At 70.6% G+C, this 57,413-nt stretch carries 54 protein-coding genes (2 of these 54 only partly in view); 35 read left to right on the top strand and 19 right to left on the bottom strand.

The annotated features are described in order from the left end of the window. The 4 genes from LBW94_RS27110 to LBW94_RS27095 all read left to right on the top strand — a co-directional run. Positions 1-178: the 3' portion of an ABC transporter ATP-binding protein gene (locus LBW94_RS27110; RefSeq protein ID WP_225054863.1), read on the top strand. Its footprint begins 770 nt before the window's first position; only the last 178 of its 948 coding nucleotides appear in the window; its start codon lies off the left edge, out of view; it ends in the stop codon at positions 176-178. After that, entirely contained in the window at positions 175-1,830 is a 1,656-nt protein-coding gene (locus LBW94_RS27105; protein ID WP_225054861.1) for an ABC transporter permease, read from the top strand. Before LBW94_RS27110 ends, LBW94_RS27105 begins: the two co-directional genes overlap by 4 nt. A 109-nt stretch (positions 1,831-1,939) precedes the next feature. Then, the gene (locus tag LBW94_RS27100; protein ID WP_225054859.1) at positions 1,940-2,158 is read left to right on the top strand and encodes a hypothetical protein; all 219 of its coding nucleotides are present in this window, start codon (positions 1,940-1,942) and stop codon (positions 2,156-2,158) included. Positions 2,159-2,286: 128 nt separating this feature from the next. Further along, positions 2,287-2,508 carry a hypothetical protein gene (locus LBW94_RS27095; protein ID WP_225054856.1) on the top strand — a complete coding sequence of 74 codons (222 nt, stop codon included), beginning with the start codon at positions 2,287-2,289 and terminating at the stop codon, positions 2,506-2,508. A gap of 10 nt (positions 2,509-2,518) precedes the next feature. Here LBW94_RS27095 and LBW94_RS27090 read toward each other — a convergent pair whose 3' ends face one another. After that, complete coding sequence (locus LBW94_RS27090) at positions 2,519-3,838, bottom strand: XRE family transcriptional regulator (RefSeq protein ID WP_225054854.1); 1,320 nt, start codon at positions 3,836-3,838, stop codon at positions 2,519-2,521. A 605-nt stretch (positions 3,839-4,443) separates the two neighbouring features. On the opposite strand from LBW94_RS27090, the gene LBW94_RS27085 reads away from it, so the two are divergent. The 4 genes from LBW94_RS27085 (at position 4,444) to LBW94_RS27070 (ending at position 7,238) form a co-directional block, all read left to right on the top strand. Continuing rightward, positions 4,444-4,893 carry a DivIVA domain-containing protein gene (locus LBW94_RS27085; protein ID WP_225054853.1) on the top strand — a complete coding sequence of 150 codons (450 nt, stop codon included), beginning with the start codon at positions 4,444-4,446 and terminating at the stop codon, positions 4,891-4,893. Beyond that, positions 4,890-5,462, top strand: coding sequence for a DNA-3-methyladenine glycosylase I (locus LBW94_RS27080; protein ID WP_323137937.1), 573 nt, complete (start codon positions 4,890-4,892; stop codon positions 5,460-5,462). Before LBW94_RS27085 ends, LBW94_RS27080 begins: the two co-directional genes overlap by 4 nt. 179 nt (positions 5,463-5,641) lie before the next feature. Next, positions 5,642-5,809, top strand: a complete 168-nt coding sequence (locus LBW94_RS27075; protein ID WP_019929283.1) for a DUF3117 domain-containing protein — start codon at positions 5,642-5,644, stop codon at positions 5,807-5,809. Between the two features lie 610 nt (positions 5,810-6,419). Beyond that, positions 6,420-7,238, top strand: a complete 819-nt coding sequence (locus LBW94_RS27070) for a putative RNA methyltransferase (RefSeq protein ID WP_323137935.1) — start codon at positions 6,420-6,422, stop codon at positions 7,236-7,238. Positions 7,239-7,416: 178 nt separating this feature from the next. Here LBW94_RS27070 and glgA read toward each other — a convergent pair whose 3' ends face one another. Further along, the gene (glgA, locus tag LBW94_RS27065; protein ID WP_225055099.1) at positions 7,417-8,586 is read right to left on the bottom strand and encodes a glycogen synthase; all 1,170 of its coding nucleotides are present in this window, start codon (positions 8,584-8,586) and stop codon (positions 7,417-7,419) included. A gap of 122 nt (positions 8,587-8,708) precedes the next feature. Between glgA and glgC the strand changes: the two genes are divergently transcribed. After that, positions 8,709-9,923: a glucose-1-phosphate adenylyltransferase gene (glgC, locus tag LBW94_RS27060; protein ID WP_225054850.1), complete on the top strand. Its 1,215-nt coding sequence runs from the start codon at positions 8,709-8,711 to the stop codon at positions 9,921-9,923. Positions 9,924-10,433: 510 nt separating this feature from the next. On the opposite strand, the gene LBW94_RS27055 is transcribed toward glgC, so the two are convergent. The 3 genes from LBW94_RS27055 to LBW94_RS27045 all read right to left on the bottom strand — a co-directional run bounded on the left by LBW94_RS27055 (position 10,434) and on the right by LBW94_RS27045 (position 14,217). Then, on the bottom strand, positions 10,434-11,570 hold the full coding sequence (locus LBW94_RS27055; RefSeq protein WP_225054848.1) for an Mrp/NBP35 family ATP-binding protein: 1,137 nt from the start codon (positions 11,568-11,570) through the stop codon (positions 10,434-10,436). A gap of 66 nt (positions 11,571-11,636) precedes the next feature. After that, complete coding sequence (locus tag LBW94_RS27050; protein WP_225054846.1) at positions 11,637-12,512, bottom strand: lytic transglycosylase domain-containing protein; 876 nt, start codon at positions 12,510-12,512, stop codon at positions 11,637-11,639. A 298-nt stretch (positions 12,513-12,810) separates the two neighbouring features. Further along, the gene (locus LBW94_RS27045) at positions 12,811-14,217 is read right to left on the bottom strand and encodes a lytic transglycosylase domain-containing protein (RefSeq protein ID WP_225055097.1); all 1,407 of its coding nucleotides are present in this window, start codon (positions 14,215-14,217) and stop codon (positions 12,811-12,813) included. Between the two features lie 265 nt (positions 14,218-14,482). Here LBW94_RS27045 and LBW94_RS27040 point away from each other — a divergent pair, with 265 nt between their 5' ends. The 3 genes from LBW94_RS27040 to LBW94_RS27030 are packed head-to-tail and all read left to right on the top strand — an operon-like array spanning position 14,483 to position 16,547. Further along, a complete protein-coding gene (locus tag LBW94_RS27040) occupies positions 14,483-15,463 on the top strand; it encodes an HpcH/HpaI aldolase/citrate lyase family protein (protein WP_225054844.1) in 981 nt (326 codons plus the stop codon). A gap of 12 nt (positions 15,464-15,475) precedes the next feature. After that, a complete protein-coding gene (locus LBW94_RS27035; RefSeq protein WP_225054842.1) occupies positions 15,476-15,967 on the top strand; it encodes a general stress protein in 492 nt (163 codons plus the stop codon). A 4-nt stretch (positions 15,968-15,971) separates the two neighbouring features. Further along, positions 15,972-16,547 carry a suppressor of fused domain protein gene (locus LBW94_RS27030; RefSeq protein ID WP_225054840.1) on the top strand — a complete coding sequence of 192 codons (576 nt, stop codon included), beginning with the start codon at positions 15,972-15,974 and terminating at the stop codon, positions 16,545-16,547. A 9-nt stretch (positions 16,548-16,556) separates the two neighbouring features. Here LBW94_RS27030 and LBW94_RS27025 read toward each other — a convergent pair whose 3' ends face one another. Next, positions 16,557-17,627 (bottom strand): magnesium and cobalt transport protein CorA, encoded by a 1,071-nt coding sequence (locus tag LBW94_RS27025; protein WP_225054838.1) that lies wholly within the window; start codon positions 17,625-17,627, stop codon positions 16,557-16,559. 105 nt (positions 17,628-17,732) lie between these two features. Here LBW94_RS27025 and LBW94_RS27020 point away from each other — a divergent pair, with 105 nt between their 5' ends. From LBW94_RS27020 to LBW94_RS27005, 4 genes are all read left to right on the top strand, one after another. Next, the gene (locus LBW94_RS27020; protein ID WP_225054836.1) at positions 17,733-18,587 is read left to right on the top strand and encodes a PHP domain-containing protein; all 855 of its coding nucleotides are present in this window, start codon (positions 17,733-17,735) and stop codon (positions 18,585-18,587) included. 314 nt (positions 18,588-18,901) lie between these two features. Next, positions 18,902-20,476, top strand: a complete 1,575-nt coding sequence (locus LBW94_RS27015) for an FAD-dependent oxidoreductase (protein ID WP_225054832.1) — start codon at positions 18,902-18,904, stop codon at positions 20,474-20,476. A 638-nt stretch (positions 20,477-21,114) separates the two neighbouring features. Further along, on the top strand, positions 21,115-22,323 hold the full coding sequence (locus tag LBW94_RS27010) for an NAD(P)-dependent malic enzyme (protein WP_225054829.1): 1,209 nt from the start codon (positions 21,115-21,117) through the stop codon (positions 22,321-22,323). 70 nt (positions 22,324-22,393) lie between these two features. After that, positions 22,394-23,698: a glycoside hydrolase family 27 protein gene (locus tag LBW94_RS27005; protein WP_225054827.1), complete on the top strand. Its 1,305-nt coding sequence runs from the start codon at positions 22,394-22,396 to the stop codon at positions 23,696-23,698. A 131-nt stretch (positions 23,699-23,829) separates the two neighbouring features. On the opposite strand, the gene LBW94_RS27000 is transcribed toward LBW94_RS27005, so the two are convergent. Genes LBW94_RS27000 through LBW94_RS26990 form a run of 3 tightly spaced genes read right to left on the bottom strand, consistent with a single transcriptional unit; the run spans position 23,830 to position 26,777 of the window. Further along, on the bottom strand, positions 23,830-24,207 hold the full coding sequence (locus tag LBW94_RS27000) for a glyoxalase superfamily protein (RefSeq protein ID WP_225054825.1): 378 nt from the start codon (positions 24,205-24,207) through the stop codon (positions 23,830-23,832). Positions 24,208-24,251: 44 nt separating this feature from the next. Further along, positions 24,252-25,448 (bottom strand): DUF1501 domain-containing protein, encoded by a 1,197-nt coding sequence (locus LBW94_RS26995; RefSeq protein WP_225055095.1) that lies wholly within the window; start codon positions 25,446-25,448, stop codon positions 24,252-24,254. Between the two features lie 21 nt (positions 25,449-25,469). Next, a complete protein-coding gene (locus tag LBW94_RS26990; protein WP_225054823.1) occupies positions 25,470-26,777 on the bottom strand; it encodes a DUF1800 domain-containing protein in 1,308 nt (435 codons plus the stop codon). 101 nt (positions 26,778-26,878) lie between these two features. On the opposite strand from LBW94_RS26990, the gene LBW94_RS26985 reads away from it, so the two are divergent. The 7 genes from LBW94_RS26985 (at position 26,879) to LBW94_RS26955 (ending at position 32,769) form a co-directional block, all read left to right on the top strand. Beyond that, on the top strand, positions 26,879-27,562 hold the full coding sequence (locus tag LBW94_RS26985) for a response regulator transcription factor (RefSeq protein WP_225054821.1): 684 nt from the start codon (positions 26,879-26,881) through the stop codon (positions 27,560-27,562). After that, the gene (locus tag LBW94_RS26980; RefSeq protein ID WP_225054820.1) at positions 27,559-28,926 is read left to right on the top strand and encodes a sensor histidine kinase; all 1,368 of its coding nucleotides are present in this window, start codon (positions 27,559-27,561) and stop codon (positions 28,924-28,926) included. Before LBW94_RS26985 ends, LBW94_RS26980 begins: the two co-directional genes overlap by 4 nt. An 89-nt stretch (positions 28,927-29,015) precedes the next feature. Then, positions 29,016-29,342 (top strand): hemophore-related protein, encoded by a 327-nt coding sequence (locus tag LBW94_RS26975; RefSeq protein ID WP_225054818.1) that lies wholly within the window; start codon positions 29,016-29,018, stop codon positions 29,340-29,342. Positions 29,343-29,411: 69 nt separating this feature from the next. Further along, on the top strand, positions 29,412-30,230 hold the full coding sequence (locus tag LBW94_RS26970; protein WP_225054816.1) for a DUF1707 SHOCT-like domain-containing protein: 819 nt from the start codon (positions 29,412-29,414) through the stop codon (positions 30,228-30,230). 85 nt (positions 30,231-30,315) lie between these two features. Beyond that, the gene (locus LBW94_RS26965) at positions 30,316-30,870 is read left to right on the top strand and encodes a hypothetical protein (RefSeq protein ID WP_225054815.1); all 555 of its coding nucleotides are present in this window, start codon (positions 30,316-30,318) and stop codon (positions 30,868-30,870) included. 6 nt (positions 30,871-30,876) lie between these two features. Continuing rightward, positions 30,877-32,016 (top strand): sensor histidine kinase, encoded by a 1,140-nt coding sequence (locus LBW94_RS26960; protein ID WP_225054813.1) that lies wholly within the window; start codon positions 30,877-30,879, stop codon positions 32,014-32,016. A 126-nt stretch (positions 32,017-32,142) separates the two neighbouring features. Next, entirely contained in the window at positions 32,143-32,769 is a 627-nt protein-coding gene (locus tag LBW94_RS26955) for a response regulator transcription factor (RefSeq protein WP_225055093.1), read from the top strand. Here LBW94_RS26955 and LBW94_RS26950 read toward each other — a convergent pair. Genes LBW94_RS26950 through LBW94_RS26935 form a run of 4 tightly spaced genes read right to left on the bottom strand, consistent with a single transcriptional unit; the run spans position 32,732 to position 36,146 of the window. Continuing rightward, a complete protein-coding gene (locus LBW94_RS26950; RefSeq protein WP_225054811.1) occupies positions 32,732-33,427 on the bottom strand; it encodes an ABC transporter permease in 696 nt (231 codons plus the stop codon). The genes LBW94_RS26955 and LBW94_RS26950 overlap by 38 nt on opposite strands. Next, the gene (locus tag LBW94_RS26945; protein ID WP_225054809.1) at positions 33,424-34,080 is read right to left on the bottom strand and encodes an ABC transporter permease; all 657 of its coding nucleotides are present in this window, start codon (positions 34,078-34,080) and stop codon (positions 33,424-33,426) included. The genes LBW94_RS26950 and LBW94_RS26945 overlap by 4 nt, the downstream gene beginning before the upstream one ends. A 16-nt stretch (positions 34,081-34,096) precedes the next feature. After that, the gene (locus LBW94_RS26940; protein ID WP_225054807.1) at positions 34,097-35,245 is read right to left on the bottom strand and encodes an ABC transporter ATP-binding protein; all 1,149 of its coding nucleotides are present in this window, start codon (positions 35,243-35,245) and stop codon (positions 34,097-34,099) included. Positions 35,246-35,249: 4 nt separating this feature from the next. Further along, positions 35,250-36,146, bottom strand: a complete 897-nt coding sequence (locus LBW94_RS26935; RefSeq protein WP_225055092.1) for an ABC transporter substrate-binding protein — start codon at positions 36,144-36,146, stop codon at positions 35,250-35,252. Positions 36,147-36,388: 242 nt separating this feature from the next. On the opposite strand from LBW94_RS26935, the gene LBW94_RS26930 reads away from it, so the two are divergent. From LBW94_RS26930 to LBW94_RS26915, 4 genes are all read left to right on the top strand, one after another. After that, the gene (locus LBW94_RS26930) at positions 36,389-37,486 is read left to right on the top strand and encodes a glycine betaine ABC transporter substrate-binding protein (protein WP_225054806.1); all 1,098 of its coding nucleotides are present in this window, start codon (positions 36,389-36,391) and stop codon (positions 37,484-37,486) included. 50 nt (positions 37,487-37,536) lie between these two features. After that, positions 37,537-37,938, top strand: a complete 402-nt coding sequence (locus LBW94_RS26925; protein ID WP_225054804.1) for a WS/DGAT domain-containing protein — start codon at positions 37,537-37,539, stop codon at positions 37,936-37,938. Positions 37,939-38,143: 205 nt separating this feature from the next. Continuing rightward, positions 38,144-39,775 (top strand): MFS transporter, encoded by a 1,632-nt coding sequence (locus LBW94_RS26920; protein WP_225054802.1) that lies wholly within the window; start codon positions 38,144-38,146, stop codon positions 39,773-39,775. An 86-nt stretch (positions 39,776-39,861) separates the two neighbouring features. Further along, positions 39,862-40,368, top strand: a complete 507-nt coding sequence (locus tag LBW94_RS26915) for a hypothetical protein (RefSeq protein WP_225054800.1) — start codon at positions 39,862-39,864, stop codon at positions 40,366-40,368. 9 nt (positions 40,369-40,377) lie between these two features. On the opposite strand, the gene LBW94_RS26910 is transcribed toward LBW94_RS26915, so the two are convergent. Continuing rightward, positions 40,378-41,007, bottom strand: a complete 630-nt coding sequence (locus tag LBW94_RS26910) for a TetR/AcrR family transcriptional regulator (protein ID WP_225054798.1) — start codon at positions 41,005-41,007, stop codon at positions 40,378-40,380. Positions 41,008-41,075: 68 nt separating this feature from the next. Between LBW94_RS26910 and LBW94_RS26905 the strand changes: the two genes are divergently transcribed. The 4 genes from LBW94_RS26905 (at position 41,076) to LBW94_RS26890 (ending at position 46,364) form a co-directional block, all read left to right on the top strand. Further along, on the top strand, positions 41,076-42,641 hold the full coding sequence (locus LBW94_RS26905; protein ID WP_225054796.1) for a flavin-containing monooxygenase: 1,566 nt from the start codon (positions 41,076-41,078) through the stop codon (positions 42,639-42,641). Beyond that, the gene (locus tag LBW94_RS26900; protein WP_225054794.1) at positions 42,638-43,483 is read left to right on the top strand and encodes an SDR family NAD(P)-dependent oxidoreductase; all 846 of its coding nucleotides are present in this window, start codon (positions 42,638-42,640) and stop codon (positions 43,481-43,483) included. The genes LBW94_RS26905 and LBW94_RS26900 overlap by 4 nt, the downstream gene beginning before the upstream one ends. Before the next feature lie 13 nt (positions 43,484-43,496). After that, a complete protein-coding gene (locus LBW94_RS26895) occupies positions 43,497-44,423 on the top strand; it encodes an alpha/beta hydrolase fold domain-containing protein (RefSeq protein ID WP_225055090.1) in 927 nt (308 codons plus the stop codon). Between the two features lie 150 nt (positions 44,424-44,573). Then, the gene (locus tag LBW94_RS26890) at positions 44,574-46,364 is read left to right on the top strand and encodes an AMP-dependent synthetase/ligase (RefSeq protein ID WP_225054792.1); all 1,791 of its coding nucleotides are present in this window, start codon (positions 44,574-44,576) and stop codon (positions 46,362-46,364) included. Between the two features lie 148 nt (positions 46,365-46,512). Here the strand turns inward: LBW94_RS26890 and LBW94_RS26885 are convergent, their stop codons facing one another. Then, entirely contained in the window at positions 46,513-46,938 is a 426-nt protein-coding gene (locus tag LBW94_RS26885; protein WP_225054790.1) for an IclR family transcriptional regulator, read from the bottom strand. On the opposite strand from LBW94_RS26885, the gene LBW94_RS26880 reads away from it, so the two are divergent. Then, the gene (locus LBW94_RS26880) at positions 46,921-47,790 is read left to right on the top strand and encodes a putative PEP-binding protein (RefSeq protein WP_225054789.1); all 870 of its coding nucleotides are present in this window, start codon (positions 46,921-46,923) and stop codon (positions 47,788-47,790) included. The genes LBW94_RS26885 and LBW94_RS26880 overlap by 18 nt on opposite strands. A 66-nt stretch (positions 47,791-47,856) precedes the next feature. Here the strand turns inward: LBW94_RS26880 and LBW94_RS26875 are convergent, their stop codons facing one another. After that, complete coding sequence (locus LBW94_RS26875) at positions 47,857-48,945, bottom strand: S1C family serine protease (RefSeq protein WP_416276963.1); 1,089 nt, start codon at positions 48,943-48,945, stop codon at positions 47,857-47,859. Between the two features lie 479 nt (positions 48,946-49,424). Between LBW94_RS26875 and LBW94_RS26870 the strand changes: the two genes are divergently transcribed. From LBW94_RS26870 to LBW94_RS26860, 3 genes are all read left to right on the top strand, one after another. Then, complete coding sequence (locus LBW94_RS26870) at positions 49,425-51,128, top strand: molybdopterin-dependent oxidoreductase (RefSeq protein WP_225054785.1); 1,704 nt, start codon at positions 49,425-49,427, stop codon at positions 51,126-51,128. Between the two features lie 179 nt (positions 51,129-51,307). After that, complete coding sequence (locus LBW94_RS26865; protein WP_416276954.1) at positions 51,308-52,042, top strand: PadR family transcriptional regulator; 735 nt, start codon at positions 51,308-51,310, stop codon at positions 52,040-52,042. A gap of 93 nt (positions 52,043-52,135) precedes the next feature. After that, positions 52,136-53,611, top strand: coding sequence for a DHA2 family efflux MFS transporter permease subunit (locus tag LBW94_RS26860; protein ID WP_225054783.1), 1,476 nt, complete (start codon positions 52,136-52,138; stop codon positions 53,609-53,611). Positions 53,612-53,740: 129 nt separating this feature from the next. Here LBW94_RS26860 and LBW94_RS26855 read toward each other — a convergent pair whose 3' ends face one another. From LBW94_RS26855 to LBW94_RS26845, 3 genes are all read right to left on the bottom strand, one after another. Further along, entirely contained in the window at positions 53,741-54,193 is a 453-nt protein-coding gene (locus LBW94_RS26855; protein WP_225054781.1) for a PIN domain-containing protein, read from the bottom strand. Then, complete coding sequence (locus LBW94_RS26850; protein ID WP_225054779.1) at positions 54,190-54,438, bottom strand: hypothetical protein; 249 nt, start codon at positions 54,436-54,438, stop codon at positions 54,190-54,192. Before LBW94_RS26850 ends, LBW94_RS26855 begins: the two co-directional genes overlap by 4 nt. 115 nt (positions 54,439-54,553) lie before the next feature. After that, positions 54,554-57,413: the 3' portion of a multifunctional oxoglutarate decarboxylase/oxoglutarate dehydrogenase thiamine pyrophosphate-binding subunit/dihydrolipoyllysine-residue succinyltransferase subunit gene (locus tag LBW94_RS26845; protein WP_225054777.1), read on the bottom strand. The gene runs 998 nt beyond the window's last position; only the last 2,860 of its 3,858 coding nucleotides appear in the window; its start codon lies off the right edge, out of view — the gene reads right to left on this strand; it ends in the stop codon at positions 54,554-54,556.

Raw genomic sequence — 57,413 nt, 5'->3', positions numbered from 1 at the left:
GGGCGCGCATCTGGGCGAACTGATCCGGGTGCTCGGCGACGTCGGGGTTCGCAGCCTGGTCAGCCAGCCGCCGACGCTGGAAGAGCTGTTCCTGCGCCATTATTCGCTCGACGGCCGTGGGGACGGGGCCGAATCCGGGCTCACGGGCGTCGGCTCCGGGACGGGGGTCGCGCGATGACCACCGCCGTCGCCCGACCGTACCGGTCGTTCGCCGAATCATCCGGCGGCAGTGCGGAATTCGCCGGACTGTGGCGGCTGCTGCGGTTGTACCTGCGCCGCGACCGGATCGTGGCGCCACTGTGGGTGCTGCTGCTGTCGCTGCCGCTGGGCAACGTCTACATCAAGAGCATCGACAAGGTCTACTCCGGTCCGGCCGCCCTGGCCTCGTTCGCGCACACCGTGAACACCAGCCCGGCCCAGCTGGCCATGTACGGGCCGATCTACGCCATCAACCTGGGCGCCTGCGGGGTGTGGAAGGCGGGGATGTTCCACACTCTGCTGGCCGTCGCCACCATCCTCACCGTCATCCGGCACACCCGGGCCGAGGAGGAGACCGGTCGCGAGGAACTGCTGGCCTCGACCCGGGTCGGCCGGTTGGCCAACCTCACCGCGGCGCTGCTGCTGGCCTGCGGCGGTGCGCTGCTGGCCGGGCTGATCGGGGCCGCGAGCATCGCGGGGGCCGGGGTACCGGGCAACGGCGCGCTGGCCTTCGGACTCGCCGAGGCCGGTTCGGGCATCGTCTTCGCGGCGGTCGCGGCGGTGGCCGCGCAACTGAGCGCGGGGGCCCGGACCGCGCGTGGCTACGCCTTCGCGGTGCTGGCGGTGACCTACACGCTGCGCGCGGTCGGCGACGCCCGCGCGGCCGACGGCCCGGCCTCCCCGCTGGTCTGGCTGTCCCCGCAGGGCTGGTCGTTGCAGGTGCGTCCGTACGCCGGTGACCGCTGGTGGGTGCTGCTGCTGCACGTGGCGGCGACGATCGTGCTGATCGCGGTGGCCTACGCGCTGCTGCGCCGGCGCGATCTCGGCGCCGGGCTGATCGCCGAGCGGCTGGGCGCGCCGGCGGCCGGGCCGCGGCTGGCCGGGCCGTTCGGGCTGGCCTGGCGGTTGCAGCGCGGCACCCTGGTGGTCTGGGTGATCGCGCTGGCGCTGTACGGGCTGCTCATCGGCGGCGTGGTGCACGGCATCGGCGGCGAACTGGGCAACAGCCGGACCGCGAACGACCTCATCGCGCGGCTGGGCGGCAGCCGGGCGCTGGAGGACGCCTTTCTGAACATCGCCTTCACGATGGTCGGACTGGGTGCGGCCGCGTACTCGATCTCGGCGGCGCTGCGGCTGCACTCGGAGGAGAGCGCCGACCGCGCCGAATCGGTACTGACCGGCGCGGTGGGCCGGATACGCTGGGTTGCATCACATCTGGTGTACGCCTTCGCCGGCCCGGCGCTGGCGCTGCTGATTTCCGGGGTGCTCGCCGGACTGCTGTACGGCGCCGCGGTCGGCGACGTCGGCGGCAAGCTGCCCGGGGTGGTGGCCGCGGCGCTGGTGCAGTTGCCGGCGGTGTGGTTCTTCACCGGGGCCACCGTGGCGCTGTTCGGGCTGGCGCCGCGCTACGCGCCGGTGGCGTGGGGGGTGTTCACCGCGGGTCTCGCGTTCTATCTGCTCGGCTCGATCTCCGGTATGCCGCAATGGGTTCTGGACCTCGACCCGTACAGTCACCTGCCGAAGCTGCCCGCGGAGTCGTTCACCGCGACCCCGGTGGTGGTGCTGGTGCTGCTGGCCGCCGCGCTGACGGCGGTGGGGCTGATCGGATTCCGCCGCCGCGATCTGGGCTGACGCGGAGCGGTCCGGCGCCGGATTCCGTCCCGGCGCCGGACCCGGATGTCGGCCGGCCCGGATATCATTGGGGCGTAGTCGGTTCGGCACGGGTGTGTGGGGAGGCGTCGTGGTTTTCCAGCGTGAGATTCTCGTCGAGGTGGCCCCGCGGGGCTGGCTGGTGCTGGCCGCGGTGGTGCTGGGCGGTGCCCTCTTCCTGGCGCTGCTGGTGTTGCTGCTCGTCAGCGGAGCCGATTTCAACAGTCCGGCGAACAATCCGCCGATCCCCAAGGGTTCCTGCTATCCGTTCTGCACGGCCAGCCCGGAGCCCCCGCCGCCGGGCTTCTGATGTCCCGGTCCGTTGCGGCCACGTTACGGTGTTGTGCCACCGGGTATTCGGTTCACATTCACTCGTGACCTGCGGCTCGTGCCGATATCATGAGTGCGGCGAATGGTTCGATCGCACCGGGAGGATCGGTGGAGGAGTCCGAGGTTTTCTACGAGGTGCTCCCCTCCGGGTGGTGGACCCTCGCGGTCGTCGCATTCGGTTTCGTGATCGCCCTGGCGCTGCTGGTCATGTTGCTGGTGAGCGGCAGCAAATTTCACGATCCGGCGGGCTCGGTGGCCACCACGCCCGGCCCCTGCTACCCGTTCTGCACGGCCATCCCGGCGCTCCCGGCCCCGGCGCTCGCGCCGTAGGCCGCGCGGGTCAGCTGTAGAGCGAGCCGAACGCGTCGCGGACCGCCGACACCCCGTCGGCGCCCTGCTCCTCGGCCGCCGACAGCACCTCGTCCACCCGCCAGTAGTTCGACGGCACCAACCGGCCCGAATTGACCGCTGTCAGCGCCAGTTCCACGGCCTCCTCCGGCTTGCCGACCTTCACCAGCGCCAGCCCGAGATCCAGTTGCGCCGAGGCGAGCCGGCGCGGCTTCGAGGCGGGGGTGGCCAGCAGCCGGTCCAGGGTCTGGCGGGCATGGAATTCCGCGGCGCTGTCGCCCAGCCAGGCCAGCGTCGTCGCCACGTAGGAGTCGAATTTGGCCGGGTCGTACCGGAAGTGGTGTTCGGGCTGCTCGGGCTGCGGTAGGGAGGACACCAGCCGGGTCAGCCGGCGCAGCGCGTCGTAGGTGCCGGCGCGGTCCTGGAGCCGGGACAGCGCCCGGCCCTCCTGTGCGGTGGCCTGGATGTACACCGAACTGCCACGCGGCGCGCACGATTGGGCCCGCCGCGACAGCTCCACCGCCTGGGAGAAATCCCCCTGGACGAGCACCTCCCAGGCGCGGGTCTCCAGGCACCAGGCCCGGATCTCCGGCTGCCCGCCCTGCTCGCCGAGTTCGTCGGCGGTACTGAGATAGACCGAGGCGGTGGACTGCTGGCCCATATCGACGTGGCAGGTGGCCGCCAGCAGCGCCAGCCAGCCGCCGGCCACCACCAGGCGGCGGTGCTCGTCGAGGGTCTTGCGGGAGTCCATCAGCATGGTGGTGTAGCGCAGGTACTCCCGCAGCCGCTGCAACAGCATCGTCGGGGCGGTGGTGGCATAGGCCGAGGACAGATCGTCGACGGCCCATTCCAGCCGCTCCACCGTGCCGGAGCCGACGTCGGAAGCGGCGGTGCGGCGGGCCAGTTCGATCGCGATCAGATCATCGGTCGTGCCGATGGCCGAGCCGCCGATCGGCGGACCCACCAGCGGAATCGTCACCTGGGGCGGGGTGTGGCCGGCGTCCGCCGCCGTGCGGGTGTCGCCGGCCGCGGCGCCCCGGCGGATCGGCAGGCGGCGCGAGCGCAACGCGGACTCGCCCTCGGCGAGGATCTGCTCGAACCGCTCCCGTACCTCCGCGCCCACCTGAACCAGCAGGGTGTCGAGCAGTTCCTGGGTGAGCGGGCGCGGCGTCACCGCCGCCAGCCCGGCTCGCCAATTCGCCACCGTGGTCATCTCCACCCCGAGGTGAGCGGCGAAATCCCGCACGGATTTCCGCGTCGCCTCCTGCAGCGCCACCGCCTCGAACCCGGTCCACGGTCTACCCAAGACCATTGTGAGCCTTACCTTATGAGCCATATGTCGGTCTGGCTTTGTGAGCCCCTGTTAACGCGATGTTTCCACCGCGTGTACACCAACAGTAGGCCAACACCAACGCCAACGCCGTGCGATTTTGCGAGGAGACCGGAACGGCGAAAGTTGAATGTGCATCCGGCGCCGAAGCCACAAATCCTTCGCAGCCGTGGCGGTGAAACCGTGGGCCGGCGATCCCGGTGGTGGAGCCCCTCCCTCCACAACAGTGTCGAGGGGTTGCTCCACAACCGCGGCGCACGTTTCCGGCGCCGGGTGCACAAGCCAGTTGGAGGTACACCATGTATGCGCCACCCTCGGATGCCCGGGACCTGTGGCTGATGTCCAGTCGCGATTGTTCTCACGAGCCCGCCGATCTCACCTACGACCGTGCCAGATTCATTCTGACCGTGCACGCCGGTCACGGTGGCCGATGCCGGCAATATCTGGCGGCGTCGGCCTTCTGCTTCCGGCGCACCGGGGAGAGATGAGGGGTCCGGCGCTCCACCGGCGGAGGTGCCGGGTGTTGCCGAACGATGGCGCACCCGGCACGTCCGTTCGTGTCGGGGTCGCCTTCTATCCTCGACCCTATGCTCACGCTGCTGTTGTACGTGCTGATCGTCGGCCTGGTGGCCGCCCTGCTGTTCCTGGTGGCGAGTGTCGTGTTCGGGCGGGGGGAGGAGCTGGGGCCGCTACCGGAGGGCACCACCGCCACGGTGCTGCCGGCGTCGAGTATCAGCGGCGCCGACGTGCGGGCGCTGCGCTTCCAGCAGGTGGTTCGGGGCTACAAGGCCGGTGAGGTGGACTGGGCGCTGACTCGCCTGGCCGCCCGCATCGACGAATTGGAGACCCAGCTCGCCCAGGCCCGGGGCGAGCAGTTGCGCACCGTCTTCGGCATCGACGCCGATGACCTGGGCAGCGACGCCCTGGAGGAAGATCTCGCGCACACGGGGGGCGAGCCCGATCCCGAGTCGGCCGGCCAGTCGACGGCCGACTCGGTATCGGATCGAGTGAACCCGCAGGTCGGGGGCCTGTCGTGAGTTCCGTGGCCGTACTTGCCGACGACAAGGTCCGCTGCGGCTGGTCGGAGTCCTCCCAGCTCTACCGCGACTACCACGACACCGAGTGGGGGCAGCCGCTGCACGGTGACGACGCGCTGTTCGAGCGGATCTCCCTGGAGGCGTTCCAGTCGGGGCTGTCCTGGCTGACGATCCTGCGGAAACGCCCGGCGTTCCGGGCGGCCTTCGACGGGTTCGCCATCGAACGGGTGGCCGAGTTCACCGAGGCCGACGCGCAACGGTTGCTGGCCGACTCGGGCATCGTGCGCAATCGCGCCAAAATCGAGGCCTGCATCGCCAACGCCCGGGCCGCCCTCGAGGTCGAGGGCGGCCTCGATCAGCTGCTCTGGTCCTTCGCCCCGCCACCGCGCCCGCGCCCGCGCACCCTCACCGACGTGCCCGCCGTTACGCCCGAATCCACCGCTCTGGCAAAGGAACTCAAAAAGCGTGGATTCCGTTTCGTGGGCCCCACCACGGCCTATGCGCTGATGCAGGCGACCGGAATGGTCGACGATCATCTGGTCGATTGCTGGGTGGGGGCTTCCGCGTGAACACGCGCCACGGCGGTCCGTTTTCGAACTCAGCTACCCGCCCAGTTCCGTGATAAGGAAGAATGGGCGTGGTGTAGCCCCCGGGCGCGGCCTGTCGCGTCCGGTGTGCTGCCTGTTGGTGACAACACGAGTTCCAAGAAAGTGCGCAGCAGACCGCGCGGATCTGGAGGGAGCAGAGGATGGCGGCCATGAAGCCCCGCACCGGGGACGGTCCCCTCGAGGCAACCAAGGAAGGGCGTGGAATCGTCATGCGGGTTCCACTCGAGGGTGGCGGGCGTCTGGTCGTCGAGCTCACGCCGGAAGAGGCCGCGGCCCTCGGCAAAGAGCTCACCGAAGTCACCAGCTAGTCGAACGATCGCACGGAGGAACGAGGACGGGCCCGGAGGCGACGAGCATCACGTCGACGGGCCCGGCAAGCGCGGACGGGGCCCGTCGGTGAACCGGCCCCGAGCCGGATCCACTGCCGCCGGACCCCGGCTCGACCCGGCCGCGTCCCAGCCCGACGCAGCCGTCTCGGGCCTCGATCCGGCTGATCAACGGCCATATTCGGCCACGGTCGGACCGGGTGCGGGCTCGTCCCGGCCCGATACGACCGGCCCCCAGCGCGGTGCGGGTGCGTTCCGGGACGGTCGGCCCGGGTCCCGATCCCGCACGACGCCGCCACCGCCCGGCGGGTCCGCGTTCCGCCTCGGCACGGTCACGACCTGGTTCGGCCCGGCCGCCTCCCGGCACGGCCGGTCCACGTCGCCGAGCGGGGTCGAATCGCGGCCGGACCACGGCACATCCGTCCCGGCCGGGGCGGCACCCGGGCCCGGCGGTTCGCCGCCTCGACCGGACCGGTTCGAGGTCGAATCACAGGTCGGCCCTGCGACATCCGAACCGTCCGGGGCCGTTCCCGAGCCCGGTGGTCCGCCGCCTCGACCGGACCGTTTCGCCCGGCTCGAGGCGGTCGCGCGGGTGCTCGCATGCCCGGAATGCGGTGCGGCGACGGCTGTCCGAGACGACTGTCTATGTTGTGTAAACGGGCATCATTTCGATATCGCCAAGCAGGGTTATGTCAGCCTGCTGACCGGGGCATCGACAAAGATGACCGGCGATTCCGGCGATATGCTCGCCGCCCGGGCCGCCTTTCAGGGGGAGGGGCATTTCACCCCGATCGTGGAAGCAGCCGCCTGGGCCGTCACGGAATCGGACACGGCCGATTCCGGCCGCACGATTCTGGAATTGGGCTCCGGCACCGGTTACTACCTGGCGAGCGTGTTGGATGCGCTGCCCACAGCTCGGGGCATCGCCCTGGACGTCTCCAAATTCGCCGCCCGCCGCGCCGCCCGCGCGCACGCCCGGGCGGCCTCCGTCCTGGCCGACGCCTGGCGTGCCCTGCCGATCCGGGACGCGACCCTGAGCCATGTGCTGTCGGCGTTCGCGCCGCGCAATCCGGACCAGGTGGCCCGGGTGCTGGCCCCCGGCGGATCGTTCGTGGTGATCACCCCGACTGCCCGGCATCTGGGCGAGCTGATCGGCCCGCTCGGCATGATCGGCGTCGACGCCGACAAGGACGCCCGCCTCGCCGAAGCCCTGTCGACCCGGTTCACCCTGCACAACCGCACGCTGGTCGAGTACCCGATGACGCTCGGCCACACCGACATCGCGAATGTCACCGCGATGGGTCCCTCCGCACACCACGCCGCCGCCGGCCGGGCCGACCGCCTCGCCGCACTGCCCGACCGGCTCGAGGTCACCGCGTCGGTCACCGTCGCCGTCCACCGCCTGCGCTGACCCGGTCGCCGCTCGGGCCGGGTCCGCCGATGTCCGCGTGATCGGGGTGGCCGACCTTCGTCGCGTATCGCACAGCGCCACGGCATGTTGCCGAGAACGCCGCTGCGGCGCGCGACGACGGTCCCGCCGGGGATGGCCGCGCGTCGGTCGGCGGTGAGCTGTTTCGCGGCGCTCGCGGTCAGCTCTTGCGGAGGCTCTCGTACAGGTGCAGGGTGTCGGCGGCGATACGGGCCCAGTCGAATTCGGTGACCGCGCGGGTGCGGCCGTCGGCGCCCATGGCGGCGGCGCGGGCCGGGTCGGCGACGACAGCGTTGACCGCGGCGGCCAGGTCGTGTTCGAACTCCTCCTGGCGGGCGCTGTCGTAGTGCACCAGGGTGCCGGTGCGGCCGTCGGCGACCACCTCGGGGATGCCGCCGACGTCGGAGGCCACCACGGCGGTGCCGCAGGCCATCGCCTCCAGGTTCACGATGCCCAGCGGTTCGTAGACCGAGGGGCAGACGAAGACCGTGGCCGCGGCGAGGATCTGGCGGACCTGTTCGGTCGGCAGCATCTGCCGCACCCAGAACACGCCGCCCCGGGTCTCCGACAGCTTCGCCACCGCCGAGGTGACCTCCGCCTCCAGCTGCGGGGTGTCCGGTGCGCCGGCGCACAGCACGAGTTGCGCCTCGGGGTCGATGTCGGCGGCGGCGGCCAGTAGATGCGACACGCCCTTCTGCCGGGTGATGCGGCCCACGAAGGCGACGATCGGACGGTCGGTGCGCAATCCCAATTCGGTGACGATGTCGCGGGTGCCCTCGGCCGGGGGACGGGGGTGCCAGGCGTGTGGATCGATGCCGTTGTGCACCACGTGGACCCGGGCCGGATCGACGGTCGGGTAGGCGTCGAGCACGTCCCGGCGCATGCCCTCGCTGACCGCGATCACGGCGTCGGCGTACTCCATCGCGTTGCGCTCCGACCAGGACGACAGTCGGTAGCCGCCACCTAGCTGCTCGGCCTTCCAGGGGCGTCGCGGCTCCAGCGAATGGGCGGTGAGGACGTGTGGCACACCGTACAGGGTGGCAGCCAGATGTCCGGCCAGACCGGTGTACCAGGTGTGTGAGTGCACCACGTCGGCGCCGCCCGCCGCATCGGCCATCCGCAGCTGCGCCGACATCATCTGTAGCGCCGAATTAGCCGCGTACAGCTGAGGATCGGGCTCGTGCACCACCGCGTCGGTGCGCGGCACACCCATGCAATGGACGGTCACGTCACACAGCGGGCGCAGCTTCGCGGCCAATTCGGTCACGTGGACACCCGCGCCTCCGTACACTTCCGGCGGGTATTCCCGAGTCATCATCGCCACCTGCAGCCGGTCCTGCTCCGATTTCGAAGGCTCGTGGCCGCCACCCGCATCGAGACTCATGGGACCAAAGTAAATCGTTCACGTCGGTGGTGACCATCCGAGTCGCATTTCGGCGGTAGGTTGACAGGGTGAGGAGTCAGCCGCACATACTCGGGATCGTGCTCGCCGGCGGCGAGGGCAAGCGACTGTTTCCGCTCACCAGGGATCGCGCCAAACCGGCGGTTCCCTTCGGGGGTGCGTACCGCCTGATCGACTTCGTGCTGTCCAACTTGGTGAACGCCGGATTTTTGCGACTCTGCGTGCTCACCCAGTACAAGTCGCATTCACTGGACCGGCACATCTCGCAGACCTGGCGACTGTCCGGGTTCGGTGGCGAGTACATCACCCCCGTACCGGCCCAGCAGCGGTTAGGCCCGCGCTGGTACACCGGCAGCGCGGACGCGATCCTGCAATCGATGAACCTGATCTACGACGAGGACCCCGACTACATCGTGGTGTTCGGCGCCGACCATGTGTACCGGATGGATCCGGAACAGATGGTGCAGCACCACATCCGATCCGGCGCGGGCGTGACGGTGGCCGGAATCCGGGTGCCGCGCAGCCAGGCCAGCAGCTTCGGCTGCATCGACTCCGACGAGTCGGGCCGCATCACGCAATTCCTGGAGAAGCCGGTGCATCCGCCCGGCACACCCGACGATCCGAACGTGACGTTCGCCTCCATGGGCAACTACGTGTTCAGCACCAAGGCACTGGTGGACGCGATCCGGGCCGACGCCGACGACGCCGACTCGGATCACGACATGGGCGGCGACATCATCCCGGCGTTGGTCGCCCAGGGCGAGGCCAGCGTGTACGACTTCGCCGAGAACGACGTCCCCGGTTCCACGGACCGCGACCGGGGCTATTGGCGCGACGTCGGCACCATCGACGCCTTCTACGACGCGCACATGGACCTGGTCTCGGTGCATCCGGTGTTCAATCTGTACAACCGGCACTGGCCGATCCGCGGCGCCACCGAGAACCTGCCTCCGGCCAAGTTCGCCCAGGGCGGGCTGGCCCAGGAGTCGATCGTCGGCTCCGGCAGCATCCTGTCCGCGGCGACGGTCCGCAATTCGGTGCTCAGCTCGAACGTGTTCGTCGAGGACGGCGCCACCGTGGAGGGCTGTGTGGTGATGCCGGGCGTGCGCATCGGACGCGGCGCGGTGGTCCGCCGCGCGATTCTCGACAAGAACGTGATGGTCGGCGAGGGCGAGATCATCGGCGTGGACCTGGACCGCGACCGGGATCGGTTCGCGGTCAGCCACGGCGGCGTCGTCACCGTCGGCAAGGGCGTCTGGGTATAACCCCGCCCGACTCCGGCCTGGACGCAACGGCGCGTCGGCCGGATCCCCACCGCACGCAATGACGCGTCGGTCGGAATCTCCCCGGACACAGTCGTCCTTCACCCGAATCTCCACCGGGCGCAGTGATGCGTCGGCCCGATCCTCCACCGGGCGCAGTGAGGTTTCGGCCCGATCCTCCACCGGGCGCAGTGAGGTTTCGGCCCGATCCTCCACCGGGCGCAGTGAGGTTTCGGCCCGATCCTCCACCGGGCGCAGTGAGGTTTCGGCCCGAATCTTCACCGGGTGCAGGGAGGCGTCGGCCCGAATCTTCATCGGGTGCAGTGATATGTCGCCGGAATTGCGGTCGCGCGCGGTGATGCGTCGGCTGGCGTTTCTCCTGGGCGCGGGTGGTGTCGGCCCGAGTCCTTGTGTGACGCGATGCGGCGGCCGGAACGCTCCCCGGACATACGCACGCGGACATACGCACGGCCGCGAGAATTCGCGGCCGTGCTCGTCGTGTGTGCTGGTGTCCTATTGGTGGCGGGTGGTGTCGATGCCCAGGGACATGCCCGCCAGGCCGCGGCGGCGGACGGCGAGGCTCTCGGCGATGTCGCGGAGGACGACGGCGGAGGCGTTGTTCGGTTTGCTCAGCACGATCGGGGTGCCCGCATCGCCGGCCTCGCGCAGTTCCTGGGTGATCGGGATCTGGCCGAGCAGTGGCACGGGTGCGCCGATGGCCTGGGTGAGGCGATCGGCGACCTCCTGGCCACCGCCGGAGCCGTAGAGGTCCATCCGGCTGCCGTCGGGCAGGTCCAGCCAGGACATGTTCTCCACCACGCCCACCACACGCTGGCGGGTCTGCAACGCCATCGCGCCGGCTCGCTCCGCCACCTCGGCGGCGGCCGGTTGCGGTGTGGTGACCACCAGGATCTCCGCGTTCGGGACCAGCTGGGCGATCGAGATCGCGATATCGCCGGTGCCCGGCGGCAGGTCCAGCAGCAGGATGTCCAGATCGCCCCAGAACACGTCGGCGAGGAACTGCTGCAACGCGCGGTGCAGCATCGGCCCACGCCACGTCACGGGTGTGTTGCCCTGGGTGAACATGGCGATCGAGATGAGCTTCACCTCGTGTGCGATCGGCGGCATGATCATCCGCTCGACCTGGGTGGGCCGCTGGTCGGTGCCCAGCATGCGCGGGACCGAATGTCCGTAGATGTCGGCGTCGAGCACGCCGACGGACAGCCCGCGCTGGGCCAGCGCGGCCGCCAGGTTGACGGTGACGCTGGACTTCCCGACGCCGCCCTTCCCGGAGGCGACCGCGTACACCCGGGTCAGCGAGCCGGGCTGGGCGAAGGGGATGACCGGTTCGGCCGCATCGCCGCGCAACTGCTTGCGCAGCTCGGTGCGCTGCTCGTCGCTCATCACGTCGAGTTCGACGGTGACCGCACCGGCACCGGGCACATCCGCGACGGCCCGGGTGACCAGGTCGGTGAGCGTGGTGCGCAGCGGGCAGGCGGCGGTGGTGAGGTAGATCCCGACGTGGACGCCACCGTCGGCGAGGATCGTCACCCCTTTCACCATGCCCAGTTCGGTGATCGGTTTGCGGATCTCCGGGTCGTTCACCTTGGCGAGAGCGCCGCGTACATCCGATTCCGTTACCACTGGCATGTCCGCGAGTTTATGCGGACCCGGTCCGGACCGGCCGCGCGGGCGGTGCCGGAGGCCGGGCCGCGGTCACATGTTGCGGTTGGCCTGGCCCGGGGTGACACCCTCGCGGTAGGCCGTCTCCCAGGCCATCACGTTCGCGACGTAGGCCATCGAGTGGTTGTAGCGCATGATGGCCCGGGACTGCTGGGCCGGATCGTTCATGTCGAGCCCGCCGTCGCACAGGTACTTCCCCGCGGTGAGGGACGCGTCGAAGATGTTCTGCGGGTCGGAGGTGCCGTCGCCCTTGCCGTCGGCGGCGAACTTGCGGTAGGTGCTCGGCAGGAACTGCATGGGGCCGACCGCGCGGGCGTAGCCGGCCATGCCGTCGAGCTCGCCGCCGTCGGTCTCGTTCACGACCTGGTTGCCACCGAGGCTGCCGTCGAGCACCGGGCCGTACACCGGGTTGATCGGATAGCCGTTCTCGTCGAGTTTGCCGTAGCCGTGGTGCGATTCGATCTGGCCGATGCCCGCCAGCTGCGCCCACGACATGTGGCAGTTCGGATCGTCCTGCGCCAGCACGCGTTCGGCGTTCTGGTAGGCGGCGTAGGCGACGCCCGGCATACCCAGCGGACCGGCCACGGCGGTGGCGGCGACCCGGTTCTCCGGCAGCGTGTTGCTGCGCACGACCGGCGGACCGGCGTGCCGGGCCACATGCATGACCGCGTCGTCGGCGGACAGCTGCCCGTCGGCGGCCGCGGCGGACAGTCGCGCCGCGGCGGCGGCGGTCTCGGAATCGCCGGCCATATGCTGCTGTTGCGGTGCGCTCAGAGCCGTGAACTCGCCGGTGTTCGCCTCGGAGGTGGCGGCCGCGCTGACCGCGACCACTCCCGCGGGAACCAAGCCGGTCAGAGCGATGAGGGTATTGGTATTGCGCCGGGCCGGCGGTTTACTGTGACGTCCCACGGTGTGGCTCTTCTCTGCTCGCTGCGAGCGTCTCTCAACGCAACACGTTGAAGGTTACCGCATCCGAGACACTTTCGTTACCCCTTCGTGACCCTGTCTCGCGTTTGCCGATCACCATGCCGGACATACGGGTTCGCGGCCGCGCGGGCGGCCGGAACCCGGCTGTCCGCGCAGGTGGAAGTCTTGGCCGACCGCGCTGTGACAGTCACGGCCGACCGCGCTGTGAGGGTACGGACGCCGCGCGGTGACCGGTTACGGCTGCCGCGCTGTGAGGGTTACGGCTGCCGCGCTGTGAGGGTTACGGCTGGCCCGGCAGCGGGATCACGATGCCGAACGGCAGTGTGATCCCGGGCGGGGGCGGCGGAGTCGCCGGAGCCGCGGGCTGATCCGGGGTGTCGGGCGACATCGGGCCGGGTTCCGGGGTCTTGCTCGGCTGCGCGTCGGCCGCTTGCGGATTCGGCGCGGGCGGCGGCACATCGGCCGCGCCCGGCGCCGCGCCGGGCTGCTGTCCCGGCTGGGCGCAGGTGGCGGGCTGCTGCGGCGCGTTCGGATCCGCGGGTGCGGCCGGATCGGCGGCCTGGCCCGGGAGTCCGGCCGCGGCACCGGGTTTCGCCGCATCCGGCGTCTGCGGTCCGGCGGTGGCCGCGGGAATGTCGGTGGTGGTCACCGGGCCGCCGGGGGACCAGCGCCGGGTGCCCAGTTCCGGGTCGCCCGGATCCGGCGGGGCCGGAACCGCGGCCGGATCACAGGGATTCGGGCGCGGCGGCGGGCAGAAGATGCCGCACGGGATCGGCGGCAGGCCCGGGATGATGATCATCACCTGCGTCGGCGCCGGAATCGTGGCCGGCGGGCGGTTGGTGGTGGTCGACGGATCGGTGGTGGGGATCGAGCTGTTGGCCGCCAGGATGTCCGGGGCGGTCGGCTGCGATCCCGGCGGGATCAGATCCGGGGAGATCGGCACCTGGGTCGGCATGCCGCCGGTGGCGTAGGCGTTCGACCAGCTCAGCACCTGCGCGGCATAGGACAGGGAGTTGTTGTAGCGCAGCACCGCTCGCAACTGCTGCTGCGGATCGCGCAGATCCAGCCCGCCCGCGCACAGATATTTCCCGGCCGCGAGCGCCGCGTCGAAGACGTTGTTCGGATCGGGGTGGCCGTCGCCGCGGCCGTCGGAGGCGTAGTGCGCCCAGGTGCCCGGGAGGAACTGCATGGGCCCGATGGCCCGGACGAAACTGCCGTCGGCGGCCTGGATCACCTCGTTGCCGGGCAGCGTGCCGTCCAGCGGCGGACCGTAGATGACGCCGATGGTGGTGCCGTTGGCGTCGGTGCGACCGCCCGCCGCGTGATTGGACTCCACTTTTCCGATGCCCGCCAGCAGATGCCAGGTGATCCCGCAGTTGGGCATCGAGGATTGCAGGGCGAGTTCGGCATTGCGATAGGCCGCCAGCACGATCTCCGGGATGCCGAGCGCACCGCCGCCGGGCAGTGAGATATCGTGCAGCGGCACGGTTCCGCCGAACAGCGGCACGCCCTGGGCGGGGCCGAGCGCGCGCAGCTTGCGCGGCGGCTCGGGCGCGGCGGGCACCAGGCCGATGGCGTCGGCATCGGTACCGTCGATACTCGCCGCCGGAGGGGCTGCCGCGGTACGGGTTCCGCTCTGAATCGGGGTGTGCACGGCCGATCCGGAAGCCAGCAGACCTGCCACCATCAACGCCGATACGGTTACTGGACCAGATATTCGCATCGACGCGCACCAACCCCTCGTAGTCGTGAGAGCGTGTGGCGGCGGCCAGGAAAACCCGGACCGATACCGACTGCTCGCGAGCAACGTGCTCCAGGTTACCCATGAGTCAGCTTGTTGTTGTCGACATTTGCGGTCAGTCGCCCTCTGTTCGGGGTCCGTTCGGGACCGTTTCGGGAGATCTGCCAGGCTGGGAGCGCTGCGCGAGCAATCCGACCCGAGGAGCAATTTCATGTCGACACGCCGTACGAGACCCGCCACCCGACGCTCGGTGCTCGCCGTCCCCGGCAGCAATCCGCGGATGATCGAGAAGGCCAAGGGGCTCGCGGCGGACGAGATCTTCCTCGATCTGGAGGACGCCGTCGCGCCCGCGGCCAAGGCCGCCGCCCGCGCGAACATCGTTGCCGCGCTCAACTCCCCGGGCTGGGGTGAGCAGATCCGGGTGGTGCGGGTCAACGACTGGACCACGCAGTGGACGTACGCCGACGTGATCACCGTCGTCGAAGGGGCGGGCGCGGAACTGGATGCGATCCTGCTGCCCAAGGTGACCGACGCCGGTCAGGTGCGGGCGCTGGATCTGCTGCTGACCCAGTTGGAGCGGGCCGTCGGCCTGGAGGTGGGCCGCATCGGCATCGAACCGCAGCTGGAGAACGCGCTGGGGCTGCGCAACATCGACGAGATCGCCACTGCCTCACCGCGGGTGCGGACCCTGGTGTTCGGCCCGGCCGACTTCATGGCCAGTATCAATATGCGGACCCTGGTGGTGGGTGAACAGCCGGAGGGCTACGCACCCGGCGACGCCTACCACCACATCCTGATGACCATCCTGCTCGCCGCGCGGGCGCACGGCCTGCAGGCCATCGACGGCCCCTATCTCCAGATCCGCGATCTGGACGGCTTCCGGCGCGCGGCGGGCCGCACGGCGGCGCTGGGCTTCGACGGCAAGTGGGTGCTGCACCCCACCCAGATCGACGCCGCCAACGAGATCTTCAGCCCCCGCCAGTCCGATTACGATCGCGCCGAGGAGATCCTGGACGCGTACGCCTACCACACCTCCGGCGCCGGCGGCGCCCGCGGCGCGGTGATGCTGGGCGACGAGATGATCGACGAGGCCAGCGCCAAGATGGCGCAGGTGATCGCGGCGAAGGGCCGGGCCGCGGGGATGACGCGCACGACCGCGTTCGAAGCGCCGGACACCGGCCGACAGGACTAGGATGTCCGTGTTATGACCAATCCCTTGGGCAACGCGAACCGCAATCGGTCGGGCCTGCCGACCCCGCCGTCGGGGTGGCCGGTCGGCTCCTACCCGACCTACGCGGAGGCGCAGAAGGCCGTCGACTATCTGGCCGACAATCAGTTCCCGGTCGAGAACGTGACCATCGTCGGCGTCGACCTCATGCAGGTCGAGCGGGTGCTGTATCGGCTCACCTGGGGCAAGGTCGTCGGCGGGGGCATGGTGTCCGGCGCCTGGCTGGGATTGTTCCTGGGCCTGCTGCTGAGCCTGTTCACCAGCGGCGGCGCCCTCGGCCCGCTGGTGGTCGGCCTGATCGGTGGTGTCATCTTCGGCGTGATCTCCACCTCGATCCCGTACGCCGCCACCCGCGGTCAGCGCGACTTCGCCTCCACCATGCAACTGGTGGCCGGCCGCTACGACGTGCTGTGCGAGCCGAAGGCGGCCGAGCAGGCGCGTGACATGCTGGCCCGGCTGGCGCTGTAGGCGCATGCCGGTCCTCGACGAGGTACGCGCCGCGGTGCTGGCGTATTACGGTGCGCCGTCCGCGGATTCGGCATCGGTGACCTTCCTCGGACTGGAGCCGATCGAGATCCTGCGGGTCCGCGAGGGCGACTACATCCACTACGTCACGCTCGGCGGCAGCCGGCACCCGATGTCGGATCCGGTTGTGGCCGTAGCGGATCCGGTGCGCGGCCCGCGCGCGGAACTGGTGCTGACGTTGCGCGGCGGTCCGGGAGCGCATTCCGGCCTGACCCGCGCCCTCGGGGTGCTCATCGCCTCCCCCGCGGTGGAAGGCATCGTGCTGCAAGCGGATGCGCTGCTCGATCTGGGAGAACCGTTGTGGCACAACGCGCCGTTCACCGCGGCGCTGCTGGGCGCCACGGCGGTGCCGCCGGTGCCGTTGCCGGAACCGGCCGAGCCGGTGCGGTTCCTGTCGGTGGCGCCGCTCACCGCGACCGAGGCGGCCTGGGTGCGCATCCGCGGCGCGGCCGCGCTGCGCGACGCCTGGACCGAGGCGAACATCGACATCCGCGACCCGTACCGGGCCGCCGCCACGCTGTGAGCAGCGCGGCTACAGCCACTCGTTGTGCCGGAAGACCACGAACAACACGCTGCAGATGCTCAGGATGACGATCAGCGCGAGCGGATAGCCGAAGGTCCACGACAGTTCGGGCATGTGCTGGAAGTTCATCCCGTAGATGCCCGCGATCATGGTCGGCACCGCGGCCATGGCGGCCCAGGCCGAGATCTTGCGCATATCGGTGTTCTGCTGCACGCCCACCTTGGCCAGGGCGGCGTTGATCAGCGAGCTCAGCGCCTCGTCGAAATCCCGGACGTGCTCGGACACCACGGTGTGATGGTCGGCGACGTCGCGCATGTAGCGGCGGATCTCCTTCGGCAGCGCGGTGTCGTTGCTGAGCAGCTGCAACGGGACCGTCAGCGGCGCCACCGCCCGGCGCAGTTCCACCACCTCGCGCTTGAGCTGGTAGATCTCCTCCACCGCGATGTGACTGCGCGGGGTGAAGACGTCCTCCTCCATCCGGTCGACGTCGTCCTCCAGCGCCTGCGCGACCTCCACATAGGTGTCGACGACGTGGTCCGCGACCGCGTGCAGCACCGCGGTCGGGCCCAGCGCCAGATGTTCCGGATCGGCCTCCAGTGTGCGCCGGACGCCGGTGAGCGGGGTGTGGTCGCCGTGCCGGACTGTGATCACGAACGTGGGCGCGACGAACATCATGACCTCGCCGGTCTCGACGATCTCGCTGACGCCGTGCCGCGGGTGCTCCAGGTATTTCACCGTGCGCAGCACCAGGATCAGCGTGTCGTCGTAGCGTTCCAGCTTCGGGCGCTGATGGGCCTGGACCGCGTCCTCGACGGCCAGTTCGTGCAGGCCGAAGGTGGCGGCCACCTCGGCCATCTGGGTCTCGTCCGGTTCGTGCAGGCCCACCCAGACGAATCCGGCCTGCCGCTCGCGCATCTCGGCGAGCGCGGCGGCCGGCAGCAGCCGTCCGGGCAGCCGCTTGCCGTCCACGTAGACCGCGCAGTCGACGATCGCCCGCGCGGTCGGGACCGGGACACGCGGCACCGGCACCTCCGCCTTGCGGCGATTGCGCAACGAGGACAGCGGGGGAATGGAGGGCACGGCTGGATGGTAGCGGTACACCCGTGCCGATTCGAGTCCCGGATCTCGGCCCGCGCCGCGCCCGGCGCCACGCTGTCCGGCCGGAATTCGGCAAGATGGATCCTCGTGCGCATCGACCTCCATACCCACTCGACCGTGTCGGACGGTACCGACAGCCCCGCGGAGCTGGTGCGGCGGGCGGCGGCGGCCGGTCTCGGCGCGGTCGCCCTCACCGATCACGACACCACCGCAGGCTGGGACGAGGCCGTCGCGGCGCTGCCGCGCGGGCTGACGCTCGTGCGCGGCATGGAGATGTCCTGCGTCGGCCCCGGCGAGGACGGCCGCCCGGTGCCGGTGCACCTGCTGGCCTATCTGTTCGATCCGGCCGACGCGACCTTCGCCGCGGAGCGGGAACGGCTGCGCGGTGAGCGGGTGGCCCGGGTGCGGGCCATGGCCGAGCGGATGGCCGCGGACGGGCTGCCGATCGATCCGGACGCGGTGCTCGCGACGGCCGGTCCGGCGGCGGGGCGGCCGCATCTGGCGCGAGCGCTGGTGGCCGCGGGGGTAGTGCCGACGGTGGGCGCGGCGTTCGGCGAGTTGCTGGCCCCGCACGGCCGCTACTACCTGGACAAGTCCGACACGCCGCTGGATCGTGCGGTCGAACTGGTGGCCGCCGCCGGTGGGGTCACGGTGGTCGCGCACGTGCGGGCCCGGACCCGGGGACGGCTGCTGGACCTGGCCGAGGTGCGGCGGCTGGCCGCGCTCGGACTGGGCGGCATCGAGGTCGACCATCCCGACCACGCGCCGGAGGATCGGGAAATATTGCGTGAACTCGTGACCGAACTCGGCGTGATCGCGACCGGATCATCGGACTATCACGGCGCCGACAAGGCGGTCGAACTGGGCCGATTCACCACGGATCCGGAACAATTCGAAATCCTGATCGAAAAGGCTTCCGGGATGCCGGTGGTCACGGCGTGAGGGCGCTGCGCGCGTTGAGCGGATCGGTCGCCGGTGGGCTGGTGGTCCTCACCGCGGTGCTGGTCGGTGCGGCGGTTGTCGGTGCTCAGCGGGGTTTCCCGGGACCGGGCACGGCCCGGGTCGCCTGGCATGTGTCCCTGACGGCGATTGCGCTTGTGGCACAGATATATTCCGATCGGCATCGGGGTACGGCGGCTCTTTCCGGATCGCTGGTCGTTTTTGTTGCGGCAGGTTACCTGTTGGTTACGCAGTGGTGGAATTGAGTCCTGCGTGTCGGTTGCGGTCGCGTGAATTGTGGCCGAACATTTTGCCTTATGGGTGAATTGGTCGCCGATGTGCTCGTGGTGGGTGGTGGACCGGCCGGCGCCTGGGCCGCCCTCGCCGCGGCGCGGGGTGGCGCCCGGGTGGTGCTGGTGGACAAGGCGCGTTGCGGCGCCGCCGGCCCCACCGCGCGGGGGCCGGTCTCGCTCTGGTACGTCCCGCCCGGCCCGGCGCGCGACGAGGCGGTGCGGCAGAGCTACGCCCACGGCGGCAATCTGGGCGATCCGGATTGGATGCACCGGGTGCTGGAGGAGACCCATCGGCGGGTCGACCAGCTGATCCGGCCGGGGTACCGCGGGCCCGGCGACCGGCCCGCGCGGATCACGGTGGCGGGTGACACCTATCTGGGCCGGTTGCGCCGCAGCCTGGTGGTCGCGGGCGTACGGATCCTCGATCACCATCCGGCACTGCAACTGCTGGTCGACGGTGCGGGCGTGGTCGGCGGCGCGACCGGGGTGCGGGCGCTCGGCGGCACCGACTGGACCGTGCGGGCCGCCGCGGTGGTGCTGGCCACCGGCGGGTGCGCGTTCCTGTCCGGTGGCGCCGGCACGGATGTGGACACCGGGGACGGTCTGCTGATGGCGGCCGAGGCCGGGGGCGAGCTGTCGGGGATGGAATTCTCCAACGCGTACTCGCTGGCCCCGATCGGGCACAGCCGCCTGGCCGAGGTCGCCGCGGTCCCGGTGCCGGGCGTGGCGGCCGGTCCCGATCCGGCGCTGCACTCCGCCACGCTCTACGACGACAGCGGCGCGGTGCTCGGTGGCGGGCAGTTCGGTTCGCGCGCCGGGGCTTTCGCCGCGCTCGCCGACGGGCGGCGGGTGTACGCGGCATTGGCGGAACTACCGGAACCGTTGCGCGTGCAACTGGCGCCCGCCGCCGCGGCGGGCCGGGTGCTGCTGCGTGCCGTGGCGGAGGGCACCGTGCGCGGCGGCGGTGGCCTGCGCTTGATCGGATATGATTGCGCGACAACGGTTTCCGGGTTGTTCGCGGCGGGAGACGTGGCGACCCGGGAGCCGGTCACCGGCGCCGCCGGCGGATTCGGCGGTCAAGGCGGGGCGTGGGCGATCGCCTCCGGCGCCTGGGCGGGCGCCGGCGCGGCCCGGTTCGCGGCCACCATCGGCACCGGCCGGATGCGGCGGGTGCGGCCGGTGCCCGGTGCCGGCCTGAACGCGGTACCCGGCATCGACCCCCGCGCGGTGGTCGGCCTGGTGCAGGAACACACGCTTCCGCTACGACGCAGCTACTGGCGCAGCGCGGGCAGTCTGCACGACAGCATCACCGAACTCGACGCGCTGTGGCCGGTGGCCGAGTTCGGGCTCGGCGGCACCGGTGCGGACCGGCTGTACGCCCGGCAGGCGGCGGCGTTGCTGGCGGTGGCACGGTGGACGAAATACAGCGCGCTGGCGCGGACCGAGTCGCGCGGCATGCACCGGCGGACAGATCACCCCGCGGAGGCCGGTGATTGGCGGGTCCGATTGGTGTCCGGCGGCGTGGAATCGGTCTGGGTGCGGCCGGAACAACCCGATCCGGGTGCGGCGACACCGTGGGCGGATCTGACCTCCGCGTGAACATCGGGTGTTTCACCGGCGCCGCGCAGCGGTGACGAGTTCTTGTTTACCCGACGGTAATTCGATTTTCGGATCGCCGCTGAATCGCGTGCCGGTGTTTACCCGCCGGTAGCGATTCGCGGACGCGCGGCGGTAAGTGTTCACGGCCCAGCCGCGGCCGCCTGCCGTGCCACCCGCGCGGCCGGGGGTGGCGGGTTCGGCGGGGCGGCACCCTGGTGGCGCTTCCTGTCGCGGGGGCGATTTGGCAACCGGTCATCCGTGCTGGCAGAATGGAGCGGATTCCCGGTCGGTGCCACCGCCCGACGCGGGAAGTGGATGTTCCCCGATGCGTGCACACGGCTCCGGTTCGGGAACATCGGTAGCGGATTGCCCGGGCTCACCCCTCCGGGCGTGGTTCGGCGACTCCCCGCCGCGATACCCTTGCGACATTCAGTTTTACTGTGTGCGTTTTGTGCGATGTAACCGATGGCAATTTCGTACGCGGCATGCGAGAGTGACACCACCGTAACGACGATGTGGTTCAGAACACTACAAACGGCTTCGTTCCAGACCGCAGCCAGAACAGCGAAAACCCGGTAATCCCAATACCAGCCGGTAACCGAACACCCGTTTAGCCCGGACCCTGCAGGAGTGAAATCGTGTCACCTGTGACTGACGCAGCGAATGCCACCACCCCCGAACGTGAAGACCTGTCCGCGATCACCCACGAGGAGATCTTCGCCGGCCATCTCGGCGGCAAGCTGTCGGTAGAGCTTGCCGCGCCCCTGGAGACCCAGCGGGACCTGTCCATCGCGTACACCCCGGGCGTGGCCCAGGTCAGCCGGGCGATCGCTGCCGACGCGGAACTGGCCAAGCGCTACACCTGGACCGATCGGCTGGTCGTGGTGGTCAGCGACGGTACTGCGGTGCTCGGTCTCGGCGACATCGGCCCCCGCGCATCGCTGCCGGTCATGGAGGGCAAGGCCGCACTGTTCAAGAAGTTCGCCGGTCTGGACTCGATCCCGATCGTGCTGGACACCAAGGACGTCGACGAGATCGTCGAGACCCTGATCCGGCTGCGGCCCAGCTTCGGCGCGGTCAACCTGGAGGACATCTCGGCGCCGCGCTGCTTCGAGATCGAGAAGCGGGTCATCGAGGCGCTGGACTGCCCGGTCATGCACGACGACCAGCACGGCACCGCGATCGTGGTGCTGGCGGCGCTGACCGGCGCGGCCAAGGTGCAGGGCCGCGACATCTCCGGCCTGAAGGTGGTCACCTCCGGCGCCGGTGCGGCCGGCGTGGCGTGCACCGACATCCTGCTGGCCGCCGGCGTGCAGGACATCGTGGTGCTGGACTCCAAGGGCATCGTCGGCACCCACCGCGACGACCTGAACTCGGTGAAGGAAGATCTGGCGCGCCGCACCAACCCGCGCGGGCTCACCGGCGGCGCGGCCGAGGCGCTGGCGGGCGCGGACGTGTTCCTGGGGCTGTCGGCGGGCACCGTCGCGGAGGAACTGATCGCGTCGATGGCGCCGGAGTCGATCGTGTTCGCGATGTCCAACCCGGATCCGGAGATCCATCCGGAGGTTGCGAGCAAGTACGCGGCTATCGTCGCCACCGGCCGCAGCGACTTCCCGAACCAGATCAACAACGTGCTGGCCTTCCCCGGCGTGTTCAAGGGTGCACTGGACGCGGGCGCCCGGCGGATCACCGAGGGTATGAAGGTGGCCGCCGCCAACGCGATCTTCGCCGTGGTGGCCGACGAGCTGGCGCCGGACCGGATCATTCCCAGCCCGCTGGACCCGCGGGTGGCCCCGGCCGTGGCGGCCGCTGTCGCCGCCGCGGCGCGTGCCGAAGGCGTTGCGTAACAAGGAACCCCACCATGCCGGAGGGCCGGCCCGGAACATCCCGGGCCGCCCTCCGGCATCGGTGTCCGGGGTGCGGCCCGCGCCGGGTGCGCTGATTGCGGTGGTGTCCGCGCTGCTGACGGTCGCGTTGCTGCTGGGCGTGACGGCCGCCGCGCCGATCCGTACCACCGCGCGTCTCGACCGCGGTGTCGCCATCGCAGGTGTCGCCCTCACACCCCCGATGGGCTGGAACACCTGGAACACCTACGGCTGCGACATCTCCGCGCCGGTCGTGCAGCAGGCCGCCGACGCGCTGGTGGCCAGTGGCATGCGCGACGCCGGGTACCGCTACGTGGTCGTGGACGACTGCTGGTTCGCCACCAGCCGTGGCCCCGGCGGCGCCCTGCGCGCGGATCCGGCCCGATTCCCGCAGGGCATGCGGGCACTGGCCGACTATGTGCACGCCCGGGGCTTGAAGTTCGGTATCTACGAGAGCCCGAACGAGCGCACCTGCGCGCAGCTCGGCGGCACCTATCCCGGCCGTACCGGCAGCGCCGGGCACGAGGAACTCGACGCTCGCACCTTCGCCGACTGGGGTGTCGACTACCTCAAATACGATTGGTGCGCACCGGAATCCGATCTGGACCGGCAGGTGGCGGCCTTCACCCGGATGCGGGACGCGTTGCGCGACACCGGACGTCCGATCGTCTACAGCATCAACACCAACAGCGATGTGCTCGCGGTGCCGCCCGGCGCGATCTACGACTGGTCCGGCATCGCCACCATGTGGCGCACCACCAACGACGTCACCCCGGCCTGGGAGCTCGGCCTGGGCATCGCGACCAGCCAGGGCATCCGCGAGATCCTGGACACCACCGCACCCCTGACCGTCCGCGCCGGCCCCGGCCACTGGCCGGACCCGGACATGCTGGAGGTCGGCGTGGCCGGGATCCCCGGCACCCTCACCCCCGGACTCACCGCCGCGGAACAACGCACCCAATTCGGCATGTGGGCCCTGCTGGCCGCGCCGCTGATCGCCGGGAACGCGCTGCCCGCCATGGATCTCGCCACCCGGGCGCTGCTGACGAACCCGGAGGTGATCGCCGTCGACCAGGACCCCCTCGCCGCTGCCGCGACCGCCGTCCCCGGCACCGGCACGACGGTGTGGCGCCGCACGATGTCCGACGGTTCGGTGGTGGTGGCGTTGTCGAACCGCGACCGCGTCGCCACCCGCATCGAGACCACCGCCGCGGCCCTGGGCCTGCCCGCCGCCTACCGCTACGAGGTCCACGACCTGTGGACCGGCGCCGCCTCGTCCACCGACGGCGCACTGGGTGCGACCGTGGGCGCACACGACACCCTCCTGCTGCGCATCCGCCCGGACACCTCGGCCTAGGCAGACTGTTCCGTGTTCCGTGTTCCGTGAGCCGTGAGCCGTGAGCCGTGAGACCCGGCCCGAGTCATGGGCTCGAGCGGTGGGCACGAGCGGTGGCCCGGGCCCGGCTCGACCCGCGAGGCGGTGGCCGGTCAGTCCGGTTGGGCGAAGCGCAGGGTGTTGCCGAACGGATCGGTGATCGCGAAACCGAGTCCGCCGGGGCCCGGCTCGGGCGCGCCCGGTCGGCCGTAGCGGTAGCGGCGGGCCGCGAGTTCGGCGTGCCACGCTCGGATGTCGTCGACGGCGATCCACACCACCGTGCCGGGCGTGCCGTCGCCATGGTGTTCGCTGAGGTGGATCCGGGCGTCCGAGCGCGACAACTGTGCGTACAGCGGCAGATCCGGCTCGAACCGGTGCTCCCAGTCGACGGTGAAGCCGAGGTGGTCCCGATAGAACTCGTAAGCCTTGTCGATGTCGAAGATGCGCAGGATCGGCACGGGTGCGGCGAAACGGATCGAATCGGCGGCCATGTCCGTGATGCTACCCGGGCCGGGTCGCTGCTCCGATCCTGTTGTCAGGTGAGGATTCCCAGGTCGCGTCGGCCGTTGCCGAGAATCGGGGTCGGGTCCGCGTCCAGTACGCGATGCAGTACCTCGTGGTAGAGGTCGCGGAAGTCGACGGTGGACTTCAGGTCACCGTCGGCGAGGTCGGCGAGGCTGGGCTCGTCGCCGTGGAAACCGGCCGCGACCGGGGCCCCGGCCACGAAGACCGGGCCCGCGGTGCCGTGGTCGGTGCCCTGGGAGGCGTTGGCGCGCACCCGGCGGCCGAATTCGCTGTAGGCCAGCAGCACCACGTCGCGGGCCCGGGGATGTCCGGACAGGTCGCGCAGGAAGCCCGACACCGCCTGATCGAAGCGGCCGAGCAGCTGTTCCTGGGTGTGTCGTTCGTCGGCGTGGGTGTCGAAGCCGCCGAGGCTCACGGTGTAGACCCGGGTCGGGACGTTCGCCTGGATGCAGCGGCCGACCAGATCCAGTTGTGCGGCCAATGGATTCGCGCCGCCCAGGGCACGCGGGGGCCGGGTGATCGCTCCGAGGGTGTGGTCGACGGTCTGTGCGGCTCGGTATCCGGTGCGGACGGCCGTGCGGGCCGCGCCGTCGGACGGATCGTCGGCGGCCAGCCCGGCCACCGCCGCCACCGTGCCCGGGGACTGGGCGGTGGCGGCCGGATTCAGGGCCGCCGCAGTGTGTTTCGCGCCCAGGGCCAGCGGCGGCAGCACCGGGCCGATGTTGACCGCGCGCACCGGATCGTCGCCGGTGGCATCCAGCCAGCGACCGATCCAGCCGGTCGGCAGCGGTTCGTCCGGCGCGGCGGTCTGCCAGATGTCCATGGACCGGAAGTGGCTGTGGTCCGGATTCGGGTAGCCGACGCCGCGCACGATCGCCAGCTGCCGCCGGGCCCACAGGTCCGCCAGACCCTTCAGCGCCGGATTGAGGCCCAGGCCGTCGTCGAGACGCAGCACTTCCTCGGGGCGATAGGACAATTCGGGGCGGGCGTCGTGATAGGCGTTGTCGGCGTACGGGATCACCGTGTTCAGGCCGTCGTTACCGCCGTACAGGGTGACCAGCACCAGGATTCCGGCGCCGGCGGCCAGTGGGGTGGTGTCGGCGCGGTGGCGCAGTTCATCCCAGGTGACCGCGCCCGCGCCGAGCACGCCGAGCGCGCCCAGCGCGCTCGCCCCGGCGAGGAACTGCCTGCGGCCGATCCGATCCAGAGGTGGCATGGTGTCCCGCCTTCAGCTGGTGAGGTATTCGGGTGTGCTGATCGCCAGGGCGGCGAGCCGGGCCGGATCGGCGACGGCCGTCGCGAGCACCTTCGCGCTGCGGTCGGACCAGTCGGCGATGCCGAGCAGGTGCCCGGTGGCGTCGATCCGGTCGGACTTCCCGGCCGCTGAGATCGGGGACAGGTCGGCCTGTTTCAGCAGGGTGGTGGCCGCGGCCAGCCGGATCTGCGCGGCGGCGCTGGACATCCAGCTCTGCCCGCGCGGCCAGCCGCCGACATCCGGTGGGTAGAAGGGCAGTTGGCCGAGGCCGCGCAGCACCCCGGCCACCCGGTGGGCATCGGCGTCGGCGGTCAGCGGCACCCGCAGCGCGCGGATCGCGCCGATCAGCCACTCCACCGGGCCGTGCACGACGGTGTCGTGGGCCGAGACGAAATCCGGGTCGGTGAGGATCGCGGTCGTCAGCGCCGCCAGGTCGCGGCCGGGACCGTAGGCGGCGGTGATCCGGTCCAGGGTCGCGGGCGCGGGCGGTTCGTCGGCGGCCAGCTGCTGCCAGGTGCGGGCCGCCACGTACCGCGCCGACTCCGGGCGGGCCAGCACGATATCGCAGAACTCCCGCGCGCCGAGCGGACCGGTCACGCCCAGCAGGGTTTTCGGGCCCGGATCGTGGCGCGCCGGATCCAGCACGGCGGTGCCGTCGCGGACCGTCCAGCCGGTCAGGGCGCGGGCGCCCGCGCGCACGTCGGCCTCGGTGTAGCCGTTGCCGTGGCCGAGCGCGAACAGCTCCATGAATTCCCGGGACAGGTTCTCGTTCGGGGCCTTCGCGGTGTCGGCGAGACCGTCGAGCCAGCGCAGCATGGCCGGATCGGTCAGCATCGCGTAGGCCAGCGTGCCGAAATCGCCGGTGCCCAGGGCACGGAGCGTGCGGTTCTGCCCGGCCAGCGCGGCGGCGTTGCGGACCTTCACCGCCGAGGTGGCGAAGTGGTTGTGCCACACCAGGGTCAGCTTCTCCCGCACCGGAACCCGCACGGCCGCCATGCGACGCAGCCACCAGATCGTGAGATCGTCCAGCTGGGACTGCACTTCGGCCTGGTAGCGATGCCGCACGTCGGCCGTCGCGGTCCGGCCCGGTGCGGCCGGGACCACCGGCGCCGGCATCGGCGTCGCGCGCGCCCCGGGATCGGCCTCCGGATCGGCGGCGAGGGCCGTGCGCAGATAGGCGACGGGATCGGTGACGGCCTCGATCTCGGCCCCGGTCGCGCCGAAACCGGACCGGCGCAGCACCCGGGCCGTGGATGTCCATTGCGGCGACTGCCTGCCCATGACCCGAGTATCACGGCCCGGCCCGCCGTCGGGCGGCCCGGCGGGCCGATGTTCAGCCGATCCTCAGCACCCCCGCGATCCGTGGCGGGTGGCGGGGCACAATGTCGGGTGTGCAGCCCGGTCGCATTCTGGTCATCGAGGACGCCGACGCCATCCGGGCGGCGGTGACGTCCGCCCTGGCCGCCGCCGGTCACCAGGTCATGTCGCGCGCGGACGGCGGCGGCCTGGAACACGATCTGTCCCGGTTCCGGCCGGATGTCGTGGTCCTGGACGTGATGCTGCCCGGCCGGGACGGGTTCACGCTGCTGGAGGCGGTGCGCTCACGATGCAAGGCGGGGGTGGTGATGCTGACCGCCCGCGACGGCGTGGCGGACCGGGTGCGCGGCCTGCGCGCCGGATCCGACGACTACGTGGTGAAGCCGTTCGACCTCACCGAACTCGTCGCCCGCATCGAGGCGCTGCTGCGCCGGATGGGCCGCCTCCAGACCACCCTCGTGGTCGGCGACCTGGTGGTCGACGTCGACTCCGGGGTGGTGGTCCGTGGCGACACACCGGTGACGCTCACCGCCACCGAATTCAAACTGCTCGCCTACCTCGCCACCCACCGCGACCGGGTGGTGACGAAGACCCAGATCCTCACGGCCGTCTGGGGTTACGAGGACTACGACCCGAATCTGGTGGAGGTGTACGTCAGCGCGCTGCGGCGCAAGCTGGAGGGGCACGGCCCGCGGCTGCTGCACACCGTCCGTGGCCTCGGCTACACCTTACGGGCCGGTGACCGGTGAGAACGGTCTCGCTGCGGCGGCGGGTGACGCTCACCGCGGCGGCGGTCTCCGGGATCGCCCTGCTGGCGGTGGCGTTGCTGGTGCACAGCCTGTTCGGCGTGGTGATCAACCGCAGCGAGAACGCCGTGCTCACCGACCGTGCCCAGCTGGCCCGGCAACTTGCCCAGGCCGACACTCCGCCCACCGTCCTGATCACCCGGGTGGACAACCGTTCGGTGCGGGCCCGGCTGACCCTCGCCGACGGCCGCGTCTACGGCAGCCTGGGCTCGCGGCACGAGGAGGACGGCGCCGCCCGCCCCCGCGTCATCGTGCTGACCGGCCCCGGCGAGCTGAATCGCGCCCACCTGACCCTCCAGGTGGACACCCCGCTGCTGACCCGCCTACAGTCCCGGCTCGGCTGGGTGCTGGCCGGCGCCACCACCGCCGCGATCGCCGTCATCGCCGCCGGCCTCTGGTTCGGCGTGCGCCGCGCCCTGGCGCCGCTGGACTCGATGACCCGCCTGGCTCGCGAGATCGCCCGCGGCGAACGCGGCCGCCGCCTCACCCCCGACCGCGCCGACACCGAATTGGGCCGCACGGCAGCCGCTTTCGACGAGATGCTGGACGCGCTGGAAGGCGCCGAGGCCCGCGCCCGCGCCTCCGAACAGCACCTGCGCTCCTTCCTCGCCGACGCCGCCCACGAACTGCGCACCCCGGTCGCGGGCATCCGCGCGATCGCCGAGGCGGTCCTGCACCAGCCTCCCGGCGCCGATCCCGAGGACCAGCAGCGCCTGCACCTGCTGCTGGCCCGCGAGGCGCAACGCGCCGGTCGCCTGGTCGAGGACCTGCTCGACATGGCCCGCATCGACGCCGGCCTGCACCTGCACCGCACCCCCGTGGACCTCTACGACCTGGCCGCCACCCACGTCGACCGCACCCGAATGCTGCACCCCGGCATCGACTTCCAGCTGACGGGCCCCCACCTCGTCGCCACCGTCGACCCGGACCGCATCGGCCAGATCCTGACCAACCTCCTCGGCAATGCCTGTCAGGCCCTCACCCCCGAACCCCCGGCCGCCGTCACCGTCGCGCTCACCGCCACCCCCACCACCGCCGAGATCACCGTTGCCGACAACGGCCCCGGCATCCCGACCGCCGACCGCGACCGCATCTTCGACCGCCTGGTCCGCCTCGACCCCGCCCGCGACCGCCGCCCCCAGGGCTCCGGCCTGGGCCTCGCCATAGCCCGCGGCATAGCCCGAGCCCACGACGGCGACCTCACCTGCGAACCCACCAGCTCCGGCGCCCTGTTCACCCTCCACCTGAACACGGGGCCCGTCTCGGGGGCGGTGAGCGAGGCGGGTGACGGGCTGAAGATCGGCTGAAGGTCGGTGCGGGAGGGGGCGATCTTCAGCGCAGGTTCAGGTGGGGTGGGGAGATTCGGTGGGGCAGGTATCGAATCGAAGGAGTGGATGTGAAACGAATTGCCGCAGGGCTGCTCGCCGGGGTCGCCGGGTTGGCGGCCGTGGTGGTCGCGGTGCCGGGGATCGCCGGAGCCGATGGGCCGCAATGCAATCCGCAGGCGCGGGCGCAGGCCCGGACCGTGGCGCGCGGGCAGGTGGAGGCGTACCTGGCGGGGCATCCGGACGTGGCCGCCGAGGTGACGAAGGTGAAGGGGTTGCCGAAGGAGCAGCGGCGGGCGGAGTGGCAGGCCTACCGGCAGGCGAATCCGCAGCAGGCGCGGGAGTTCCGCGCGGCGCGGCAGCCGATCATCGACTACCGGGCCGCCTGTCACCGCTGAGCGGCGTGACGCCCGCGCCGAGCGGATGTTTGCTGCGCGTGGGCTGTGTTGCGGCCGTACACTGCGCACATGCTCGACCAGGCGCCGCCGGCCAAGGACATCGCTTATGCGTGCATGCTACTGAACAGCGCGTATGCCGCCGGTCGGCTCGACGGGGAGGAACATCGGACGCGGGTCGACGCGGCGATGTCGGCCACGACCATCGGTGAATTGCGTTCGCTGACCAACGATCTGCGCTCGCCGCCGCCGGGAGCCGTACTGGGACAGTATGGTTCGGGGCCGGTGCGGAGCCGGCGGGCGGTCGTGACGGCCGCGATCATCGGGGTGAGTGCGGCGGTGGGGTACGGGCTCGGGGTGGCGACCCGGCCCGGGTCGCGGGATACGGTGACGGCCGGGGGCGGGGATGCGGGCAACGGGTGGGCGACCACCGCGCCGAGCCCGACGGCCGCCGCGCCCAGGGCGTTGCACACCGCCGCAGGGTTTTCGGCGCTCGTCGCGGCGGTGTCCCGCAAGTTCGGCGACACCGTCGTGGACGATGCGACCGTCTACCCGGACTACGCGGTGGTGACGCGGGGCGTGCCCGGCGAGCCCGCGCACGCGATGAACTATTACTACAAGGGCGGTTTCGACAAGGGCACGCCGACGCCGCGGCAGCCGGGCACCGGAACGGTCGATCTGAGCCGGGTCGATGTGGGCAAGGTGATGGATCTGCTGGCCTCGGCCCCGCAGACGGTGGCGGTGCCACAGCCCAAGTCCACCTACTTCATCGTGGACGGGATGATGGGCAGCCGCGTGGTGATCTACGAGACGGACTCCTACAACGTCAGCGGATATCTCATCGCCGGACTCGACGGCGCCGTGGACTCGGTGCACGCGGCGCCGCACTGAGCCCCACCCGGACACCGGGGAAGATCCACCCGTACTCCACCCGCGGGTGGTGGGTCGCGGCGGCGCCGCGCGCGACCGTTGAGGCATGAGTTCGGCGCAGCTTTCGGAAATTGTTCTCGTGGTCGCGGTGCTCGGCTGGATCGTCTACCGGCAGACCCGGTGGCAGGTGCTCGATCCGGCCCGCATCTGGCGGATGCCGGTCATCCTCGCGGTGATCGGCCTGGTCTCGCTGCGGTCCGCCCCGGCCGATGCCCGCAGCCTCGACGGGGTGGCGGTGGCGCTGCTGGTGGGTACCGGCCTGCTGAGCCTCGGGGTCGGCGCGCTGATGGGACAGCTGTCGCAGCTACGCGTCGCCGAGGGCCGCTGGGAGGCCCGCACCGGATGGGCCGGGTCGCTGCTGTGGCTGGTGCTGATCGTGGTGCGGGTGGGGGTCGACGCGGGGGCGAGCGCGCTCGGCGCGAAGATCGTCACCTCGACCGGCGTGATCCTGCTGATGGTGGCGCTCAACCGGGTCGGGCGCACCCTCGTCCTGGTCCGGCGCGCGGATGTGCGGCGGTCGGTGGGGGCGCCGATGCCGGGCAATGGATATACCGGCGGGCCGGGCAGTGGATTCTCCGGCGGGCCGGGCAATGGATACTGAGCGGCGATGACCGTATCCCCGCTGGCGACGCTCCCGTCCAGGCTGTTGCGCCTGGTCGGGCTCGTCGCTGTAGTGTCCGCGGGCGGCAACACCCTGCTCCACCACGGCTGGTGGGCCGTCGCCGCGGTGGCGTCCTGGATCGGCTGGGTGGTCTGGATCGTCGTCCCGGAACGGCCCCGCTGGCCGACCGTGCTGTGCCTGGTCGCGATGGCGATCGGCGGCGGGCTGACCTGCTCCTTCTCGGCGGGGTCGGCGATCACGGCGCTGGCGGCGGTGTTCGCGGGGTTCGCGCTGCTCGACGAGCCGGTGGCGGTGGGCGCGGTGATCGCGGCCCTGGCCATCTTCGGTGCGAGCGTGTCGCAGTGGGTGGCCGGTGACGCGCCGAGTTCGCTGCTGGCGGTGGTGTCGGGGGCGCTGGTGATGGGGCTGATGGGCTGGACGCGGCGGCAGTCCCGGATCGCCGCCGAACAGAACCGGCTCCTGGTGGAACAGAATCGGGTCATCCGCGCCGAGCGCGACCGGGCCGCCGCGCTGACCGAGCGCGGCCGGATCGCGCGCGACATGCACGACGTGCTCGCCCACACCCTCGGCGGGCTGGTGCTGCAACTGGACGCCGCCGACGCGCTGCTGGAGGCCGGTGAGGTGGACCGCGCCGCCGAGCGGGTCAAGGCCTCGCACCGGCTGGCGGTGTCGGGACTCGCGGACGCGCGGCGGGTGGTGGGCGCGCTGCGTGCGGAGGAGGTCGACCTCGGCGCCGAACTCCAGCGTCTCGCCGACGATCACCGCGGCAGCGGCGGCCGGGTCGAGGTCCGCATCGACGCCGATCTGCGCGGACTGGACGAACAGACCGCGGTGGCCCTGTCCCGCGCGATCCAGGAGGCGCTCACCAACGCCCGCAAACATGCTCCGGGACAACCGGTTTCGATCGACCTCCGGACCGGGCCCCAGGGGCTGACGGCGGTGGTGTCGAATGCGCTGGGCAGCCGGGTGGCGGCGCTGGCGCGGACCGGTTCGGGGGCGGGCCTGCTCGGCATGACCGAACGCATCGCGGCCCTCGGCGGCAGCGTCACCGCCGGTCGCGTCGACGGCCATTGGACCGTCCGCATCCGGGTTCCGGCACCGGGCCGCCCGGTCGCCGGGTCCTAGGCGGGCCGGGGGAGTGGCACAGTGGATCGAGGCGAAGGAGCAGCGGTGGATTCCGAACCCGGCAGGACCGAACCCGGCACGAGCGGTCCGGATGCGAACGGGCGCAACACGACCGGGCCCGATACCATCACCGTGGTGGTCGCCGACGATCAGACGACGGTGCGCGACGGCCTCACCACCGTGCTGTCACTGCTGCCCGACGTGACGGTGGTCGGCGAGGCCCGCGACGGCGCCGAAGCGGTCGACCTGGTGCGGCGCCTGACCCCGCGCGTGGTGCTGATGGATCTGCGGATGCCCGGCACCGACGGTGTCGCCGCGACCGCCGCCATCACCGCGTCGCATCCGGGCACGGCGGTGCTGGTGCTCACCACCTACGCCGACGACGCCTCGATCGCCGGTGCGTTGCGCGCGGGCGCCCGGGGCTATCTCACCAAGGACGCCGGTCGCGCCGAGATCGCCGCCGCGATCCGCTCGGTGGCCAGCGGCCACACCACTCTGGCCGCGGACGTCGGCGCTCGTCTCATCTCGGGGCTCGCCGTCGCCGCGCCCGCCCCGGACGCCGATCTCACCGACCGCGAACTCGACGTGCTGCGCCTGATGGCCACCGGCCGCAGCAACACCGAGATCGCCAAGGAACTGTTCATCGGCGTGAGTACCGTGAAGAGCCATATCAATTCGCTGTTCGCGAAGCTGGGCGTGCGCGATCGCGGCCAGGCTATCGCGTACGCCCATCGCGCCGGACTGGCACGCTGAGCCGGCCGGCGCCCGGTGCGCTGACCCACACCACCAAGGCCAGGACCCCGTCCAGCAGCAACGCCAGCACGGCCACCAGGATCGCGCCGACCAGCACCCGGGTGTAGTCGTAGAGGCCGATCCCGTCGAAGATGTAGCGACCCAGGCCGCCCAGGTTCACGTACGCGGCGATGGTGGCGGTCGCGACCACCTGCAATGTGGCGGAACGCAATCCGGTCAGCAGCACCGGCAGCGCATTGGGCACCTCGACGCGCAGCAGCACCTGGGTCTCGGTCATCCCCATCGCACGTGACGCGTCGACCACGTCGGGATCGACGTTCGCCACCCCGGCGTACGCCCCGGCCAGCAGGGGTGGGATACCGACGGTGAGCAGCGCGATCAGCGGCGGGATCAGACCCAGGCCGAGCAGCAGCACCACGAAGGTGAGCAGGCCCAGGGTGGGCAGGGCCCGCATGGCGTTGGCGACGCCCACGATCGCCGCGGCGCCGCGGCGGGTGTGCCCGATCACCAGGCCGATCGGCACCGCGATCAGCACCGAGACGACGACGGTGAGGAAGCTGTACCAGAGGTGTTCGCCGAGGCGGTGGCCGATGCCGGTGGCGCCGCCCCAGTTCGCGGCCGTGGTCAGATAGTGCCAGGCGCCGGTGAAAAGGTTCATGCCCCTGCCCCTTTCGGGCCGCGGGCGCGCAGCCACGGGGTGGCCGCGCGGCCGAGCAGGAACAGCGCCCGGTCCACGATCAGCGCCAGCACCAGCACCACGATGATGCCGGCGACGATCTCGTCGGGATAGTCCCGCTGGTAGCCCTGGGTGAACAGCTTGCCCAGCCCGCCGACGCCGATCAGCGCGCCGACGGTGACCATCGAGATGTTGGTGACCGCCACCACCCGCAGATTCGCCACGAAAATCGGTATCGCCAACGGGAATTCGACCACCAGGGTGCGGCGCAGCGCCGGGTAGCCGATGGCCCGGGCGGCGTCCAGTACGGCGGCGGGCACCGCGTCCAGGGCGGTCGGCACCGCGATCACCAGCAGCGCCACCGAGTACACCGTCAGCGCGATCACGACGTTCAGCGGGTCGATGGTCGCGATCCCCACGATCGGCGGGATGATCACGAACAGCGCCAGCGAGGGGATCGTGTACGCGATGCCGGCCACCGTGGTGGTCACCCGGCGCAGCCAGGACACCCGGCGGACCAACGCGCCCACCGGAATCGCCACCACCAGCGCGATGAGCAGCGGCAGCAGTGCGAGATACACGTGGGTGCGGGTGAAACCCATGATCTCCGAGAAGTTGTGGAGCAGATATCTCATCGCGCCCTGCCGCCCGTCACGACGCCTGCTCGCCGGTGAAGTGCCGATTGCGTTCGGCATCCTCGGCGGCGCGTTGCCGCGCCAGCAGGGCGACCGCCTCGGTGGCATCCACGCCGCCGCGCACCGAACCCGAATCATTCACGGCCACACCGATTCCCGAGGGGGACGAGATCGCCGCGTCGAGGGCCTGGCGCAGATCGGCGCCGGGCCGGAACAGCGAGCCGCCGGCCGACATGCTCTCGGCCAGGGTCCGTCCGGCGCGGACGGCCTCGACCCCGGTGACGTCCACCCAGCCCTGCGGCCGCCGGTCGCCGTCGGTGACCAGCACCCACTCGCCGGTGGACAGGTGCAACTGCGGCACCTCTTCGGCAGTGGCGGTGCGGATCTCGTGCAACGCGAGTTCGTCGGCGGTCCGGAACGACAGCCCCCGGTATCCGCGATCGCGGCCGACGAAATCGGCGACGAAATCGGTGGCCGGCTGGGCCAGCACCCGCTGCGGCGGATCGTACTGTTGCAGCGTCCCGCCGCGGGCGAAGACCGCCACCCGGTCGCCGAGTTTGACCGCCTCGTCGATGTCGTGGGTGACGAACACGATCGTCTTGCGCAATTCGGCTTGCAGGCGCTGCATCTCGGCCTGCAACTCCTCCCGCACCACCGGATCGACGGCGCTGAAGGGTTCGTCCATCAACAGGATCGGCGGATCGGCGGCCAGTGCGCGGGCCACCCCGACCCGTTGCTGCTGCCCGCCGGACAACTGTGCCGGATACCGTTGCGCCAGGCCGCGATCCAGCCCGACCCGGTCGAGCACCTCCAGCGCGGCCCGGCGGGCCGACCGCCGGCTCTCGCCGCGCAGCACCGGCACCGTGGCGACATTGTCGAGCACGGTGCGGTGCGGCAGCAGCCCGCCGCTCTGGATGACGTACCCGATGCCGAGCCGCAGCCGGACCGGGTCGACGCGGGAGATGTCCGCGCCGTCCACGGTGATGGCGCCCGAGGTGGGGGTGATCATCCGGTTGATCATCCGCATCGACGTCGTCTTCCCGCAGCCGGACGGCCCGACGAACACCGTGAACGACCCGGATTCGATCCGCAGGCTCAGATCGGTGACCGCGGTGGTGCCGTCCGGATAGGTCTTGGTGACGCCGGTGAATTCGATGTCGGTCATCGTGTCAGCCGACCGGCTTGTTCAGCCCCTGCGCGGCCACCCACGCCTTCGCCGCGGCGGCGGGTTCGGTCTTGCTGCTGCCGGAGACCGCCTCGTTCAGCGAGATCAGTTCGGCGGTGGTGAGTTTCGCCGAGACCGCGTTCAGCACCTTCAGCGCCTTGTCGGACTTCTTCTTGGCGTTGAAGACCGGGACCACGTTCTGGGCGGCGAAGTTGTGCTTCGGATCGGCCAGCACCACCAGATCGTTCTGTTTGACGGCGGGTGAGGTGGTGAAGATGTCGGCGGCGGTGACCTGCCCGGAGGTGAGCGCGCGCACGGTCGCCGGGCCGCCGCCGTCGGCGATCGGCACGAACTTGTCCGCGGCGATGGTCAGGTCGTAGGTCTTCTTCAGGCCGGGCAGACCGCCGGGCCGCTCCGAGAACTCGGCCGGCGCACCGAAACTCACCTCCGCCGAGTGCGGGGCCAGATCCGCGATGCTGTGCAGGTTCCACTTGTCGGCGGTGGCGTGGGTGACCACCACGGCGTCGGAATCCTCACCGGGGGCGGGTGTACCGGCGGCCAGATCGGTGCCGAGCGCCTTGGTGAGGGCGGTGTTCACGTCGTCGGCGGCGGACGCGGTGGCCGACTTGTCCAGGTATTGCAGCAGATTGCCGGTGTAGTCGGGGATCACCCCGATCGAGCACTGCCGCAGCGCCGGGATGTATGCCTCACGGCTGCCGATGTTCAGTTTGGTGTCGACGCTGAACCCGTTGGCGCGCAACGCCTCGGCGTACACATCGGCCACGGTCTCGGATTCCGGGAAGTTGGCCGAGCCGATGGTCAGCTTGTTGGCGTCGCTGTCGCAGCCGCCCCCACCGGAGGACAACGGATCGGAGTTGCCGCCACAGGCCGACAGCGCCATGGCCGCGGCCAGCGCGACGGCGGCGGCCAGGATGCGCACGACGGCGAGGGCGGGACGGTGTCCACGCCGCCGCGCGGCGGAGATGATCGAGGCGTTCACGGTAAATCCTTCCGATGTCCCGGGCACTGCGAGAGGGCCAGGCGCGCGCCGACTACGATTCCTGCGCAGGCGCAGCCTCCCGGCTGTACATACTGCCTGCCAAGTGTTGGACTTTCCACGCAACGGGAGTGGGGTGTCGCCGGATGGGATCGCCCCGGTCGGTACGAGTGGCGGCACGTGTGCTGGTCGCCGCGGTGGCCGCCACGCTGCTGGTTTCCTGCGGCCACCACGACTCCGGCCCGGTCTTGCGGGTGGGCGCGGGCAATTCCGATCAGGCTGATCTGATCGCGGAGATCTACGCCGGCGCCCTGGCCCGCACCGGCGCCCGGACGGCAGTGGTGGCGCACCTGGGACAGCGGCCGGACTACCTGGCCGCACTCGACGCCGACACCGTCGTGCTGGTCGGCGAGGACAGCGGCGACCTGCTGACCACCTTCGACCCGAACTCACCGGCCCGCCTGCCGGATCGGACGGCCGCCGCGACCGCCCCCGGCACGAGCACGGCCACCGCGCCCCGGCCCGCGCCTGTGGTGCCCACCGAGGGTGCGCCCGCGCCTGCCGGACCGAGCGGGCAGCAGGCGCCGGTGCCCGCGGGGCAGGGCACGCCCGCACCCGCTGAGCACGGCCCCGGCACCACCGAAGCCCCCGATGTGGCCGACGCACTCAGCCGGGCACTGCCGCAAGGGTTGTCGATCTCCGACATCGCGGACGGCACCGATCTGCGCCCGGCCGTGGTGACCCGGACGGCCGACGGCAATCCGGGTGCGCTGCCCGATCTGGCCCCGCACTGCGCCGAGCTGACAGCGGGCATCGCCACCGGCGCCGAACTGGATCCGCTGCGCCCCGTCCCCGACCCGCAGCGCGACGTGATCGACCCGCTGCGCACGGTGTACGGCTGCGACATCTCCCACGCCACCGTCTACCCCTCCGACACCGAGTTGCGGAAAGCCTTGCAGGACGGCCAGATCCAGCTGGGGGTTCTCACCGCACCCGCCGCCCTGCTGCCCGGCGGCGCCGACGGCCTGACCAGCGTCGCCGACCCCCGCTACGCCTTCCGCGCCCGCAACGTGCTGCCGCTGTTCCGCACCGGCGCCCTCACCCCGACCCAGATCAAGAAACTCAACTACGTCGCGGGCGAACTGACCACCGCCGACCTGATCGATATGGTCCACCGCATCCGCGACGACCACGCCTCCGCCGCCACTCTCGCCCGCGCCTGGCTGGACGAGCACGCACTCTGAGGCGGTCCGGCAGGCTCGGGCGGATCTGTGTCATCACGGAATGGTGGGCAGTGGGTCGCGTCCGGGGCCGGGCTGGCGCGCCCGCCGCCACCGGATTGCGGCTGCTGGCGGAGCCGATCGCGGGCTGGTTCGCCGCGACCGTGTACGGCGGCCGCTTCTTCCATGCCGTCGTCTCCGACATGGCCGGCCCCGACCGGCCGCTGACCCTGGCGAATGCGCAGGTGTCCCAGGTGTTCCCGATCCTGCCGCCCACCCCCGCAGTGCCGCTGGTGGTGGGTGCGCCGAGCTGGAACGGCCGCCTCGGCCTCGGTCTGTCCGTCGATCCGGACCTGCTCGACGCCGCCGGGTTCGCCGCCGAATTGCCCACGGTCCTGGCCGAATTGAGCGGCGTACCGGTCGCCGATCCAGGCCCGCCGGTCGGTTCCGGCGAGTATTCTGAATGGGCCGAATGATCACCGCCGACCGTCACCCCAACGGAGGCCGAGGCATGTATCTCTCCGCTGCCTGCTGCCGCGTCCCGCCTGCCCCGGAGCACAGCCCACCCGCGATCCGCCCCGCACCGGCGGCCGCGCCGATCTCGACGCACTGAGCCGCCTCCCGACGAGTTCGGCCCCCTCACGGTGGGCCGTAACGGAATTCGACCGACGGAGGTTCGTCATGACATCGGAACACGCTTCGGACGGCACGGGATTCCCGGCCTTCGGCGGCCCGTCCCCGGATCTCGGTGTGCGCGCGATCCGCAACCCCGCTGCCGTGCCCCCGTTCGTCGCCCTGGCGGTGCTGACGGCGGTGCTGTTCGTGACCTTTCTCGATACCACGATCGTCAGCGTCACTCTCGGCGCGGTGCAGTCGGATCTGCATGCGGGCGTGGTGTCGCTGCAATGGGTGGTCAACGCCTACACGCTGGTGTTCGCCTGTCTGATGCTGCCCGCCGGATCGCTCGGTGATCGCCTGGGCCGCAAGAAGATCATGGTCGGCGGCCTGGTGGTGTTCGGCGTGGGCTCGCTGCTCGCCGCGCTCGCGGGCAGCGTGCCGGTGCTGATCGCGGGCCGGGCCGTGATGGGAATCGGCGCGGCCGCTTCGGAACCGGGCACGTTGTCGGTGGTCCGGCACCTGTTCCCGGACCGGCGGCAGCGTGCCCGGGCGCTGGGCGCGTGGGCGGCGGTGTCCGGACTGGCGCTGGCCGCCGGGCCGGTGCTGGGCGGGATCCTGGTCGGCGCGTTCGGCTGGCGTTCGGTGTTCTGGTTCAATGTGATCGTCGCGGTGATCGTGCTGGTGGCCGCGGTGTTGTGCGTGCCCGAAAGCGCCGATCCGCAGCCGGGCGCACCCGACTGGGCCGGATTCGTGCTGGGCGCGGCCTTTCTCGGCTGCGTGATCTACGCCGCCATCTCCGGTGAGCAGATCGGCTACGGCGCGGGCTCGGTGGTCACGCTGTTCGCGCTCGGCGCGCTCGCGTTGGCCGCGTTCCTGTATGTCGAACTGCGCGTGCCGAATCCGATGTTCGACTTCCGCTATCTGCGGCGGCCCTCGGTGCGCAGCGCCCTGTTGGTGGCGTTCGCGGTGTACTTCGGCATCTTCTCGATCTTCTTCTTCACCGCGCTGTATCTGCAAGAGGTGGTGGGTTATTCGGGCTGGCGGACGGCGGCGGTGTTCGCGCCGATGGCGGTGGCGATCGTGCTGGGATCGCTGCTGGCGGGCTTCTGGGTGGCGTTGCGCGGATCGCGTACCCCGTTGGTGGTCGGCTGCCTGCTGGCCGGGGCCGGCATCCTGCTGTCCCGCGAATTCCTCGGCACCCATGTCGATTTCGGGCCGCTGGCGCTGGCGCTCACCGTGTCCGGTTTCGGCTTCGGCATCGCCGTGGTGCCGCTGACCTCGGCGGTGCTGGCGGGCGTGCCCGCCGAACACTCCGGCATGGCCGCGGCGGCCACCAACACCATGCGGCAGGTCGGCGCGGTGGTCGGGGTGGCGGCCCTGGGCGCGCTGGTCAACTCGTTCCTGAACGCCGATCTGGTCGACCGCTTGAACGCCTTGCAGATCCCCGCCAACTTCCAGTCGATCGTCATCCACGCGATCGAGACCGGCACCGTGCCGAACGGCGGCGCCGCGGCGGCGAAGTCGGCCCAGGGTTCGATCGTCGACCAGGTCATCGACGCGGCCTTCGAGGCGTTCCATCGCGGGCTGGACGTCGCGCTGCTGGTGTCGGCGGTGCTGATCCTGGTCGCGGGGGCGGGTGCGGCCATCTCGATGTGGCGGGCCCGCGACCGGTCCGGCTACGAGTACGAGAGCTGAGTGCCCGGCCGCGGACGAATAACTGAAATTTAACCGGGTGTAGGCTCGGGGCTGCCGAATGTGTCTGTCCCACTCGGGAGGCTCTCATGCTCGATCGGACGTTTCCCCGCGTCGTCGCGGTGCTCGCCGGGCTGGCGACGGCCCTGACCGTCGCCGGTTGCGGTGCCGCCCCGAATCACGCGGACGACGCCGCCACGCCGCCAGAGGTGCGGCAGGCCGTCACCGACACCTACAACCGCTTCTTCGACACCTCGATCCCCGCCTCGGAGAAGCCCGCCCTGCTGGAGAACGGCCCGGCGTTCGCGCAGACCCTGGACGACCGCGCGAATTCGGTCGTCGCCAAGAAGTCGCGGGTCAGCGTCTCGGATGTGACCAGTACCGGGCCGAACAGTGCCGACGTCACCTTCACCGTCTCCTTCGGTGGCCTGCCGATGCTGCGCAACCGTACCGGCGGCGCGATCCGTACCGGCGGCGCCTGGAAGGTCACCCAGGAGACCTTCTGCTCGCTGCTCCAGATGCAGGGCGGCGCACCCGACGTCTGTCACACGCCGGCGAGCGGCGCGGCGACGACGGCGGCCGTGCCGACCAACTGACGCGCGGGATCAGCCACGCAGCGCGGCGGTCAGTTCCGGGTTCCGGGCGAGTGCGGGCAGCGCGTCCACCAGCAGGTCGATCAGCTGTGCGCGGGTGATGGCGGCGGTGCGCAGCCAGCTCAGCGTGGTCTCCTCGACGAAGGCGATCCAGCCGCGCACGGCCAGCCGCAGCAGCGGCAACTCGGTGTCGTCGAGGGCGATGGGCGCCTCGGCGAGCACCCGGTCGGCGACGGCCCCGCGGGTGGCGTCGACCAGGGCCGCGAGTTCCGGATCGGCGCTGGCGGGTCCGCGCAGCAGGGCCAGATACGAGGTGCGGTTGTCGCTGACGTAGTCGATGTAGCGGCACACCGCGTCGCGCAACATGTCCGGCAGTGCGAGGGTGTGGTCCGGCGTGGTGCGGGCCAGCATCTCGGCGTTGGCGTGCCGGACGACCGCGAGCTGGAACTCCTGGAGGGTCGGGAAGTAGTGGAACAGCAGCCCGCGCGAGATGCCGGCCTGCTCGGCGATGTCGCCGACGGAGATGTCGTGCAACGCCTTCTCCCGCAGCATCCGCACGCCCAGGGCGATCAGTTGTTCCCGCCGTTCGGCCGGGCTCAGCCGTACCCTTTTCGCGCCCGCACCGGGACTCTTCACGCTCACCGCCTCATCCTACTGAACCTGGTTCAATACTATTGACTGCGACTCAACAAGACTTTAGGCTCTGTTACATGAGTCGCAAGGTTACAGACAACGCTGTCGAGTTGCCGGAGGCAGCCGACGGCTCGGGCGCGCGTCACGTCCACATCCTCATCGTCGGCAGCGGATTCTCCGGGCTGGGCCTGGCCATCCGGCTGAGCCGGGCCGGGCGTGCGGATTTCCTGGTGCTCGAGCGCGGCGGCGATGTCGGCGGCACCTGGCGCGACAACACCTATCCGGGCGCGGCCTGCGATGTGCCGTCCCAGCTGTACTCGTATTCCTTTGCGCTGAACCCGAACTGGTCGCGCTCGTTCTCGCGGCAACCGGAGATCCAGCGCTACATCCAGGATGTCGCCGACCGTTACCGGGTGCGCGACAAGCACATCTTCGACTGCGATATGACCGGCGCCCGCTGGGACGACGCGACCGCGCGCTGGGAGGTTCGGACCAGCCGCGGCGCCTACACCTGCGACATCCTGGTCTCCGCGGTGGGCGCGCTGTGCGAGCCCGCGCTGCCGGATATCAAGGGTATCGACGAGTTCGAGGGCGAACTCTTCCACTCCGCGCGCTGGAACCACGATTCGGAGCTGGCCGGAAAGCGGGTCGCGGTGATCGGCACCGGCGCCTCGGCGATCCAGATCGTGCCCGCGATCGCGCCGCAGGTGGCCCGGCTCGACGTGTACCAGCGCACCGCGCCGTGGCTGCTGCCCCGCATGGATCGCCCGTACACCCTGCCCGAGCGGCTGGCCTTCCGCTATCTGCCCGGCGTGCAACGGCTTTCCCGGGCGGCCATCTACGCCGCCCGGGAGAGCCAGGTGGTGGGCCTGGCCAAATATCCGCCGGCCATGCTCGGCCTGGAGCTGATCGCCCGCGCCAAGCTGCGGCGCGAGGTGCCCGACGCACAGCTGCGCGCCAAGGTCACCCCGGACTTCCGTATCGGCTGCAAGCGCATGCTGATCTCCAACGACTACTATCCGGCGCTCGGCCGCGACAACGTGGACCTGGTCACCGACGGCATCCGCGAGATCCGCGCGCACTCGATCGTCACCGCCGACGGCACCGAGCGCGAGATCGACGCCATCGTGGTCGCCACCGGCTTCCACGTCACCGACTCACCGGCCTACGAGGTCGTGTACGGCCGCGACGGGCGCAGTCTCGCAGCGGTTTTCGCGGAGTCCGGGCAGCAGGGCTACAAGGGCTCGGCGATCGCGAACTTCCCCAACATGTTCTTCCTGCTCGGCCCGAACGTCGGCCTGGGCCACACCTCGATGGTGTACATGATCGAATCGCAGATCGCCTACATCGCGGACGCGATCGCCACCGCCGACCGGCTCGGGCTGCGTACGGTGGAGGTGCGAAAGTCCGTGCAGGACAAGTACAACCGCGACCTGCAAGGGAAGCTCGCGGGCTCGGTGTGGCTCACCGGCGGGTGCGCCAGCTGGTATCTCGACGCACACGGCAACAACACCACGCTGTGGCCGGACTTCACCTTCCGGTTCCGTAGGATGCTCGGGAAGTTCGATCCGGGGGCCTACGACACGACGACCGCCGACGGCGCAGCGGCGCGGCCCGATTCGAAAGTGGTGGCAGCCAAATGAGTGAAACCAAGGCACAGCAGGACGAGTACTTCCGGGGCAAGGTCTGCGTGGTCACCGGCGCCGGTTCCGGCATCGGCCGCGCGCTGGCCGAGAACCTGGCCGGTCGCGGCGCGAAACTCGCGCTGTCCGACATCGACGGCGACGGCCTCGCCGAAACCGTCCGGCGCTGTGAGGCACTGGGCGCGGAGGTGAAGTCCGACCGGCTGAACGTGGTCGAGCGGGAATCGGTGCTGCTGTACGCCGACGCGGTCAAGCAGCACTACGGCGTGGTGCACCAGATCTACAACAACGCCGGCATCGCCTTCCACGGTGACGTCGTCCGCTCGGAGTTCAAGGACATCGAGCGCATCATGGACGTGGACTTCTGGGGAGTCGTCAACGGCACCAAGGCATTTCTGCCGTACCTGATCGAATCCGGCGCGGGCCACGTGATCAACGTGTCCAGCCTCTTCGGCCTGATCGCGGTGCCCGGCCAGAGCGCCTACAACGCGGCGAAGTTCGCGGTGCGCGGCTTCACCGAGGCGCTGCGGCAGGAGATGCTGGTCAACGGGGAGCCGGTCGAGGTCACCTGTGTGCACCCCGGCGGCATCAAGACCGCGGTGGCGCGCAACAGCGGGTACGCCGAGGGCATCGACTCGGCGAAGTTCGCGGCGTTCTTCGACCGCAAGCTGGCGCTGCACACCCCGGAGATGGCCGCCCGCACCATCACCGAGGGCGTGCGCCGCAAGCACGGCCGCGTGCTGATCGGCTGGGAGGCGAAGCTGCTGGACGTGTTCGTCCGCACCACCGGCTCCTACTATCAGCGCATCGCGTCCGTGGTCACCAAGCGTTTCCTCCCGTGAGCCGGTGACGACGATGCCGAAGCTGCCCGATATCTCGCTACCCCTGCCGGTCGCCCGCGCTGTCCTGCACCCGATCTTCCGCTACACCATGCACGCGCGCGTGCCGTGGCGGATACAGCGGGCGCTGCTGGACGCCGCCTCGGTGCTCCAGCAGTCACCGCCCGGCACCCGGGTGCAACGGCTGCGGCTGGGTGGCCGCCCGGCCGAGCAGGTCGCCGGCGACCGGCCCGCGGTGGACGCCGGGGCGGTGCTGTACCTGCACGGCGGCGGATACACCGTCGGTTCGCCGGTCACCCACCGCAGCCTGGCCGCGCATCTGGCACGCGAGCTGCGGCGGCCGGTCTACCTGCCGGATTACCGGCTGGCGCCGGAACATCCGTATCCGGCGGCGCTCGACGACGCCGAGGCGGCCTTCCTCGATCTGCTCGCCACCGGACGCAAGCCGGAAAACCTGGTGGTGGCCGGGGATTCGGCGGGCGGCGGGCTGGCGCTGGCCTTGGCGCAGCGGCTGCGTGACGCGCACGGGATCGTGCCCGCCGCACTGGGTCTGATCGCACCCTGGGCCGACCCGAACGAGAAGCCGGGCCGCGCACGGGATCTGGTGATCAACGAGCGCTGGTCCCGGGCCGCGGCCGCGGCCTATCTGGGCGAGGGCAGCGGCCTGGACGTCGGATACGCGCCGCTGCTGGGCCGGCTGGCCGGGCTGCCGCCGGTGTACGTCCAGGTCGACACCGACGAGTTGCTGCACGGACAGTGCGTCCGGCTGGTCGCGGGGCTGGAGGCCGCCGGGGTGCCGGCGCGGTTCTCGGTGACGCACGGGCTGTGGCACGTGGCCCAGTTGCAGGCGGCGCTGGTGGCCCCCGCGGCCGCCGAACTGCGCGACATGGCCGAGTTCCTCGGCCGGGCGCTGGAGCCGGTGGCAGCCGAATCCCTAGGATAGGGACAGTGCCGTGCCTTCCGCCCGCACCGTCCCGGCCGGTCGGGCGCTGGGCCGTGGGCGCAGCCGGTCCCGGTGTTCGCACCGCGGTGGACGTGGCGTAGGTTACTGGAGGGTAAAGCTACCGGTGGGTAGCACATCGGAAGGGTTGCGATGCGAGAATTCGAGGTTCCGGCGACGTATGTCATTCCCGAGGACGCCAACATGTCCGACGGGGCCTTCCGGCACGCCGAGCGCACGCCCGGCCTGGTCGTGTTCAACACGCCCGACGGCAAGGGTGGCTGGAACAACGTCACCGCGTCCGAATTCGCCGCCGCGGTGACCGCCGCCGCCAAGGGCCTGATCGCCTCCGGCATCGAACTCGGCGATCGCGTCGCCATCCTGGCCTCCACCCGGTACGAGTGGGTCGTCCTCGACTTCGCCATCTGGGCCGCCGGCGGCTGTACCGTCGCCATCTTCGACAGCTCCTCGGCCGAACAGGCCCGCTGGATCCTCTCCGACTCCGCCACCCGCCTGCTGATCGTCGAGAAGGCGAAGCATCGCGCCACCATCGCCGAGATCGAGTCCGGCCTGCCGGAGCTGAAGGAGACGCTGCAACTCGACGCCGGCGCCCTCGACGAGCTGATCGCCCGCGGCCGCGACCTCGACGACCAGATCGTGCACGACCGCCGCGCCCAGGTGAAGGCCGCCTCCCCGGCCACCCTGATCTACACCTCCGGCACCACCGGCCGGCCCAAGGGCGTCATGCTCACGCACGCCAACCTGTACGCCGAATCGGCCGCCGACCGGGCCGCCATGCCGCAATTCCTGAAGCCGGGCAACAAGTCGCTGCTGTTCCTGCCGCTGGCCCACGTCTTCGCCCGCGCGGTCGCGCTGGCCGCCTTCGACGCCGGGGTCACCGTCGCGCACACCGCCGACTGGTCCACCCTGGTCGAGCAGTTCGGGCAGTACCAGCCGGACTTCATCCTGTCGGTGCCGCGGGTGTTCGAGAAGGTCTACAACGGCGCCCGGCAGAAGGCCGTCGACGGCGGCAAGGGCAAGATCTTCGACCTCGCCGCCGACACCGCCATCGCCTACAGCACCGCCGAGCAGAGCGGCGGCGCCGGGCTGCTGCTCAAGCTCAAGCACGCGGTGTTCGACCGGCTGGTCTACGGCCAGCTGCGGGCCGCGATGGGCGGGCGCTGCCAGTCCGCGGTGTCCGGCGGCGGCCCGCTCGGCGCCCGGCTGGGGCACTTCTTCCGCGGCGTCGGCGTCACCATCTACGAGGGCTACGGGCTCACCGAATCGACCGCCGCGGTCTCGGTGAACACGCCGGAGTTCATCCGGGTCGGCTCGGTCGGCCGACCGCTGCCGGGCCACGCCGCCAAGATCGCCGAGGACGGCGAGCTGCTGATCCGCGGCCCGGTGATCTTCGCCGGCTACTGGCAGAATCCGGAGGCCTCCGCCGACGCCTTCGTCGACGGCTGGTTCAAGACCGGTGATCTCGGCGCCCTGGACGAGCGCGGTTTCATCACCATCACCGGCCGCAAGAAGGAGATCATCGTCACCGCCGGTGGTAAGAACGTCTCCCCGGCCATGCTCGAGGATTCGCTGCGCGCCAACCCGCTGATCGGCCAGGTCATGGTCGTCGGCGACGGCAAGCCGTTCGTCGGCGCCCTGGTCACCCTGGACCCGGAGGCGCTGCCCGGCTGGAAACAGCGCCACAACCTGCCCGCCGACCTGCCGACCGACAAGCTCATCGAGCTGCCGGAACTGGTCGCCGAGGTCGACTCCGCCGTGGCCGACACCAACAAGCTGGTGTCGCACGCCGAGGCCATCAAGAAGGTCCGCATCCTCCCCGTCGACTGGACCGAGGAGAGCGGCGAGCTCACCCCGAAGATGTCGCTGAAGCGCAACGTGGTGATGCAGAAGTTCGCCGCCGACGTGGACGCCATCTACAGCTGAGTCACGCTCCGGCCGACGGCCCGCCTCCGAGGGGTGCGGGCCGCCGGTCTGTCCGGGGCCGGGATGCGGGTGGGACGGCCGGTGTCGCAGGCTGCGAGCGTGCGGGTGGACCGGAGTGCGGCGGGATCCGCATCGATGGCAGCGGCCGTCAAGGCGGTGGCGCGGGCCAGCGCGGGGAGCCCAGTTCGCGGGAGATCGTGCGGGCGGTGGTGCGGACCGCGTCGACCGTGGCGTCGGAGGCGGGCCAACCGGTGGTGGGGAGCACCACTGCGACCGCGCCGGTGATCGTCCCGGTGCGGTCGAAAATGGCTCCGGCGACACAGGATTCGCCGAGCACCGCTTCGTCGCGCTCGTAGGCCAGGCCGGATTCCCGTACCGCGCGCAGATGTTCGGCGAGCGCCTCCGGTGCGGTGATGGTCTCGCCGGTCATGCTGCGCAGTGCGGTGGGTTCGGCCGGGGGTGTGAAGGCGAGCACGGCCTTGCCGAGAGCGCTTGCGTGCGCGGGAATTTCGATACCGACCTCCGGCATCTGACGGCTGCCGTCCGGGCGGGGCTCGTGGTGGATGATCACCACGTCCGCACCGAAGAGGACGCCGACGCGGACGGCGAGGGCGCCGATCTGGCGGGCCTGGTGCGCACCGAATTCCTGTTCCTGGACCGGGATCACGCGCGGACGGCCACCGAGCAGGAACAGGTCCACCGGGAGATCGCCGCGGCGTTCGACGGCCGCCGGATCGTGTTGCGCACCCTCGACGTCGGCGGCGACAAACCGCTGCCGTACCTCGCGCTGCCGCCGGAGGCCAACCCGTTCCTCGGCGTGCGCGGAATCCGGCTGGCGCCGGGACATCCGGACCTGCTGCGCGAGCAGTCGCGCGCGGTGGCCGCGGTCGCCGCCGATCATCCGGTGAGCGTCATGTTCCCGATGGTCAGCGCCGTGGACGAGGTGCGCGCGGCCCGCGCGGTGCTCGACGAGGTGGCGCCGCCGGGACTGCGGATCGAGGTCGGGATGACGGTGGAGGTGCCCGCGACGGCGGCCAAGACGGCCGCGTTCGCCGCGCACGTCGACTTCTTCAGCATCGGCACCAACGACCTCACCCAGTACGCCCTGGCCGCCGAGCGCGGCAACGACGCCCTTGCGGCACTGGCGGATCCGTTGGATCCGGGGGTGTTGCGGCTCATCGAGCTGGTGTGCCGGGGCGCGGGCGGCACCCTGGTCGCCGTCTGCGGCGAGATCGCCTCGGATCCGGTGGCCGTACCGGTGCTGCTCGGACTGGGCGTCACCGAACTGAGCGTGGCCGCCCCGGCGGTCGCGCTGGTCAAGGCCGTGGTCCGCGGTCTGGACCTGGGGGAGTGCCGGTCGCTGGCGGCCGCGGCGCTGGCCTGTGAATCGGCGGCGCAGGTCCGGGCCCGGATCGACGGGGTCTGACCCGGAGACAAAAATCCGGCGGCCGGGCGCGTACGCCGGACCGCCGGATCCTCCGGGAATGTCCGATTATCCGACCGGTCCGGTCGCCAGCTTCACCCGCGCCGACTGATTGCTTCCGGACTGATCGACCCAGGTCAGGGTGACCGTATCGCCCGGGTGATGCAGGTCCATGGTGTTGGTCAGCCCGGTCGCGGTGCCGACGCCGCGGCCGTCCACCCCGGTGATCACGTCGCCGGACGACAGGCCCGCCTGCTCCGCCGGACCGCCGCCGACCAGGTTGCGGATCAGCGCGCCGCCGTTGCCGTTGGCATCGCTGACCGAGACGCCCAGGAATGCGGACGCGCCGATGTGCACCAGATCCGACGCCTGCCCGCCCTGGATCTGCCGGGCGATGGTGAGCGCCTGATTGATCGGGATCGCGAAGCCGACCCCGCCGCCGGAGCCCATCCGGAAGCCCTGGGACGCAGCGGTATCCATGCCGATCACCTGTCCGGCGGCGTTCACCAGCGGCCCGCCGGAGTCGCCGGGCTGGATGTCGGCCGCGATCTGGATCAGGCCGGTCAGCTGCTCGGAGCTGCCGGACGCGTCGTCGCTGGCGGTGATCGACCGGTTCAGCGCGGTGACCTTGCCCGTGGCGGCCGTGGGGCTGCCGGTGCCGCCGGCGTTGCCGACGCCGACCACGTTGTCGCCCACCGCGACCAGGCCGGAGTCACCCAGCGGCGCGGTGGTCAGTCCCGAGGCGTTGGACAGGTGCACGACCGCGACGTCCTCCTGCCGGTCGTAGCCGACCACACTGCCGGAATAGGTCCGGCCGTTGCCGAGGTCGGTGACCGAGACCTTCGTGGCGCCCTCCACCACGTGATTGTTGGTGAGGATGTCCCCGTTGGCGGTCAGCACGATGCCGGTGCCCGCGCCCTGACCGTTCTGGAGGCCGAGCTGGGTGTTGATGATCGCGATGCCCGGCGTCACGCTGTTGGCCGCGTCGTCGAGGTCGGTGGGGGACAGGTGTGAACCGACCGGCTGTCCGAAGCTGCCCGGGGACTGTGCCATCGGGCTGCCGGGCGTTCCGCCGTGCGGCGCCTGCAAGTGTGCCGCCACCAGGCCGATCGTGACTGCCAGCACGACCACCAGGGCGACGACCGCGCCGAAGGACAGCGCATGCCGCGGCGGGCGGCCGGGCGGGGGGCCGTACGGTCCTGCCGGTTGCCCCGGCCAGCTGGTCGAATTCGGGTACACGATCATCACGTCCTCATCAGGCTCGAGACTGCTCTTATCAGCATTACCCGCCTTTCTGAGAGCGTGCTGGGTGAATTCCGTGTTGTGACCGAGTCCTCTTTCGATCGGGACCCGAAGGGGCGGATCGCAACCCGGGCGCGATGATCTTCCCGGCCACCCGTCACCGCGATCGGTGGTCCGAAAGATCTTCTGCGGCAATCGATTCACTCGACGTGCGGCGTCCGGCCGGAAGCCCGCGCGGGGGCCGGCCCACCGGCCGGAACCGACCGGTCGCGCGGGGTGGCCGATCCCCGCGTGTGGCAGGCGGCCCCCGGCGGCGGTGACGCGGTGGTGACGAAATCGTGACGGCGGACCGCGCGGGATCCCGGCCCGCCGCCGCCCGCAGTACGCTCGCGCCTATGGCCGAGTCTGGACTGCGGGCGGCCTGCGGTGTGGTCTCCGCGGGGCTGGCGCTGGGTGTCGCGGAGCTGGTGGCGTTGCCGATCGGAACCAGCAGCACGCCGTTGGCGGCGCTGGGCTCCAGCGTGGTGGACCTCACCCCGGACGACGTCCGGGAACAGGTGATCCAGCTGGTCGGCACCGACGACAAGCTGCTGCTGTTCGTGGTGATGGGTGTGGTCGCCTTCGTGCTGGCCATGGTGGCCGGCCGTGTGGAGCGGATGCGCCGGCCGCTGGGCAGCGCGCTGCTGGCGGCGTTCGGGGTGCTCGCGGCGCTGGCGGCGGTGACCCGCTCCGCGGCGTCGTGGACCTGGATGTTGCCGACGGTGATCGGCGTCGCGGCCGGAATCCTGGCGTTGCGCATGCTGATCCGGCGACTCGAGCTCGGAGTGCCGGTGGTGGGCGATGATTCGCGGCCGCCGGGCGTGCGCGCCCTGCCCGTGGTCTTCGGCTTCGCCGCGGGGACGGCGGCAGTGCGGCGGCGGCTGCGCGGGACGCCGCCGAGCGCCTCGGATCCGGTTGCGGCGGGAGCGGATTCGGTCGGCACACCCCCGGTCCGGGCGGGGGCGGCCACGGCGACCCTGCCCGAACCCGGGGTGGACCGGCGCACCATGCTGCGCGGTATCGCGGGCATCGGAGTGCTGGCGGTGGTGACCGGGGTCGCGGGCCGGGTGCTGGGCATCCGGGCGCACAACGTGTCCGGCGAGCGGGCGGCGGTACGGCTGCCGGCGCCGAATTCCGCGCCCCCGCCGGTGGATCCGGCCGCGGATCTGCGATTGCCCGGTCTCACTCCGTATCTCACCGCCAACAGCGACTTCTACCGCATCGACACCGCCCTGGTGGTGCCGCAGGTGAGCACCTCGACCTGGTCGCTGCGCATCCACGGCCTGGTCGATCGCGAGGTCCGCTACAGCTGGGCCGATCTGGCGAACCGCCCGGTGATGGAACGGCTGGTGACCCTGACCTGCGTCTCGAACCCGACCGGCGGCGACCTGATCGGCAACGCCCGCTGGCTGGGCTACCCGCTGGCCGATCTGATCGCCGAGGCCGGACCGCATCCGGACGCCGACATGGTGCTCTCGCGCAGCATCGACGGCTTCACCGCGGGCAGTCCGCTGGCGACGCTGCTGGACGGCCGGGACGCGATGCTGGCAATAGGGATGAACGGCGAACCGCTGCCGGTGGAGCACGGCTATCCGGCCCGGCTGGTCGTCCCCGGCCTCTACGGCTACGTCTCGGCGACCAAATGGGTGACCGAACTGGAGATCACCCGATTCGATCGCGCGGAGGCGTTCTGGACGCAGCGCGGCTGGGCGCCGCGGGGGCCGATCAAGACCGGCACCCGCATCGACACCCCCAGCGACGACGGCAAGGTGAAGCACGGCCGGACCGTGGTGGCCGGCGTGGCCTGGGCGCAGCATCGTGGCATCGACGGTGTCGAGGTGCAGATCGACAACGGGCCCTGGCAGGCCGCGCGGCTGGCCGCCGAACCGTCGATCGACACCTGGCGGCAGTGGGCGTTCGACTGGGACGCCCCCACCGGTAAGCACACCATCCGGGCCCGTGCCACCGACGGTGCCGGCGCCGTGCAGTCGGGCTCCTACAAGGACGTGCTGCCGGACGGGGCCGAGGGCTACCCGTCGATCATCGTCGACGTGGCCTGACCCCGGCTCTCCCGACACCGGCGCTGCGTCGTCGTCCGCTACCTTCCCGTGATCGCCGCCGTCCGGCGGCGACCGCGCTCACCGGAAATCGCGCTTGCCCATGCCCTATTCCGCGCCGTATATTCGGCGTGGAATATTTCTCGTGGGATATGTCCGGGGCCGGGGTTACCCTCTCCCCCGTGGCGAGTGGAACGAAAGAGGGGCCGGTGATGTCGAAGCAACCGGGTGCAACGCTGACGCCACTGGCGCTGTCCGTGCTCGCGTTGCTGGAAGAGCGTCCGATGCATCCCTACGAGATGTATCAACTGCTGCTCAGCCGACGGGAGGAGTACCTTGTCAAGATCAGGCCCGGGTCGCTCTATCACACCGTCGACCGGCTGGCCGAGCAGGAACTGGTCCGGGCCGAAGGCACCGACCGGGCCGGTAACCGGCCCGAGCGCACCACCTATCGCATCACCGCGTCGGGCACCGCAGCGCTGCGCGCCCGGCTGACCGAGATCCTCCGCAAACCGATTCGGGAGTTCCCGATCTTCCCGCTGGCTCTCTCCGAGGCGCACAACCTGCCCAAAGAGGAGGTCATCGACTTGCTCACCGAACGCATCCGCTGGCTGGAGCTGGATGTCACCGAGTTCGATGCGTTGCAGGAGTGGGCTTCGGCCCGCCGGGTGCCGCGCCGGTACTGGATGGTGCTCGAGTTCCTGCGGGTGCAGGCCCACACCGAGGCCACCTGGCTGCGCCAACTGGTCGCGGAGCTGACCGACGGCCGTCTGACCTGGCATCGGTTCGCCCCCGACGGCAAGATCCTGCCCGACCTGTCCGACGACGAGGGCATCGGTCACGACTGGGGTACCGAGGTCACCGACGACGTCCTCGCGTCGCTGAAGAAGGGCGGTGCCGGCACTGCCGACCAGTGATCGCCGGTGGCCACCGGGCCGCCGCGCGGATCTGCTCCGTCTTCCCGCCGATCGCCCCGGGCGATCGGAACATTTCGAACGGAAACGAAAGCTATGACAACACAACGTAATCCGTGGCTGGCGCTGGGTGCGCTGGTCGTCGGGTTCTTCATGATCCTGCTGGACATGACCATCGTCGCGGTGGCCAACCCGGCGATCATGACGGACCTGCACACCGACATCAGCAAGGTCATCTGGGTCACCAGCGCCTACCTGCTCGCCTACGCGGTGCCGCTGCTCATCACCGGCCGCCTCGGCGACCGCTTCGGCCCGAAGAACATCTACCTGATCGGGCTGGTCGTCTTCACCTTGTCCTCGCTGTGGTGCGGTCTGTCCAACAGCATCGAGATGCTGATCGCCGCCCGCGCGGTGCAGGGCCTCGGCGCGGCGATGATGACCCCGCAGACCATGGCCGTCATCACCCGCACCTTCCCGCCGCATCAGCGCGGCGCGGCCATGGGCGCCTGGGGCGGCGTCGCCGGCCTGGCCACCCTGGTCGGCCCGATCCTCGGCGGCGTGCTGGTCGACGGTCTGGGCTGGAACTGGATCTTCTACATCAACGTCCCGGTCGGCGTCGTCGCCTTCGCGCTGGCCTGGGTGCTGGTGCCGAAGCTCGAGACCCACGACCACAAGTTCGACCTGGTCGGCGTGGTGCTGTCGGCCGTCGGCATGCTGCTGCTGGTGTTCGGCATCCAGGAGGGCAACGACCGGCACTGGGACGCCACCATCTGGGCCATGATCATCGCCGGCGTGGTGGTGCTGGCCGTGTTCCTCTACACCCAGGCGCGCAACAAGGGTGAACCGCTGGTGCCGCTGAGCCTGTTCGGCGACCGCAACTTCGCCCTGGCCAACCTGGCGATCGCCGCGATGGGCGCCACCATGACCACCTTGATGGTGCCGGCCTACTTCTGGCTGGAGGCGGTCCGCGGCTACACCCCGTCGCAGTCGGGCCTGGTGTTCGCCCCGATGGCCGTGGCGACCGGCATCTTCGGCCCGGTCGTCGGCAAGATCTCCGACCGGATGAACCCGAGGATCCTGCCCACCACGGGCTTCGCCGTCTTCGCCACGGTGGTGTTCGTCTACTCCGCGATGATGACCCCGCACAGCCCGATCGCGGCCTTCATGATCATCGGAGTGGCCTCCGGCTTTGCCAACGCCTGCATCTGGGCCCCGCTGGCCGCCATCGCCACCCGCAACCTGCCGATCCAGCAGGCCGGCGCCGCGGCCGGCGTCTACAACACCACCCGCCAGATCGGCTCGGTGCTCGGCAGCGCCGCGATCGCCGCCCTGGTGTCGGCCCGGGTCAGCGCCCAGGGCCTGGTCACCGGCAAGATGTCCGAAGGCGCCGGCGCCCACATCCCGGCCGCCCTCGCCGGCAAGTTCAGCACCGCACTGAGCCAGTCGATGCTGCTTCCCGGCTTCATCCTGCTGATCGGCCTGGTTGCCTCCGCCGGCTTCGTCCGCAGCAAGTCCACCCAGACCGGCGCCTCCGCCCCACAGGCCGCCGTCCCGGTCGACGCGGGCCACTGAGCCGACCTCACCGCAACGGGCCCGGATGCCTCCCGCATCCGGCCCGTTTGCGTTACCGGGCGACGAACGTCTCCGCTCGAGGCGCCGCCCCGCGCCACCGCGTCGTCGTCTGGCGCTGAACGGAATCCGTCAGATCAGATCGTCCGGCAGGACACGGAATGCCTTGTGCTCGGTGAGCGGGGTCAGCGCTCGGAAATCGCGCCGATCGAGAGTCAGCACCGCATCGGTCTCGTAGTCGGCAGCCAGGGCGACCGTCACTGCGTCGGCCAAGTCCAGCCGCAGGCCGGGATGCAGTCTTCGGATCTCGTTGGCCTGGTCGAGCACATCCGGCGTGACCGCTGCGATCTCGAAGAGCTCGGTGCGAGCCTGCGCAGTCAGATCCGCCACCATGTGGATGGCTGTCCGAGATCCCAGCGCGCGTCGGCCGACATGATCGATCTCCGCCAGTACCAGTGGTGATATCACCACCAGACCCGCCTCTTCGAGTACTCGATACGCGACATCGCTTTCGGGTGAGGACGTGTCGAATGCCGCGATCAGTCCTGACGTGTCGGCGATGACAATGCCGAGAGGCAGCGTCAACGGCGATCCGCATCGTCACCGAATCCGTCGGCGAGGTAGTCGTCCACTCGCCCGGCCAGTCCGGGATCACCGCTCGCGAAACGCCGCAGCCGCAACGGCTCCGAACGACGGCGAAGTCGCTGCGCGGCAAGATGAATCGCATTCCGGATGATTTCGGCCTCGCTGACTTCGCTGTTGGCGGCGGCCTCCTTGATGACCGCCAGATCGCCGGCGTCCGCGTAGACCATGGTTCGTTTCAACGACATATGAGTATTGTGGCATATATGTCGGCCGAGGCCGGACCTCGACCGACCACGGAAACGGACCCCGGGCCGGGTCGCTCGGTGAGCGACCCGGCCCGGGGTGGTGCGATGTGCGGGATCAGGCGGTCGGGGCGAAGGCCTCGCCGATGATCTCCGCCTGCTCCACGGCGTGCACCTTGCCGGAGCCCGAGGAGGGGGCCGACATGGCGCGCCGGGAGATGCGGCGCAGTTTGCCGAAGCGCTCCGGGAGGATCTCCGGGAGGTTCAGGCCGAAGAAGGGCCAGGCGCCCTGGTTGGCCGGTTCCTCCTGCACCCACACCAGATCGGTGGCGTTGGGGTAGGTGGCCAGCTTCTCGTTGAGGCGGTACGACGGGATCGGGTACAGCTGCTCGATCCGGATGATCGCCACATCGTCGCGGTTCTTCTTGGCCTTGTCGGCGGCCAGCTCGTAGTAGAGCTTGCCCGAGGTGAGCAGGATGCGCTTCACCTTCGTGCGGTCGCCGTCGCCGCTCTCGTAGGTCGGCTCCTCGAGCACCGAGCGGAACTTGTTGTCGGTGAAGTCCTCGATATCGGAGACCACGGCCTTGTTGCGCAGCATCGACTTCGGGGTGAAGACGATCAGCGGGCGGCGGATGCCGTCGAGCACGTGCCGGCGCAGCAGGTGGAAGTAGTTCGACGGGGTGGACGGGACCGCCACCGTCATCGAACCCTCGGCGCACAGCATCAGGAAGCGCTCGATGCGGCCGGAGGTGTGGTCCGGGCCCTGGCCCTCGTGGCCGTGCGGCAGCAGCAGCACGACCTCCGACAGCTGGCCCCACTTGGCCTCACCGGAGGAGATGAACTCGTCGATGATCGACTGGGCGCCGTTGACGAAGTCACCGAACTGCGCCTCCCAGAGCACCAGCGCTTCCGGATTGCCCAGGGAGTAGCCGTATTCGAAGCCGACCGCGGCATATTCGGACAGCGCCGAATCGTGCACCGCGAACCAGCCCGGGTTGGCGCTGCCGATGTTGTGCAGCGGGGTGTACTCGGCGCCGGTCTTGCGGTCGATGACCACCGAATGCCGCTGCGAGAAGGTGCCGCGGCGGGAGTCCTGACCGGTCAGGCGCACCGCGCGACCCTCGTCGACCAGGGTGCCGAACGCCAGCAGCTCGCCGAACGCCCAGTCCACCTTGCCCTCGTAGGACATCTCGCGGCGCTTCTCCAGTACCGGCTTCACGCGCGGATGCACGGCGAAGCCCTCGGGCACGTTCAGGAACGCGTCGCCGATGCGCTGCAACACGGTCTTGTCGACGGCGGTGACGACCGTGGTCGGCACGGTCTGCTCCGTCTCGACCGAGTGGCTCGGGGCCGGCGGGTACTTCTCCAGCTCGCGGACCTCGTTGAACACCCGCTCCAGCTGACCCTGGTAGTCCCGTAGCGCGTCCTCGGCCTCCTTCATGGAGATGTCACCACGGCCGATCAGGGCCTCGGTGTAGGACTTGCGGACGCTGCGCTTGGTGTCGATGACGTCGTACATGTACGGCTGCGTCATAGACGGGTCGTCACCCTCGTTGTGGCCGCGACGGCGGTAGCAGATCAGGTCGATGACGACGTCCTTGTGGAACTGCTCGCGGAAGTCGACCGCCAGCTGCGCCACCCAGACGCACGCCTCCGGATCGTCGCCGTTGACGTGGAACACCGGCGCGCCGATGAACTTGGCGATATCGGTGGAGTACTCGGTGGACCGGCTGTTCTCCGGCGCGGTGGTGAAGCCGATCTGGTTGTTCACCACGATGTGCACCGTGCCGCCGACCCGGTAGCCGCGCAGGCCACCCAGGTTCAGCGTCTCGGCGACCACACCCTGACCGGCGAAGGCCGCGTCACCGTGCAGCATCATCGGCACGACCGAGAAGGTGCGCGCCTCCTCGCCCTTGGTGATCAGGTCTTCCTTGGTGAGCAGGTCCTGCTTGGCGCGGACCAGACCCTCCACGACCGGGTCGACCGCCTCCAGATGCGACGGGTTCGCGGTCAGTGACACCTTGATGTCGTTGTCGCCGAACATCTGGATGTAGGTGCCCTCGGCGCCCAGGTGGTACTTCACGTCGCCAGAGCCGTGCGCGGCGGCCGGGTTCATGTTGCCCTCGAACTCGGTGAAGATCTGCGAGTAGGGCTTGCCGACGATATTGGCCAGCACGTTCAGCCGGCCGCGGTGCGGCATGCCGATGACGACCTCGTCGAGCGCGTGCTCGGCGCACTGGTCGATGACCGCGTCCATCATCGGGATGGTGGACTCGGCGCCCTCCAGCGAGAACCGCTTCTGGCCGACGTACTTGGTCTGCAGGAAGGTCTCGAACGCCTCGGCCGCGTTCAGCCGCGACAGGATGTACTTCTGCTGGGCGACGGTCGGCTTGTCGTGCTTCTGCTCGACCCGATCCTGGATCCACTTGCGCTGCTCGGGATCGAGGATGTGGGTGTACTCGACACCCACGTGCCGGCAGTAGGCATCACGCAGGATGGACAGGACGTCGCGTAGCTTCATCCGCTCCTGGTTGTGGAAACCGGCCACGTTGAACTCGCGGTCCAGGTCCCACAGGGTCAGACCGTGCTGGGTGACGTCCAGGTCCGGATGGCTGCGAAACTTGTCCTTGACCAGCCGCAGCGGATCGGTGTCGGCCATCAGGTGGCCGCGGTCGCGGTAGGCGGTGATCATCTCCTGGACGCGCACGCTCTTGTCGACGCCGCGTTCCTTGATGTCCTTGCGCCAGCGCACCGGCTCGTACGGCACGCCCATGGTGTGGAAGACGTCGTCGTAGAACTCGTCGGCGATCAACAGCTGGTGAATCGTGCGCAGGAAGTCGCCGGACTCCGCGCCCTGGATGATGCGATGGTCGTAGGTCGACGTCAGCGTCATCAGCTTGCCGATGCCGATCTGGGCCAGCTGCTCGTCGCTCATGCCCTGGAACTCGGCCGGGTACTCCATCGCGCCGGCGCCGACG

The organism is Nocardia sp. alder85J (assembly GCF_020176955.2).
Lineage (GTDB): Bacteria > Actinomycetota > Actinomycetes > Mycobacteriales > Mycobacteriaceae > Nocardia.
Note: the sequence above shows the minus strand (reverse complement) of the source record. Positions and strands in the feature narration are given on the sequence as shown.

Coding starts and splice junctions, on each gene's coding strand:
- LBW94_RS26895 (WP_225055090.1), top strand. CDS start 43,497: ATGCCGAAGCTGCCCGATATCTCGCTACCCCTGCCGGTCGCCCGCGCT.
- LBW94_RS27085 (WP_225054853.1), top strand. CDS start 4,444: ATGCTCACGCTGCTGTTGTACGTGCTGATCGTCGGCCTGGTGGCCGCC.
- LBW94_RS26900 (WP_225054794.1), top strand. CDS start 42,638: ATGAGTGAAACCAAGGCACAGCAGGACGAGTACTTCCGGGGCAAGGTC.
- LBW94_RS26965 (WP_225054815.1), top strand. CDS start 30,316: ATGAGTTCGGCGCAGCTTTCGGAAATTGTTCTCGTGGTCGCGGTGCTC.
- LBW94_RS27090 (WP_225054854.1), bottom strand. CDS start 3,838: ATGGTCTTGGGTAGACCGTGGACCGGGTTCGAGGCGGTGGCGCTGCAG.
- LBW94_RS27030 (WP_225054840.1), top strand. CDS start 15,972: ATGCCGGTCCTCGACGAGGTACGCGCCGCGGTGCTGGCGTATTACGGT.
- LBW94_RS26905 (WP_225054796.1), top strand. CDS start 41,076: ATGAGTCGCAAGGTTACAGACAACGCTGTCGAGTTGCCGGAGGCAGCC.
- LBW94_RS26870 (WP_225054785.1), top strand. CDS start 49,425: ATGGCCGAGTCTGGACTGCGGGCGGCCTGCGGTGTGGTCTCCGCGGGG.
- LBW94_RS27045 (WP_225055097.1), bottom strand. CDS start 14,217: ATGGTGGCAGGTCTGCTGGCTTCCGGATCGGCCGTGCACACCCCGATT.
- LBW94_RS27105 (WP_225054861.1), top strand. CDS start 175: ATGACCACCGCCGTCGCCCGACCGTACCGGTCGTTCGCCGAATCATCC.
- LBW94_RS26860 (WP_225054783.1), top strand. CDS start 52,136: ATGACAACACAACGTAATCCGTGGCTGGCGCTGGGTGCGCTGGTCGTC.
- LBW94_RS26935 (WP_225055092.1), bottom strand. CDS start 36,146: ATGGCGCTGTCGGCCTGTGGCGGCAACTCCGATCCGTTGTCCTCCGGT.
- LBW94_RS26950 (WP_225054811.1), bottom strand. CDS start 33,427: ATGAACCTTTTCACCGGCGCCTGGCACTATCTGACCACGGCCGCGAAC.
- LBW94_RS27055 (WP_225054848.1), bottom strand. CDS start 11,570: ATGCCAGTGGTAACGGAATCGGATGTACGCGGCGCTCTCGCCAAGGTG.
- LBW94_RS26940 (WP_225054807.1), bottom strand. CDS start 35,245: ATGACCGACATCGAATTCACCGGCGTCACCAAGACCTATCCGGACGGC.
- LBW94_RS26890 (WP_225054792.1), top strand. CDS start 44,574: ATGCGAGAATTCGAGGTTCCGGCGACGTATGTCATTCCCGAGGACGCC.
- LBW94_RS26990 (WP_225054823.1), bottom strand. CDS start 26,777: ATGGGCAGGCAGTCGCCGCAATGGACATCCACGGCCCGGGTGCTGCGC.
- LBW94_RS27035 (WP_225054842.1), top strand. CDS start 15,476: ATGACCAATCCCTTGGGCAACGCGAACCGCAATCGGTCGGGCCTGCCG.
- LBW94_RS26945 (WP_225054809.1), bottom strand. CDS start 34,080: ATGAGATATCTGCTCCACAACTTCTCGGAGATCATGGGTTTCACCCGC.
- LBW94_RS26920 (WP_225054802.1), top strand. CDS start 38,144: ATGACATCGGAACACGCTTCGGACGGCACGGGATTCCCGGCCTTCGGC.
- LBW94_RS27075 (WP_019929283.1), top strand. CDS start 5,642: ATGGCGGCCATGAAGCCCCGCACCGGGGACGGTCCCCTCGAGGCAACC.
- LBW94_RS26970 (WP_225054816.1), top strand. CDS start 29,412: ATGCTCGACCAGGCGCCGCCGGCCAAGGACATCGCTTATGCGTGCATG.
- LBW94_RS27015 (WP_225054832.1), top strand. CDS start 18,902: ATGGGTGAATTGGTCGCCGATGTGCTCGTGGTGGGTGGTGGACCGGCC.
- LBW94_RS26960 (WP_225054813.1), top strand. CDS start 30,877: ATGACCGTATCCCCGCTGGCGACGCTCCCGTCCAGGCTGTTGCGCCTG.
- LBW94_RS26915 (WP_225054800.1), top strand. CDS start 39,862: ATGCTCGATCGGACGTTTCCCCGCGTCGTCGCGGTGCTCGCCGGGCTG.
- LBW94_RS27040 (WP_225054844.1), top strand. CDS start 14,483: ATGTCGACACGCCGTACGAGACCCGCCACCCGACGCTCGGTGCTCGCC.
- LBW94_RS26930 (WP_225054806.1), top strand. CDS start 36,389: ATGGGATCGCCCCGGTCGGTACGAGTGGCGGCACGTGTGCTGGTCGCC.
- LBW94_RS26850 (WP_225054779.1), bottom strand. CDS start 54,438: ATGTCGTTGAAACGAACCATGGTCTACGCGGACGCCGGCGATCTGGCG.
- LBW94_RS26985 (WP_225054821.1), top strand. CDS start 26,879: ATGTCGGGTGTGCAGCCCGGTCGCATTCTGGTCATCGAGGACGCCGAC.
- LBW94_RS27000 (WP_225054825.1), bottom strand. CDS start 24,207: ATGGCCGCCGATTCGATCCGTTTCGCCGCACCCGTGCCGATCCTGCGC.